Source organism: Burkholderia sp. MSh2, from assembly GCF_000731655.1.
GTDB lineage: Bacteria > Pseudomonadota > Gammaproteobacteria > Burkholderiales > Burkholderiaceae > Burkholderia > Burkholderia paludis.
The window spans coordinates 1-42,833 of sequence record NZ_JPGM01000078.1 but is presented as its reverse complement, the minus strand read 5'-3'; the positions used below and the strand labels follow the sequence as shown (position 1 = coordinate 42,833).

37 protein-coding genes are annotated in these 42,833 nt (G+C 66.3%); 11 read left to right on the top strand and 26 right to left on the bottom strand.

All coding sequences use genetic code 11. The features are described from left to right. Positions 1-960, bottom strand: a 960-nt coding sequence (locus GQ57_RS42485; protein ID WP_200880678.1) for an ESPR domain-containing protein, incomplete at its 3' end; no start/stop codon positions are given. A gap of 209 nt (positions 961-1,169) precedes the next feature. Next, positions 1,170-1,340 (bottom strand): hypothetical protein, encoded by a 171-nt coding sequence (locus tag GQ57_RS43205; RefSeq protein ID WP_160257582.1) that lies wholly within the window; start codon positions 1,338-1,340, stop codon positions 1,170-1,172. 412 nt (positions 1,341-1,752) lie between these two features. On the opposite strand from GQ57_RS43205, the gene GQ57_RS33550 reads away from it, so the two are divergent. Then, positions 1,753-2,412, top strand: coding sequence for a response regulator transcription factor (locus GQ57_RS33550; protein ID WP_031398353.1), 660 nt, complete (start codon positions 1,753-1,755; stop codon positions 2,410-2,412). Between the two features lie 198 nt (positions 2,413-2,610). On the opposite strand, the gene GQ57_RS33545 is transcribed toward GQ57_RS33550, so the two are convergent. Beyond that, a complete protein-coding gene (locus GQ57_RS33545; protein ID WP_031398354.1) occupies positions 2,611-3,315 on the bottom strand; it encodes an SDR family oxidoreductase in 705 nt (234 codons plus the stop codon). 134 nt (positions 3,316-3,449) lie between these two features. On the opposite strand from GQ57_RS33545, the gene gcvA reads away from it, so the two are divergent. Beyond that, entirely contained in the window at positions 3,450-4,343 is an 894-nt protein-coding gene (gene gcvA, locus GQ57_RS33540) for a transcriptional regulator GcvA (RefSeq protein WP_034200112.1), read from the top strand. Positions 4,344-4,359: 16 nt separating this feature from the next. Here the strand turns inward: gcvA and GQ57_RS33535 are convergent, their stop codons facing one another. From GQ57_RS33535 to GQ57_RS33510, 6 genes are all read right to left on the bottom strand, one after another. Then, positions 4,360-4,947, bottom strand: a complete 588-nt coding sequence (locus GQ57_RS33535; RefSeq protein ID WP_034200111.1) for a pyridoxamine 5'-phosphate oxidase family protein — start codon at positions 4,945-4,947, stop codon at positions 4,360-4,362. 102 nt (positions 4,948-5,049) lie between these two features. Further along, positions 5,050-5,241, bottom strand: coding sequence for a hypothetical protein (locus tag GQ57_RS33530; RefSeq protein WP_031398357.1), 192 nt, complete (start codon positions 5,239-5,241; stop codon positions 5,050-5,052). 12 nt (positions 5,242-5,253) lie between these two features. Further along, complete coding sequence (locus tag GQ57_RS33525; protein WP_034200110.1) at positions 5,254-6,453, bottom strand: aminotransferase-like domain-containing protein; 1,200 nt, start codon at positions 6,451-6,453, stop codon at positions 5,254-5,256. A 326-nt stretch (positions 6,454-6,779) separates the two neighbouring features. Next, positions 6,780-7,739: a hypothetical protein gene (locus GQ57_RS33520; RefSeq protein WP_034200109.1), complete on the bottom strand. Its 960-nt coding sequence runs from the start codon at positions 7,737-7,739 to the stop codon at positions 6,780-6,782. Positions 7,740-7,845: 106 nt separating this feature from the next. Continuing rightward, positions 7,846-9,489 (bottom strand): DUF2334 domain-containing protein, encoded by a 1,644-nt coding sequence (locus tag GQ57_RS33515; RefSeq protein WP_031398360.1) that lies wholly within the window; start codon positions 9,487-9,489, stop codon positions 7,846-7,848. 12 nt (positions 9,490-9,501) lie between these two features. After that, entirely contained in the window at positions 9,502-9,798 is a 297-nt protein-coding gene (locus GQ57_RS33510; RefSeq protein ID WP_031398361.1) for a hypothetical protein, read from the bottom strand. Positions 9,799-10,711: 913 nt separating this feature from the next. Here GQ57_RS33510 and GQ57_RS33505 point away from each other — a divergent pair. After that, complete coding sequence (locus GQ57_RS33505) at positions 10,712-12,658, top strand: glycosyl transferase family protein (protein WP_034200108.1); 1,947 nt, start codon at positions 10,712-10,714, stop codon at positions 12,656-12,658. Further along, positions 12,655-14,349 carry an NfrA family protein gene (locus GQ57_RS33500; RefSeq protein ID WP_034200107.1) on the top strand — a complete coding sequence of 565 codons (1,695 nt, stop codon included), beginning with the start codon at positions 12,655-12,657 and terminating at the stop codon, positions 14,347-14,349. The genes GQ57_RS33505 and GQ57_RS33500 overlap by 4 nt, the downstream gene beginning before the upstream one ends. Positions 14,350-14,388: 39 nt before the next feature. Here the strand turns inward: GQ57_RS33500 and GQ57_RS33495 are convergent, their stop codons facing one another. The 3 genes from GQ57_RS33495 to GQ57_RS33480 all read right to left on the bottom strand — a co-directional run bounded on the left by GQ57_RS33495 (position 14,389) and on the right by GQ57_RS33480 (position 18,721). Then, on the bottom strand, positions 14,389-15,291 hold the full coding sequence (locus tag GQ57_RS33495; protein ID WP_235212669.1) for a hypothetical protein: 903 nt from the start codon (positions 15,289-15,291) through the stop codon (positions 14,389-14,391). A 441-nt stretch (positions 15,292-15,732) separates the two neighbouring features. Then, positions 15,733-16,113: a hypothetical protein gene (locus tag GQ57_RS33485; RefSeq protein WP_034200105.1), complete on the bottom strand. Its 381-nt coding sequence runs from the start codon at positions 16,111-16,113 to the stop codon at positions 15,733-15,735. A 307-nt stretch (positions 16,114-16,420) separates the two neighbouring features. Beyond that, complete coding sequence (locus GQ57_RS33480; protein WP_031398367.1) at positions 16,421-18,721, bottom strand: NADP-dependent malic enzyme; 2,301 nt, start codon at positions 18,719-18,721, stop codon at positions 16,421-16,423. 135 nt (positions 18,722-18,856) lie between these two features. On the opposite strand from GQ57_RS33480, the gene GQ57_RS33475 reads away from it, so the two are divergent. Further along, entirely contained in the window at positions 18,857-19,828 is a 972-nt protein-coding gene (locus tag GQ57_RS33475) for a LysR substrate-binding domain-containing protein (RefSeq protein WP_034200104.1), read from the top strand. A 20-nt stretch (positions 19,829-19,848) separates the two neighbouring features. Further along, positions 19,849-20,241: a hypothetical protein gene (locus GQ57_RS33470; protein WP_034200103.1), complete on the top strand. Its 393-nt coding sequence runs from the start codon at positions 19,849-19,851 to the stop codon at positions 20,239-20,241. A 135-nt stretch (positions 20,242-20,376) separates the two neighbouring features. On the opposite strand, the gene GQ57_RS33465 is transcribed toward GQ57_RS33470, so the two are convergent. From GQ57_RS33465 to GQ57_RS33420, 10 genes are all read right to left on the bottom strand, one after another. After that, the gene (locus tag GQ57_RS33465) at positions 20,377-21,054 is read right to left on the bottom strand and encodes a hypothetical protein (protein WP_034200102.1); all 678 of its coding nucleotides are present in this window, start codon (positions 21,052-21,054) and stop codon (positions 20,377-20,379) included. A 112-nt stretch (positions 21,055-21,166) separates the two neighbouring features. Beyond that, positions 21,167-23,059, bottom strand: coding sequence for an SAM-dependent methyltransferase (locus GQ57_RS33460; protein WP_034200101.1), 1,893 nt, complete (start codon positions 23,057-23,059; stop codon positions 21,167-21,169). Positions 23,060-23,237: 178 nt separating this feature from the next. Next, positions 23,238-23,762 carry a GNAT family N-acetyltransferase gene (locus GQ57_RS33455; protein ID WP_052001570.1) on the bottom strand — a complete coding sequence of 175 codons (525 nt, stop codon included), beginning with the start codon at positions 23,760-23,762 and terminating at the stop codon, positions 23,238-23,240. A 64-nt stretch (positions 23,763-23,826) separates the two neighbouring features. Further along, positions 23,827-24,405: a hypothetical protein gene (locus GQ57_RS38390; RefSeq protein ID WP_152603424.1), complete on the bottom strand. Its 579-nt coding sequence runs from the start codon at positions 24,403-24,405 to the stop codon at positions 23,827-23,829. Between the two features lie 346 nt (positions 24,406-24,751). Continuing rightward, positions 24,752-25,915 carry an alpha/beta fold hydrolase gene (locus GQ57_RS43200; protein WP_052001568.1) on the bottom strand — a complete coding sequence of 388 codons (1,164 nt, stop codon included), beginning with the start codon at positions 25,913-25,915 and terminating at the stop codon, positions 24,752-24,754. A 395-nt stretch (positions 25,916-26,310) separates the two neighbouring features. Next, positions 26,311-26,697 (bottom strand): hypothetical protein, encoded by a 387-nt coding sequence (locus GQ57_RS43195; RefSeq protein WP_160257581.1) that lies wholly within the window; start codon positions 26,695-26,697, stop codon positions 26,311-26,313. A gap of 428 nt (positions 26,698-27,125) precedes the next feature. Further along, positions 27,126-28,037 (bottom strand): alpha/beta hydrolase, encoded by a 912-nt coding sequence (locus GQ57_RS33435; RefSeq protein ID WP_031398376.1) that lies wholly within the window; start codon positions 28,035-28,037, stop codon positions 27,126-27,128. 87 nt (positions 28,038-28,124) lie between these two features. Continuing rightward, on the bottom strand, positions 28,125-28,997 hold the full coding sequence (locus tag GQ57_RS33430) for an AraC family transcriptional regulator (protein ID WP_235215173.1): 873 nt from the start codon (positions 28,995-28,997) through the stop codon (positions 28,125-28,127). Between the two features lie 50 nt (positions 28,998-29,047). Then, on the bottom strand, positions 29,048-29,632 hold the full coding sequence (locus GQ57_RS33425; RefSeq protein ID WP_235215172.1) for a GNAT family N-acetyltransferase: 585 nt from the start codon (positions 29,630-29,632) through the stop codon (positions 29,048-29,050). Next, positions 29,577-30,704 carry an aminotransferase class V-fold PLP-dependent enzyme gene (locus tag GQ57_RS33420; protein WP_034200099.1) on the bottom strand — a complete coding sequence of 376 codons (1,128 nt, stop codon included), beginning with the start codon at positions 30,702-30,704 and terminating at the stop codon, positions 29,577-29,579. The genes GQ57_RS33425 and GQ57_RS33420 overlap by 56 nt, the downstream gene beginning before the upstream one ends. A gap of 282 nt (positions 30,705-30,986) precedes the next feature. Here GQ57_RS33420 and GQ57_RS33415 point away from each other — a divergent pair, with 282 nt between their 5' ends. The 5 genes from GQ57_RS33415 (at position 30,987) to GQ57_RS33395 (ending at position 37,249) form a co-directional block, all read left to right on the top strand. Continuing rightward, positions 30,987-32,168: a serine hydrolase domain-containing protein gene (locus GQ57_RS33415; RefSeq protein WP_034200098.1), complete on the top strand. Its 1,182-nt coding sequence runs from the start codon at positions 30,987-30,989 to the stop codon at positions 32,166-32,168. A 158-nt stretch (positions 32,169-32,326) separates the two neighbouring features. Continuing rightward, positions 32,327-32,590 (top strand): hypothetical protein, encoded by a 264-nt coding sequence (locus GQ57_RS33410; protein ID WP_152601709.1) that lies wholly within the window; start codon positions 32,327-32,329, stop codon positions 32,588-32,590. Between the two features lie 406 nt (positions 32,591-32,996). Further along, positions 32,997-35,705: a type VI secretion system Vgr family protein gene (locus GQ57_RS33405; protein ID WP_034200113.1), complete on the top strand. Its 2,709-nt coding sequence runs from the start codon at positions 32,997-32,999 to the stop codon at positions 35,703-35,705. Then, complete coding sequence (locus tag GQ57_RS33400) at positions 35,683-36,681, top strand: hypothetical protein (protein ID WP_034200097.1); 999 nt, start codon at positions 35,683-35,685, stop codon at positions 36,679-36,681. Before GQ57_RS33405 ends, GQ57_RS33400 begins: the two co-directional genes overlap by 23 nt. Further along, positions 36,656-37,249, top strand: coding sequence for a hypothetical protein (locus GQ57_RS33395; protein WP_152601710.1), 594 nt, complete (start codon positions 36,656-36,658; stop codon positions 37,247-37,249). The genes GQ57_RS33400 and GQ57_RS33395 overlap by 26 nt, the downstream gene beginning before the upstream one ends. A gap of 292 nt (positions 37,250-37,541) precedes the next feature. On the opposite strand, the gene GQ57_RS33390 is transcribed toward GQ57_RS33395, so the two are convergent. The 4 genes from GQ57_RS33390 to GQ57_RS33370 all read right to left on the bottom strand — a co-directional run. Further along, positions 37,542-38,714, bottom strand: coding sequence for an NAD(P)/FAD-dependent oxidoreductase (locus tag GQ57_RS33390; RefSeq protein ID WP_034200096.1), 1,173 nt, complete (start codon positions 38,712-38,714; stop codon positions 37,542-37,544). A gap of 181 nt (positions 38,715-38,895) precedes the next feature. Further along, positions 38,896-40,047 (bottom strand): branched-chain amino acid ABC transporter substrate-binding protein, encoded by a 1,152-nt coding sequence (locus GQ57_RS33380; protein WP_031398387.1) that lies wholly within the window; start codon positions 40,045-40,047, stop codon positions 38,896-38,898. 360 nt (positions 40,048-40,407) lie between these two features. After that, the gene (locus GQ57_RS33375; RefSeq protein ID WP_031398388.1) at positions 40,408-40,719 is read right to left on the bottom strand and encodes an H-NS histone family protein; all 312 of its coding nucleotides are present in this window, start codon (positions 40,717-40,719) and stop codon (positions 40,408-40,410) included. A 101-nt stretch (positions 40,720-40,820) separates the two neighbouring features. Further along, positions 40,821-42,833, bottom strand: a 2,013-nt coding sequence (locus GQ57_RS33370; RefSeq protein WP_034200094.1) for a YadA family autotransporter adhesin, incomplete at its 5' end; no start/stop codon positions are given.

The window sequence follows — 42,833 nt, the reverse complement described above, 5'->3', positions numbered from 1 at the left end:
GCCCGCCCCCGGCCCCGTCTCGAAGCCGACGCTCGTGCCGCCGTTGCCGCCCGAAATGACACCGGTGTTGGACACGCTGCCCGAATTGACCAGCACCCCCGAGCCGCCGCCGCCGCCGCTGCCGATATCGCCGCGGCCAAAGCCCGGCATACCGCCGTTGCCGCCGTTGCCGCCGGCGACCTTGCCCGAGTTGGAGAGGGTGGCGGAATTCACCAGAATCCCCGTGCCGCCGCCGCCGCCGCCGCCTCCGTTGGCGCAGATACATGTCGGATTGGAACCGCCGCTCCCCCCATCGCCGCCGTTCCCGCCGGAGATCGTTGAAGTGCCGGCAATGGAAATCACGTCCCCGGCATTGAAGATGGCGGCGGCGGCTCCGCCGCCTCCGCCACCGGGAGCGCTCCCGGTATAGCCCAAGGCGGAGCCTGTCGCACCGGTAAGGCCGTTGTTGCCCACGAAGGTACCGTTCACGGTTGTCGTGACGCCGGGCGCGACACCGCTACCGCCCGCGCCCCCTGCGCCGCCGGCCCCGCCCGCAGCACTGCCGGGAAGATAAAGGGCAGCCCCCGTCCCCCCCGCTGCGCCCGAACCCGCGGCCGATGGAACCGTTGGTCCCGAGGGCGGCATGCCGCCGGGCGCCGACAACACGCCGCCGCCGCCGCCGCCGCCATCGCCGCTCCCGCCCTGGCCGCTCATGGACGACGTTCCGCCTGCCGCGCTCTGCGCATGCACGAGCGGCGCCGACCCGATCAGCCCGAGCGCAAGCACGACCGCCGTGACCCGGCACGCGCCCGGTTGAAATGACATCATGTTCGACAGGAAACGGGGCGATTCAGACGCGTCGGCCTCAACCGTTCCATCCGCACGCTTGCTGCTCTTGCTCCCCTGTGCCCGTGCCAGTTCCGATACCACCTGGAACATCCCCTGACTCGTATTCCAAACGATCCGGTAAACATGATTCATTACTAACCCCATTTCCTATTGACGTATTTTTTATAAATTTGATTCGCCGACCGGCACTTGAATGTCCAATCGTGATATTCGGCACTGCGAGACAAAAACGCGTACACGCAAACGATTTACTATTGAAAACCGCCGCGATTCACTCAAATCATTTCATTGGCCTTTCATCGCCGTCATTTCTGCTTACGGCTCATTCCGGGCGCTTGCCGTCAGTGAACGACAAAGAGCCGGCCTCTTTCTGCAAGGCTTTTTTTGATGGTTTCTTCCGGAAGCCGAAGCATATCGAGGCCCGTCATGCGGAACCTGACAAATCCTGACATCCCCGACACCCCGCCGGCCATCGCATTTGATTCGCGGAGATCGATTCGAATACGGGTCATCTTTAATTTCTCGAATTCATCTGTAAAACCCGTTTCCTTTCAATTCAAAAACGATCGTCGCGGCGACTCGATGAAGGATTGCCGCCGAAGCGGCCTCGCCGCAAGCGATGGCGGTGCCGGCTCCGCCGTTCCCCGGCGTGCGCCTGTCGGCCGCTTGCCGTCACCCGGTCGTTCTGCATGCCTTACAAAATGAAAGAGCGACGCACGGCCGCTTCGGTGCCGCGCGGCTAAAGTTTTTGCGCATGCATACCGTAATAGAGGGGCGTGCCCACGGCGGGTTCTCTCCGTTCGCACGCGGCGCGACCCTCGCCCGCCAGTCGGACTCGACCGGCATCCCGGGTTGCGCCGCAGCGCTTCAGCGAAGCAGGACGAGAACGTGTAAGGCGGGGAGGTACAAGTGCACGATGGCGTGATGGGGAAGGTGCTTCTGCTCGACGATGAGGTCGAACTGCGCGAGGAAATTGCCGCTTTCCTGCGCAAATGCGGCTGGCTCGTCAGCGAGGCCGGCACCATCGCCGAGTTTCGGCAGCTCGCCATGCACACCGACATGGCGATCATCGACGTCATGCTGCCGGACGGCAGCGGTTTCGACGCGGCCGCATGGTTGAGAGCGCAACGGCAGGGCTGCGGCATCGTCATGCTGACGGCCCGCGGCGAGACGCTGGACAAGGTTTCCGGCCTGAAGGGCGGCGCCGACCACTACATCGTCAAGCCCGCGAAGCTGATCGAACTCGACGCCACCCTGCATGCCCTGAGCCGCCGGGTGGTGGCGAACTGGCGACTGGATCGCCAGGCCTTCGCGCTGTTCGCGCCGGATGGAAAGCGCCTGGATGTCTCCGGCAGCGAAATCAGCTTGCTGGAACTCATGGCGCGACATCCGGCCAGGCCCGTCAGCCGCCGGCAGATCGCCGAGACCTTCGGCTACGACTGGATCGATTACGACGAGCGCAGGCTCGAGGCCGTGGTGAGCCGCCTGCGGCGACGCTGGCGCAACGAGCTGGGATCGGACCTTCCGCTCCGGACCGTCCACCGCGAGGGCTATACCTTTGCCGAGCCGCTGTCGCTGGGTTGAGCATCGGCGGCAAACGAACCTGCCGCGCGCGGGATCGCACGCTGGCATTCAGTCCGGCGCGCCCGCGTCACGCGGCGCAGCCCGTGCGAACGATCCGATCCATCCGGGAGTTATCCGGTTTGCAGGCGTGCGCAGCGACCGCGTGCGGTCACTGCGCGGCGAGCGGCCGGCCGAGGCGGCCGCCCGCCCGGGCGACGCTCACAGCGCCTTGACGATCGCGCCGTCGACGCGGATGTTCTGCCCGGTGATATAGCCCGCGCCGTCCGACAGCAGGAACGCGACCGTCTTCGCGATCTCGCCGGTCTTGCCGAAGCGGCCGGCCGGAATGCGCGCGACGATCTCCGGCGTTTCCGGCCAGCTGTCGATGAAGCCCGGCAGCACGGCGTTCATGCGGATGTTCTCGGCCGCATAGCGCTCCGCGTAAAGACGCGTCCATGCGCTCAGCGCCGCGCGCAGCGTCGACGAGACGGGCATCGGCTGCTCGGGCGCGTCCGCCGCGAAGCTCGAGATGTTGACCACCGCGCCGCCGCCCTGCTTCTGGAAAATCGGCGTCACGCGACGCATCACGCGCACCACGTTCAGCAGGATCAGGTCGAGCCCCGCGTGCCAGTTGTCGTCGGTGATCGCCAGCAGGTCGCCCTTCGGCGGATGCCCGGTATTGTTCACCACCGCGTCGATGCGGCCATGGCGCGCCATGGTCTCCTGCACGAGCCGGTCGATGTCGGCCTCTTCCGTCACCGAACCCTGGATGCCGAAGCCGCCGAGTTCCTCGCCGAGCGCCACCGCGCTGCCCGACGGCGACATCAGCGCGACGCGATAGCCCGTCGCCGCCAGTTCGCGCGCGATCGCCGCGCCCATGCCCTTGCCCGCCGCCGTGATCAACGCCACTTTTTCTACAGTCACGATTTGCTCCTTGATCGATTCCTGCCGCCGCGCAGCCGCCGTTCGGCCCGCCATGGTGGTAATGTAGACGCATCGATGACGCCTGTCGAACCAGTATTTCTGCCTCCAGACAATAGTTTTTCTACATCCTGAAGATGCCGCTCCGCCCATCCCGCCTGCCGCCGCTGAATGCACTTCGCGCGTTCGAAGTGTCCGCGCGGCACCTCAATTTCCGCGCGGCGGCCGACGAGATCGGCGTCACGCAGGGCGCGGTCGCGCAGCAGGTGCGCCACCTCGAGGACGTGCTTGGGCTGAAGCTGTTCGAGCGCCTGCCGCGCGGCCTCGCGCTGACGCACGACGGCGCCGCGTATTTCTCCGACGTGCAGCGCGCGCTGCACGCGATCGCCGACGCGACCGACAAGCTCGTGAAGCGGCGCGCCGCGCTGACCATCAGCACGACGCCGTCGTTCGCGTCGAAATGGCTGATCCCGCGGCTCGCGCTGTTTACCGATGCGCATCCCGACTACGACGTGCGCGTGATCGCCGACCCGCAGATCGCAACGTTCCGCCACGACGGCGTCGATCTCGCGATCCGCTACGGCAAGCCGCCGTTCGGCAAGCATCTCGCCACACATGCGCTGTTTCCGCTCGACGTGTGCGCGGTGTGCAGCCCCGCGCTGCTGGCCGCGCCCGCGTCGCCGCGCGCGCTCGCCGGCCAGGTGCTGCTGCACGACGCGCACGACCTGTGGCCCGCGTTCCTCGCCGCGATGCCGGAGCACGTCGACATCGATCCGCACAAGGGGCTGCGCTTCAACCAGACGTCACTCGCGATCGACGCGGCCGTCGCGGGCCAGGGCATCGCGCTCGCAACCGATCCGCTCGTCGAGCGCGACATCGCCGCCGGCCGGCTGTGCAAGCCGTTCGATTTCGCGTTTCCGCTGTCGGTGGGGTTCTATCTCGTGTATCCGGCCGAGCGGCGCGATGACGATGCGATCGTCGTGATGCGCGAATGGATGATCGCGCAGGCGGCGTCGGACGGGCAGCCCTGAGCGGGCCGCGCCGGGGTCACGGCGCGATCCAGCGGCTGTCGTCGCCGCCTGCGCGCAGCTCGAATACCGCGCGGCGATGCCCGGTGCGCGCGAGTTCGAGCCAGTCGATGCGCGTGACCGTCATCCGGATCAGGCAGAAGTTTTCGTAGCCGTCGCCGGCCGGCGCGGCGCCGTCGGCGTGCGCGGCTTGCGGCGATTCGATCGGCGTGCCCGGCGGCAACGGTGCGCGATACAGCAGCAACGTGTGAGGGCGGCTCGACGCCCAGATCGCGCGCCGCTGCGCTTCGTCGTCGCAGAACGATGCCACGCCTTCCGCGCGAATCTGCACGAGCGCGTCGAGATCGGCCGCGACGATCGAGAGGCGCGGATCGCGGCGCAACTCCGCGACTTTCTCCGACCGCACGTCGGTATGAAACGACAGCGTGCGATCGGCGCGGCTCGCCTGGCGCAAAACGATCGTGCGCACCTTCGGCGCGCCGTCGAGGCCGAGCGTGGCCGCCTGGAGCATCGTGAACGGCGAGCGCCGGGCGCTTGCGCCGGATTCGAGGCAGGCCCACAGGCGGTCGTAGGTCTGCTCGAGCGATTCGAACGGGGCGTCGGGCATGGGCGGGCGATGAGCGGACGTGTTTCGATCGCGCAAGCTTAGCGGATTGCCCCGGCGGCGGCTCGCCCGCGACGCGGCCCGCCGCGCCGGCGCCGGCGCCGGTCAGTTGTAGCCGAGCACGACCGAGGCGGCTTCGCCGGCCTCGGCCGCCGGCTCCGCGCCGAACCGGCCGAGCACGTCGGCCACGTATTGCGGCCCCGCGCTGATCTGCGACGACCGGTGCGCGACGGGCCGGCTGTCGGCCGCGCCCGGCGCGGCGCCCGTCGATGCGGAATCGTTGACGGTGAGGTTCATCCCGATCTCTCCTTACGCGGCCAGCGCCGCACCGTACGCGCGCACGAGGCGCGCGACGCCTTCCCGGATCGCGTCGACATCCGGCGCGGCGAACGACAGGCGCAGCGAGGCCGCGTCGACGTTGTCCGCGAAGAACGCCTTGCCCGGCACGAACACGACCTTGTTCGCGATCGCCTGTTGCAGCAGCACGTCCGACGACACCGCGCCGAGCCGCGCCCATACGAACATGCCGCCTTCGGGACGATGGCATTCGATCGCGTCGCCGAAACCGTCGTGCAACGCGTCGTACATCGCATCGCATTTGCGGCGATAGGCCGCCGCGATGCGCGGCAGATGGCGTTCGAGCGCGCCGTCCGCCAGATAGTCGGCGGCGATCGCCTGCGTCCAGGGCGTGCTGCACAGGTCGACCGTCTGCTTCGCGATCACGCAGCGCCGCGCGATCTCGGCCGGCGCGATCGTCCAGCCCACGCGCAGCCCCGGCGCGACGATCTTCGACAGGCTCGCGAAGTGCACGATCCAGTCGCGCGCGCCGTCCACCTCGTCTGCCAGCGCGAGCATCGACGGCACGGCTTCGCCCGCGAAACGCAGGTCGCCGTACGGATCGTCCTCGACGATCAGGAAACGGTACTGCACCGCGAGCCGCAGCAGCTTCAACCGCCGCTCGCGCGTGAGCGTCGCGCCGGTCGGGTTCGCGAAGGTCGGGACCGTGTAGAGCAGCTTCGGCTGCGCGATCGCGCCGGACGCGAGCTGGTCGCCGAGACGATCGACGTCGAGACCCGCGCCGTCGACCGGGATCGTCGCGATGCGCGCCTGCTGCAGGCGCATCGCCTGCAGCGTCGCCGGATAGGCGGGCTGTTCGGTCAGCACGAGGTCGCCGGGCGCCACCATCACGCGCAGCAGCAGGTCGAGGCCCTGCTGCGAGCCGGTCGTCACGAGCAGCTCGGCCGGCGTGCACGATGCGCCGCGGCGCGCCATCAGCGCGATCAGTTGCTGCTTCAGTTCGACGAGGCCGTCGGTCGGGCCGTATTGCAGGCAGCGCACGGGCTGCGCATACGCGCGCGCGGCCGCGGCGTTCAGGCCGTCGACGTCGAACAGATCGCTGGCCGGATAGCCGCCCGCGAACGAGATCATGCCCGGTTCGGACAGGTACTTGAACAGTTCGCGGATCGGCGAGCCGGCGGGATTCTGGAATGAGGAAGTGAACGCGTACATGTCGTCGAGAGCTGGAGGGCACGGGGCCGGGATAGCCGCCGGGTGCCGGCCGCCGTGGCGCTTCCGGCGCACGGCGGTGAAATCGAGCCACGATTGTCGAGAGTCATTAACGCGTCGGCAAACGATATCTATGCACTAGGTCTTGCGGTTTGGTCATCACTTGGGGCATGGCGGAACACTACGGGCCGTGACGTGCGCGGGCGTGTCGACGCCGAGTTCCGGGCGCCCGTTCGCGCCGACGGCACGATCCGGCCGATCGTTTCGCGCGGCGGGCCCCTTTGCCGGCCCAGCCGGCCCAGCCTGCCCTGCCTGCCGGGCGCGCCGGGTCAGCGCGCCGGATCAGCGAGCCCGGCCGGCGGCCTCGCCGTCCACGCGGAAAGCGCGCGCGCGAGATCGTCCGACACATAGTGCGGGCCGTCGAACAGATAGACCGGATAGCCTCGATACGCGAGCAGTTGCCGGCCCAGCTCGTCGGCGCTGGCCGCGCGGAACCCGCCATGCTCGGCCGGCCGGAACGCCTCCGCGATGACCCGCACGCGTCGCTTGCCCAGCCTTGCAACGAGTTCGTCGACGTAGGTGCGCGCGACATACGGCTCGCGGGCGTAGACGCCGCAACCGTCCTGGAAGAACACGCCGACGTCGGCGGGCAGCCACGCCGCGAGCCAGTCGGCCAGCGCCTTTCCGCCGATATTGGTCTGGTCGTACACGCTCACCCAAAGCGGACGGGGCAGCCGCTGCAGGACGGCGGCGAGCCGGGGCGCGTCCTGCCAGGTCGGATCGATCTCGACCGGGAAGTAGTAGCCGGTCACGTGCAGCGGGACCGATGCGCGCGCCACGTCCAGCGACTGCGCGGCGAGTGTCTCCAGATGGGTGCGCGCCCGCTTCTCGTCCTGGTAGCCGGCCAGCCCGAGGATCACGTTGGCGGCCCACGGCTCGCGGCCGATGCGCGCCCAGTCGGGCACGTGCGCCGCCGCCGGGATGCCGGTGCCGGCGAGATACGCGGTATCGTCGACGACGGTCCATTGAATCAGCAGGTCGCGTACGCCGAGCACCTGCCAGTGGCCGACCGGATTCGTCGTCGCGTTGTCCAGCTGCCAGACGATGCCGTCGGCCTGCACGTCGTGCGCGGTCCAGCTGCAGGCGGCCACGACGAGCGACGCGCCGAGCGCCGCGAGCGACGCCGCCCGGCGCGAACGCGGCGCGCCGGCGGGCGGGCGCGCCGGGCGCCTGCGCCGGCCCATGCGCTGCCGGATCCTGCGCAACATCGCGATCGCATACGTGGTCATCGCCGGCTCCCCGCAAGCATGCCTGCGCGTCATCGTAGCGGCCCGGATACGAACGTGCGACCCGCGTTGCCGCCGCGGGTCGCACGAAGCTGCCGTTACGCCGTCGTCACTTGGCCGTCGTGCCGTCCACCCACTTGTAGCCGAGGTTCGTGATGCCGGAGATGAGGCTCTGGAAGTCCTGGTACGCCGGCAAGTTGAGATCGGGCTCGAGCCAGTACGGATGGAAGAAGAACGACGCGAAGCCGTCGCGCACCGCCAGGCCGTACTGGGCATTGGTGACGAGTTGCTGCCACGTGTACGTGATGCACGAGAACTTGTCGATACTGCAGATATCGTACTGGATGCTGCCGAGGTTCTCCGGAATGATCCGTTCTCCGTAGTAATCGGAGTTGATGATGTACGGGAAGAACTGTCCGGCCGAGAAGTCCTGGTTGGCGGCGCCCGTCCCGAGTTGCGGGTTGGTCGCGGTGTAGTACACGGCCCGCTGGAACGTGGTGGTAAACGTCGCGGCCGTCGCCGTCGCCGCATCCGGCGACATCTGGTACTGCGGCGCGGCCCAGCCGACCACCTTGTAGCCGTTGGTCGTGAACTCGGCCAGCCCGTCGGCCATCCTGCCTTCCGCCCATTGCACGGAATCCTCGTCGACCGGCCGGTTCTGCACCGCGTACCAGAACTCGTAGTCGCTGCCGCTCACCGCGTTCTCGACATTCGGCGTCGAATCGTACTGGTGCGTATAGCCGTGCATGATGATCGATCCGCCGTGCGCCAGCGCATAGTTCAGCGCACTCTTCAGGCCCGTGGCCTGCGCCAGGTGGATCGTCTCCGCCACGCCGCCGTTGTAGTAGCCGTTCGGGTCCGTATACAACGGGATGGTGGCCATCGTGAACGGGATCTTCTTCGAGTACAGGTAGTTCGTCAGCTGCTGCATCGAAGTGGTCGTCGTATAGGCGTCGAGATCCTCCAGCCGGACAAGTGCGCGATGATTCACCGCCGCATTGGTCTGCAGGATGTCATGCAGGATGTCGCATATCACCAGGTAGCGATCCGTCGGTCCGATGTACGAAAACGGCACGTCCGCGAAATACCAGAAGTTGCCCGAGCGCATCACGTACGGCGTCGAGGCGCCGCTCTGGCTGTTCGTGATGGTGACGAGCGCCTGCGCCTTGGACGTATTGAGAATCTGCGTCAGTCCGACGTCCGGGTCCGCGCTGATGACGCCGGTCGACGAGTTATAGGCGTAGTACTTGACCATCGACAGGTTCTTGTACGTGACCGTATCGTAGAAGCCCGGGTTCGGATTGCTCGCCGATGGCGTCGCGTTCATCCCCGCGAGGCCGAGAAAGCTGAACCCGAAGGTCTGGTTGAACGTGTAGGCCGTGTTCCATGCCAGCTGCCACAGGTTGTACTTGAACCAGACCACGGTCTTGGTGGTGGTCATCACGTCGCTCATGAACGCCGTCGGAATCGGGTTGTTGTAGTAGTCGCCGATATAGAACGTGACGTCGTGGCTGCCGACCATGCCCGCCGTGTAGTTCTGTATCGGCACCAGGTCGATCGTTGCGTTGAAATGCCCGAGCAGGTTCCTCAGCATGATGCTGTACATCAGGCCCAGCTTCGAATACGGGTCGTTGGCCGGATTGTCGTACAGCACGAGCGTATGGGCGGTGGTGGCCTGCGCATGCGCGGTGCCCGGCAAGGTCATTTGCGCGAGTCCGGCCAGCAGGGCGATGACGATCAAGATCTTTTTCATGGCCGCTTCTCCCTAGTCGCGTTCCACGTTGCCGCCGGTTTTCTTGACGGAGCTCCGGCTGAATGGCGGGCGCCCCGATTCCTTGTATGCCTTTTCCCAGTCCTCGTCGGACATGCCGGCCTTCACGTTCATGTGAGCGGAGCCGTTCGGCAACGGCGGCGGCTTGATCTTCGAGACCGACGTCTTGCTGGTCTCCTGCGCATGCGCATCCTGAACGACGACCGCGAATACAAGCGTGGAAATCAATGCGACGACTGATCCGACGGTGCTCAACCCGTTTCGAAGCAATTGGCCGTGATGAGAATTCATGATTTTCATCCTTTGATATGCAAAATACCTTCACCTCATTAAAGGAACGAGCACGTCGAAACGCCATCGGCAATCCATGACGTCATGTCGTGATTTTTCACTACTCGATTGATAACAGACGAATAAATCCGGGCGGTGATGGTTCGACATTCAAGCTAGAACCGTACCATCCGTCGCAAATGAGTACAGGACAAGGCGACGAAATCGACACATCGATGCGCTTCTGAATTGCATCGGCAAAACGTTTCAGCGATGCAACGCAACTGTCCGCGAGAATTTAATCGGAAGAACGCGCAAGGCCTGCTCGTACGATTCAGGGAAAACCAGTTATCCGCTGCGTTTTTAAAATGGCCGTGCGGCAATCGCGCCGGGCTGCATGCGCGCGCAACGACACTCGTCGTGCCGAATGGTCGGGTCGAACACACCCCGTCCGGCATGCGACCGGCGCAAGCGCGCGCCGATGTCGCGTCGCCCGCGTCCATCGCACCGCGGCGCGCGCGAATGCGACATTTCATCAGGCCGGTCGGCCGCGTGTTTCAGCACTGAAACATTTGGCGCGGCTCCGGCGGAGCGCGCCCGGGCGGCACGCGCCGACGCCCGGAACGCCAAGGGCGACGCGGCGATGGCGCACGACTTGCTTCATCGGCAGTGTGTAACGGAGACGGTGCGCGGGGCGTATTGCGCAAGTGCCGGACGAAGAACGGCGGCACGCGTCGACGCATGCAGGGGCGGAAGCAAACAGTCGGGACACCGGCTTTCAACAAGTCATCCACCGAACGCGTTGCATCGATCGCGATGTCGCGTGACGCACACCATGGTGTGGACATGACGGGGCGGCGAGGACGAGGAGCGTTTCTTCCTGCGCCGATACGAGTCTGAATAATCCAATAAAAGATAAAGCAGCGGAATAAAGATGGATAATATGATATGGAGTGCGTATTTATATGCACTTAATTTTGTTGCCATTCTGACCGCCATTGTCATCCTGGTAAGCACGCTGGATGACCTCACGCTGGACGCCTGCTATTGGTCATTTGAAATCGGGCGCATCCTGCGCCGTGAGAAAACGCAAACGGTCGATATCGCGATGCTGCGCGCGCTGGACGAACGCCATCTGGCGTTGATGGTGCCGGCGTGGAAAGAGTATGACGTGATCGCCAAGATGATCGAGAACACCCTGGCGACGCTCGAGTACGAGCGATACGTGATCTTCGTCGGCACCTATCACAACGATGCCGAAACCACGGCCGAGGTCGAGCGGATGGTGCGCCGGTATCCGGGCCGCGTCACGCGCGCGACGGTCATGAACGACGGGCCCACCTGCAAGGCCGACTGCCTGAACTGGATCGTCGAAGCCATCCTGCGCTACGAAGCGATCCACCACGTCCGGTTCGCGGGCGTCGTGATGCACGACTGCGAGGACGTGATTCACCCGGTCGAACTCAAGTACCTGAACCACGCGATCGCGGACAGCGACCTGGTCCAGCTTCCCGTCCTGTCGTTGCCGAGGAAATGGAACGAATTCGTCGCCGGATGCTACATGGACGACTTCAGCGAATCGCACCAGAAGGACATGCCGGTCCGCGGCCGCCTGACCGGCGTCGTCCCCGGCGCGGGTGTCGCATCGTGCTACAGCCGGCGCTCGATCGAAGCGGCGATGAAGGAGCGCAACGGGTGCCCGTTCAACACGTGCTCGCTGACCGAGGACTATGACTTCAGCTTCCGGTTGAAGGAGCTGGGCATGAAGGAAACCTTCGCCCGCATCCCGCTTTCCGGCACGCCGGCCGACGGCGCGCCCCGGCGCTCGAACGACCACGCGCACCGCAACCTGCTGGCCACGCGCGAGTACTTTCCAAAGACGTTCCGGACCGCCTACCGGCAGCGTTCGCGCTGGATCCTCGGCATTGCGTTTCAAGGCTGGGAACAGCTCGGCTGGAAAGGCGACCTCCTCACCCGCTACCTGTTCTTCCACGATCGCAAGGGCATCGTCACGTCGCTGTTCTCGGTGATCGCGTACGGCGTGCTGTTCAACTTCCTGATGCTTGCCGCGCTCCGGAACGCCGGCCACGTGATCCCCGCCGGCGCCTCCGTCGTCATGGCGGGCCACTGGGTCACGCCGCTGCTGTGGGTGAACAGCGTCATGCTGCTTGCGCGCGCCGGGCAGCGCTTTCATTTCGTCAGCCGGTTGAACGGCCCGCTCCAGGGGTTCCTGTCCATTCCACGGATGTTCGTCAACAACCTGATCAATTTCTCCGCGGTCTGCCGCGCGTGGCGCATCTATCTCGGCCACCTCGCGAGCGGCAAGCCCATCGCGTGGGACAAGACCAGTCATATCTACCTGTCGAACGAAGCGCTCGGGAAGACGCGCCTCAAGATCGGCGAGATCCTGGTCGGCTGGGGCGTGGTCACGCTGGAGCAACTGCAGGCGAGCCTCGAGAAGCAACTGACCTGCGGCAGGCGGCTCGGCGAGTTGCTGATCGAGGCCAGCGCGCTGTCCGCCGAATCGCTGGCGGACGCGATCGCCGAGCAGGCGGACCTCCCCCGGGTGAGCCTCGGCAACGTGGCGGTCGGCCACTTCGCGAACTCGCTGGCATTCGAGCTGCAATACGCGTACCGGGCGATTCCGTTCTCGACGGCCGACGACGGCACGTTGAACGTCGCGGTCGGGCGGCCGCTCACGCAGGACGAGCAGGACGTCATGCGGCGCGGCGCGCGCGCGAGGGTGGCCTATTTCATCGCCTGCGATGCGGAAATCGCCGCCGAGCTCGCCCGCCATTCGCGCTTCGTCGACATCGCCCGCGTGCGCGACGGCGCGCCGGACGCGCAACCCGTCTCCAAACCGTCGGGAGAGCAGGCATGAAGCATTCGAGACTCCCGATCGCGATCGACCTCGGGCGCTGCGCGCGCTCGAGCGTCGTGGCGCTTGCCGTCGCACTGGCCTGGCACGCGCCGGCCGCCGCCGCCCAGCCGCTGACGCCCCGGGCCTACAGGCTCGCCGACAGCGCGTACAAGGCGATCGACGCCGGCGACCTGCCCCGCGCGGAAGCGTATGCGTCGCGCGCCCTCAGGATCCAGCCCGGAAGCGAACAGCTCGGGCTGCTGCTCGTCGACGTGCTGAGGCGGGAAGGAAAGGTCGACGAGGCGGACGCGAGGGTGGCGTCGCTGATCGTTCGTTTTCCGAAAAGTCCGGCGGTCCTCGCGCAGCATGGCTACATGGCGCAGCGGCAGATGCGCTACGCGGTTGCCTGCGCCGACTTCTCGGCCGCCGTCGCGACCGGGAAATGGAACAGGGAACAGCAGCGCAACCTGCGCCTCGCGTGGTCGGACAGCGCGCTCGCGGCGAATCGCCCGCACGAGGCCGGCGTCGCGCTGGCGCCGCTCGCCGATGAAAAATCGGCCGCGGTCCAGTTGCGCATCGCGCAGTTGAGCCTGCAGGCCGGCGACCGCGACACCGCGATCCGCATGGCGGACCTCGCGGCCGACGATGCCTCGACCGACGGCGAGCGCAACATGGCCGCGTCGATCGCGGCGCAGGCGCGGCAGGACGATCAGCCCGCCGACGCGCCGGCGGACGACGGCGCGCAACGGAAATTGCAGGAGGCCTACGACCTGCTGCGCGACCACAAGGATCGCGAGGCGCTCGACGCCTTCCAGGAAGGATTCGCCGGCGGCGCCGGCAACGCGATGAACTACGCGGACGCCGGCTATGCAGCCAAGCGGATCGGGTTGAACGACACGTCCATCGATCTGTTCGAGCACAGCCTCGACGCCGACGACAACGAACACACGTTCGATGCGCAGCACAAGTTCGGCTACCGGCGCGAAGTCGAGCAGCTTCAGCGCACCTGGGGCTTCGTGCTGAGCGCACCGTACCAGTCGGCCGCGTTCGGCCCGCAAGGCACGATCAGCGTGTTGCAGCCGGGGATCGAAGCGTACTGGCAGCCGCCGAAGATCGGCTACCAGAACGGACGCATCTTCCAGTTCTTCGTGCGCGGATACGGCACGGCCTACGACGGGACGGGCAACGTGACCGGCATGCCGACCGTGCAGGGTTCGGTGGGGGCGCGCTACAAGCCGATACCCGACCAGAACGTGGTGCTGACCGCCGAGCGGCTGTTCCACATCGGCAGCCTGTCGACGACGGACTGGCTGATGCGCCTGGGTTATTCATCGGAAGCCGGCACCGACCTGATGGTGACCGAGCCGAGCTGGCGCAGCTGGCAGGCGTACGTCGAAGGCGCGTACTTCATTCGCGAGGGACGCTACATCATCTATTCGGAACTGCGTTACGGGCACACCTGGCGCCTGTCGACGCTCAGCGACCGGCTGACCGTCTACCCGCACGCCGCGATTGCCGGCGATCACGACAATCGCGAGCCGAACGAAACGGCGATCGGCGCGGGGCCCGGGGTCCAGTTGCGATACTGGTTTCGCGAGGGCCGCTACAGTGCGCCGGCAAGCTATCTGGATGTGACGGTGCAATACCGGTTCCCGTTGACGTCAGCGGCGCGCGCACGTGGTCTCGTGGTACGCGCGACATTGTGGTTCTAACCGGCGGCGCTGACGCTTGCACCTGGATCGCGCTGCCGCTTAGTTCGGCGACTTCAGCGGGATGATCGTTTGACGCAACAGCTGGAAGTACGGGCTCGTCGAATACGGGACCATTTCTTCGGCGTAGTACCACCAGAAGAACCCGCCGACGAAACGCGGATCGGTCATGCTGTCGACCATCGGATAGTACGTCTTGATCAGGTTCTGCTGTACCGAAGCGGGTGCGGAGGTTTCCGAGGTGCCGATTTCACCGAAGCCGACCTTCGCGTTCGGGAAGATGCTTTCCAGCGCCGAGAAATCGTTCGTCCACGTCGGATTCAGCCCCGGGCAATCCTGATACGGGTAGTAGCTGAACAGTGCGTAGTCGGCCTGCTGGCGAACCGTCGAGGACAGGAAGGTGGTCGGCCACGTCTTCCAGTAATCCTGCGGCTTCTCCCAGCAGTTGTTGCCCTTGCTGTCGTCGTTGTAGTACAGCGTGATGGCCGTCTTGCCGCCGTTCGATTTGACGATCGTGTTGGCCGCGGCAACCATCTGGCCGATCTGCTGCTCTTCCGAGTTGACCACGGTGTTCGAGCCGTCCGGGTCGTTACGCAGCCATTCGCCGTTGATTTCGTTGGCGATCTCCCAGACGTCGACGGTGTTCTTCAGTTGCGACACCAGTTCCTGCGTGCGGGCCTGGTAAACCGAAAGCGTCGTCGGGAAATAGTAAGAATCGTAGACCTCGCCCATCACGTACGCGACGGCATGCAGACGCAGCAGCGGCGCGTAGTAGTCGGCGGCCGACGTACCCGGATCGAACACCACGCGCACGGTGGGCTTGTACGGCAGGTTCTGCAGCGACGCGATGATCGCGTCAAGTTGGGACAGGTCGTCGAGGGTCACACCGTAGACGGGATTCTTCAGAGGTTCGACCTGGGCTTCGGCGGGCCGGGACAACGGCATCAGTGCGGCACCGGCAACGCATGCGGCAATGGCCGTACGCGAGAGATTTTTCGTCAGTCCTTTCAAAACGCTTTCCTTCAAAAAGTAAGAAGAAGCGCGATTTTAGACGAAAATAAAAGATAATTATCCGACGATAAAGAAAGTTGCGAGCCCTAAAAAATGTTTAGGATTATTATCAAAATTGATGCAATCACGGCCTTCGATCGTGCGATTACTACGCAATACTTATTGATTGCACTGCAGCATCGCGGCGGGATGCCGGCACATGAAATATGTCGAGGCTCGCCATGCTCGAGTGGCGCATTCACGACCCGTGCGCCGGCACCCGGGAAGCACGCGTGCGGTGCGCACGGCACGCTCCGCACACGCCCGGCACGGCACGCTTCCGGCACGGCGCCGGCGAGTCGATGCAGGCCGACACAAACCGGGACGGGCAGCGGCTCAGCCCTTGAACCGCCGCAGACGATGCATGAGCCAGAACGCAAAGCCCGCCACGGCGCCGAGACACACGAACGCCAGGAACCCGAGGGCGGCCGACAGGCTCGCCTTGAAGAGATCGTCGTTCCAGATGGCGGTGTAGATCGCATAGGTGGCGATCCACGTCAGCAATCCGGTCACACCGCCGCACAGACACGACGCAACCAGGGAGACGCGCCAGTATTTGACGACCAGCAGGTATTGCGGGATCGCAAACACCGCCGTGCCGAAGCAGGCAATGGGAATCGAATATTCGAGCGAGCCGGGATCGCCGGTGAAGTACGACCACAGCAGGCCCGGCACGAGGGCCGAGAGCGCAAAGGCGAGAAAAGGTATCTGACGCATCGGTGCAGGCAGCCGTTCGCTGCGGAAAGTCCATCGATGCCGGTCGCGAGGCCGGCGCGGGCCGCACGATCATACTTGCACCGGCGCCGATGCGCTTCCCTCACGCCGCGACCGCGCCGGCCCGGGCGCGTCGGACCGCGTCGCCAACGCACGGCCATGCGTCCCGCGAGCCGGTGCGCCCGGACGGATGCAATGGCCATGGCGACGCGCACCGCGAACGAAGCAACCCGCGCGAATCGCCGGCGGGCGGATCGGGTGCGTGCGAACGCCCGCACACCCGGAGAGCCCGCCCCGCGACGGCGTCCGCTCAGGCGGACGCGCTGCGATTCGCCTCGATCACGGTCAACGCGGCCATGTTCACGATCCGCCGCACCGTCGAACTCGACGTGAGGATGTTCACCGGCGCATTCACGCCCAACAGGAACGGCCCCACCGCCACGTTGCTGCCCGCCTCGGTCTTCAGCAGGTTGTACGCGATGTTCCCCGCATCCACGTTCGGGCACACCAGCAGGTTGGCCGCGCCCTTGAGCGGCGACATCGGCAGCAGCCGCGACCGCAGGCCCTCGTCGAGCGCGCAGTCGCCGTGCATCTCGCCGTCCGCCTCGATATCCGGCGCCTGCTCCCGCACCAGCTCCAGCGCCCGGCGCATCTTCGCGCCCGAAGCCGCGCTCCCCGACCCGAAGTTCGACCGCGACAGCAGCGCGGCCTTCGGCGTCAGGTTCAGCCACTCCATCTGCCGCGCCGCGGCGATCGTGAACTCGGCGATCTGCTCCGCGTCGGGATTGTCGTTGACGTGCGTATCCACCAGCGCGACCGTCCGCTGGTCGAGCAACAGGATGTTCATCGCCGCATAGGTGGACGCGCCCGGCTTCCTCCCGATCACCTCGTCGACGAAGCGCAGATGGTTGTGATACTCGCCCACCGTCCCGCAGATCATCCCGTCCGCATCGCCGAGCCGCACCATCATCGCGCCGATCAGCGTCAGGCGGCGGCGCATCTCGACCCGCGCCATTTCCTTCGAGATGCCGTCGCGGCACCGCAGCTCCCAATACGTCGCCCAGTATTGCGGGAACCGCTCGTCGTACTCGGGATTGGTCACCTCGACGTCCTGCCCGAGCCGGATGCGCAGGCCGAACCGCTCGATGCGCGCCAGCAGCACTTCCGGGCGGCCGACCAGGATCGGGCGCGCGAGCTTCTCGTCGACGATCACCTGCACCGCGCGGAGCACGCGCTCGTCCTCGCCCTCGGTGAAGACGATCCGCGCCTTGCCGCCGTCGCGCACGAGCTGGCGGGCCGTCGCGAACAGCGGCTTCATGAACGCGCCGGAGTGATAGACGAATTGCTGCAACTGCTCGACATAGGCATCGGGGTTCGCCAGCGGACGCGTCGCGACGCCGCCCGCCATCGCCGCCTTCGCCACGGCCGGTGCGATCCGCACGATCAGGCGCGGATCGAACGGCTTGGGAATCAGGTATTGCGCGCCGAACGCCACGTCGTACGCGCCATACGCCGCCGCGACGACGTCGTTCTGCTCCTCCTCGGCCAGGCCCGCGATCGCGTGCACCGCGGCGATCTCCATGTCGCGGGTGATCGTCGTCGCGCCCACGTCCAGCGCGCCGCGGAAAATGTACGGGAAGCACAGGACGTTGTTGACCTGGTTCGGGTAGTCCGAGCGGCCCGTCGCAATGACGACGTCGTCGCGCGTCGCGTGCGCCAGCTCCGGAAAGATTTCCGGCGTGGGGTTCGCCAGCGCGAGAATCAGCGGGCGCGGCGCCATCGCCTTCAGCATGTCCGCGCTCAGGATGCCGCCGACCGACAGGCCCAGGAACACGTCCGCGCCGCCGATCACGTCGGCCAGCTTGCGCGCGTCGGTCGGCTGCGCGAAGCGCGCCTTGGCCGGGTCCATCAGCGCGGTGCGGCCGCGATAGACGACGCCCTCGATGTCCGTCACCCAGACGTTTTCCACCGGCAACCCGAGGTCGACCAGCAGGTCCAGGCACGCCAGCGCCGCCGCGCCGGCCCCCGACGTCACGACCTTCACTTCCTTGATCGACTTCCCGACCACCTTCAGCCCGTTGATGAACGCGGCGGACACGGTGATGGCGGTGCCGTGCTGGTCGTCGTGGAAGACGGGAATCTTCATCCGTTCGCGCAGCTTCTGCTCGACCGTGAAGCATTCCGGCGCCTTGATGTCCTCGAGGTTGATGCCGCCGAAGGTCGGTTCGAGACCGGCGATGATGTCGACCAGCTTGTCCGGATCGGTCTCGTTGATCTCGATGTCGAAGACGTCGATCCCCGCGAACTTCTTGAACAGCACGGCCTTGCCTTCCATGACCGGCTTCGACGCGAGCGGGCCGATGTTGCCCAGGCCCAGCACGGCGGTGCCGTTCGTGATCACGCCCACCAGGTTGCCGCGGCTCGTGAAGCGGTGCGCCTGCAGCGGATCGGCCGCGATCGACTCGCACACGCTCGCCACGCCGGGCGTATAGGCCAGCGCCAGGTCGCGCTGGGTCACCAGCGGCTTGCTCGCCACGACCGAGATTTTTCCGGGGGTCGGGAATTCGTGATAGTCGAACGCGGCCTGCTGCTGTGTCTCGGTCTGTTTCATGTTTTCGGTCCGGGCAAGGGCGCCAGGCCAGTCCCGGCGCGATCCATGAAGGGCATTCTAGGGATCCGCCATAACGTGATGATTCTGTTTTAATATCAACCCATCACTTTTTCCTGATGAGTGCATGACCAGTCAATGAATTTTGACGCAACCGACGTGGTCAGGCGGCTGGGCGCGCGCCTGAAGATGCGGCATCTGGTGCTGTTGCTGCAGATCCGCCAGCACGGGTCGCTGACGCGCGTCGCCGAGCACATGGCCAGCAGCCAGCCGGCCGTGACGAACGCGCTGTCGGAGCTGGAGAGCATGTTCGGCACGCCGCTGTTCGAGCGCTCGTCGCGCGGCATGCGGCCCACCGCGCTCGGCGCGGTCGTGCTCGAGCGGGCGCAGGCGATGCTCGAGGATCTCGACCACCTCGCCCGCGAGATGGAGGCCGTCGCCGCCGGGCATGCGGCCCACCTGCACATCGGCGTGATTCCGTTCATTTCCGGCCAGATGCTGTCGGCGGCGCTCAAGCGCCTGCAGGCGCGCATGGAGCGGCGCCTGACCGTGACGATTCACGAAGGCACCAGCGATCAGCTCCTGCTGCAGCTGAAGGACCACGGCGTCGACATCGTGATCGGGCGGGCGTCGGCGGTGATCGATCCGGGCCAGGCGTCGTTCGAGGTGCTGTACCGGCAGCAGCCGCGCATGATCGCGAGCCGGCGCCTGGCCGCGAAGCTGGCCCGCACGCCGCTCGACTGGCACAAGCTGCACGCGCTCGACTGGATTCTCGGCGCGCCGCATACGCCGATGCGCGAGCAGGTGGCCGACCTGTTCCTGTCGGCCGGCATCGCGCCGCCCGTTCCGATCGTCGAAAGCTACTCGTCGAAACTGATCGGCGAGATGATCGCGTCGAGCGACGAGGCCGTGTCGATCGTGCCCGCCGATATCGCGGAAGAACTGGTGCGGATCGCCGGCGTGGCGATCGTGCCTTACTCGCTCGTCTGGACGCTCCCGCCCATCGCGCTGTTTACCCGCGCCGCCGGTTCGCATGCGCCGGCGCGGGATCTGCTGGTCGACGCGTTGCGCGAGGTCTGCCGGGAGACTTACGGGGATGGGCAGCGCTAGGGGTTCGGGAGCCTGCGCGCGTGCAACTGGCGCGGCGCTCGCTGGAAACGCACAAGACGGAATCCGCGAGCACCGGCAACGCATCCGGCGCCCCGGTCGGCGCCGCCGATTATCACCGGTCGACTTCGCCCGGCACACCCGTCCTGCTGAGCTCTCACGGATCGTGGTCGAAGGCGTGCGTCGCGCGCTTCACGCCGCAGGTCACCGTGGTGCAGCAACCGCTGCACGGGAATCTCGACATCCGGGAAGGCGACTACGAGATCGGGCACGACTCGCGATGCGCCGGGCAGATGGTTCACGGCACCCAGGTTTTCTACACGCCCGACGCGAGCTTCAAGGGGCAGGAAACCGTTCGCTATATCGCCGACAGCGTTCCCGGCGTGACCCGCACCGCGTTGATCGACGTACGGTGACGGCGGCGGCTCGCGGCCGGCCGACGTTGCCGCCGCGACAGCCGGCTGCCGTCGGACACCTGCGTATGAATGACCGCTCGGGCCCGCCGGCGGCGCTCGCGCGCCCCGGCGCATACCCGGCGCATCCGTGTCAGGCTACTTGCTCGCGGCGAGGCGCCGCATGATTTCCGCGCGCTCGGCGCTCAGCACGTGATCCGAGCCCTCGCCGCGGTCGTAGCGCCGCGTCGTCCGGTACGAAAACCGCTTCGCGTACCGACCGGTGGCGGGATCGAACGCCCATGCGTCGACGACGAACAGGTGCTTGTCGAAGTGACTCTCGTTGTCGGCCCACTCGAAGTCCGCCCGCACGAACAGCGGATACGGCGACACGTCCGGCACGTTCCACATCGCGCGGTCGGCCATCTCGGTTTGGGTCACCTCGGGCATCAGGTTCTCGAACTTGCCGTTCGCGCCGTAGCGCAGGATCGCCACGCGCTCCAGCATCGAGCTGCCGCCGCCCGAGAACATCCCCGAGAAGAACACCCACGCGCCGCCCGACGCGATCGGCAAGCGTTCCGAGCGCGGCATCAACCCGAACTGGTAAAGCTCCTTCGGGGAATTCGGCACGGGCGCGGCCGGCATCACGAAGCACGGCGCACGGTCGGGCAGCACGCAGAGTTTCACGCCGGACAGCGGGAGCCCGTCGCTATCCTGCCGCCCCTCCGCCTGCGTGAAACGCGGGAAGGTCGTTTCGCCGGCCACGGCTCGACCACCGGTGAGCCCGATGATGGAAATGCCGAGGATCGCCCCGAGCGCCTTGATGTACCCACGCATGCACCTGCCCCCTTCTCTCGTTTCTTGAAATCGGCAGATTGTCGATGATCCGGCCGCGCCTGTCGAACGATCGGCGGCGGCCGGTCATGGCCAGGCGCGCGGGCAGGCGCCGTCAGACGGTGGCCAGCGTCAGGCGCGCGGGGGACGCGCCGATACGCAGCCCGTCGGCACGGTTCGCGAGATAGCGCCGGTTCAATGCATCCGGCGTCCACGTGCTGCTGTGGCTGAAGCCGAGCGCCGCGAGCCGCACGGCCAGCGCGTCGGGTTCGAAGAAACTCTTCCACGGCTCGCCGTGCGCGGCCAGGCGCGCCGTCATCTGCTCCATCGTGATGCGCATGAGCGGCGGCAGGTTCGCGAGCGGCATCACGTATTCGAACAGCACCGCGCTGCCTTTCGCGCAGCCGGCGATGAAGCGCAGCGTGTCGATCACCGCGGCCTCGTCGAGGTACATCGTCACGCCGAGCCAGCTGAACACGGCCGGGGCGTCGGCATCGAAGCCGGCACGCGCCAGGCCTTCCGCGAGGCCGACGCGCTCGAAGTCGACCGGTACGAAACGCAGCGACGGCGGCGGCGCCATCCCCGCATCGCGCAGGCGGGCCTGCTTCCATGCCTGCGTCGCCGGGAGGTCGACCTCGAAGACCCGCCCCGGCGCATCGGGATGCCGGAACGCGCTCGTATCGAGCCCCGCGCCGAGCACCACGTACTGGCGGACGCCGCGCCCGAGCGCATCGGCCCACACATCGTCGGCCAGCCGGCTGCGCACGACCACCGTGCTGCGCAAGCCCACGGTCATCGGCTGGCGGAACTTGTCGAGGTTGTCATGCAACGCCTGCACCTCGGCCGCGCCGAGGACGGTCAGCGCCACCGGATCGTCGAGCACCAGCGGCCGGTCGAGCAACTGGTGCGCGGCGCGCTGCGTGGCCACCAGCAACGCGCTCGGCTTGGGTCCGGCATTGACCGGCGTGGCGCCGTGGCCGACGAGATGCGCCCTGTTCAGATAGGCCAGCAACGCGTCGTCCAGGCCCAGGCCAAGTTGCAGGTCCGGTTCGCGCATCATCGCGTCGCGCACGCGCGCTTCCAGCGCCGCGTCGTCGCCGCAGAAGCTGTCGACAAACAGCTGCTCCCAACGCTTGACGACGGCCTGCACCGGCGCCGCGGCGACGTCGACGTCCGCGTCCATCAACGCCCGCAGTTCCACCACCAGCGCCGGCCACGCGCGCCGCTCCGCGCTCGCGAACTGGCGCCGCCGCACCTCGTCGGCCTGCGCCGGATCGAGGTACTTCGCGAGCAGCGCGCAGCGCGCATGCGTGAACGCCGCGTCGATCCACTCGAGCATCTCCGCCGTGATGCCGACGATCTGCCGCGCGCGCGGCTCGCCAAGCTGCATCGCCATCAGCTTGGTTGCAAGCGTCGGGTCGTTGCGGGTCATGCTGACCACGAGCCGGACCCAGCGCCACGCCAGCGCCTGGGCGGCCTCGCTGTCGGGCGGCAGCGCCTGCTGCCCGGCCGCGCGGACCTCGTCGACCAGCGCGGCCCATGTCGGGTCCGTCGGCGCGATCGTGTCCGGCCCGGATGCCAGCAGCGCATCGAGTTCGTCATCGTCGAGATGTTTCTGAATCATGTTCATCAGCTCCAGGGCGTTCAGCCAGTCGGTCTCCGTGGTCTCGCCGCCGGCGACGATCATGTCCACGAGGTATCGGAGGTGACGACCGAGGCGCTGCGCACGCGCTGCCTGCGCGTCGAGTGCCGCGATCTGGCGCCGCAGAAGCTCGAGCGGCGAGCCGGCCAGGTGCCCGTCGAGGCTGGCCTTGATGTCCGGAAGCGCGTACCCGAACCGTTTCAGCGCCTCGATCCGGTGCAGCCGGATCAGGTCGTCGCGCCCATACAGGCGCGCGCCGCCGTCGCTGCGCAGCGACGGCGACAGCAGCCCGATCGCATCGTAGTGATGCAGCGCCCGCACGCTCAATCCCGCCTTCTTCGCCAGATCGCCGATCTTCAGTCGCATGGTTTTCCCGGTCGTCGGTATCGACCTTAAAAGCTGACGTAACGTCAGGTGCAAGCGAAATCGACGGGGGGCGGCCCCGGCCGCATGAACGCAGTCTCGACCGCCGCATTCCGCGCGCTCGCGCCGCCCCGCCGGCAACGACGCATGCACGGCCGCCCGCCGGGCAGCCGCGCGGCGGCTAGCGACCCGCCTGCGTGCCGGACGGCAGCGGGCCGACCGGTCGCTCGTACAGCGCCCAGACTTCGCCGTCCGTCTTCAGTCCCGCGCGGACGAAACCCAGCGACTCGTAGAACGCGCACAGCGTCGTGTTCGCGGCGGCGCAGTCGAGCCTCACCCAGTGCCGGTTCGACGCGCCGATCTGCCGCGCGCACCAGTCGAGCATGAAGCCGCCGAGCCCCTGCCCGTTGCAACCGCGTCGCACGCTCAGCCCGTGTACGTAACCGGCGATCGGCTCCTGCGGCCCCCAGTGCCGGTCCTCGCCGAAGCCGAGCGAAAACGTGCCGACCGGCGTGCCGTCCAGCTCGACGACATACACGTCCTTCTCGCGGACGTTGTTCCGCACCCAGGCCTCGGAAAATCCGTCCCCTTCCCTGCCCCATGCATGGTCGCCGTACGTCACCTTCTTCGCATGCGCATCGTTGCGTATCGCGGTGAGCACCGGCACGTCCTCTTCCGTTGCGCGGCGGATGCTTTTCGAAACCATGGTTCGTCTCTCCGTTGATGCGTATCGGTGAAGGGAAACCCGCCCGCCGCCGCCGGCTCGCGGATCACGACTTCCTGCAAAAGATCCTGGCGTCGTCCGTGTCGATCCTCACGGGGTAGGCCTGCTCGATCAATGCCCGCTCCGCGCCGCTCGGGTTGCCGATCCACACGGGCACGCAGCGGTTGACCAGCCGTCCGGCCGTGCGGTGCGACTCTTCGTCGTAAAGCAGTGCAACGTTCGTCACGCCGCACTGGTGCGCCTGGCAGGCGTGATAAAGCCACTCGCGCGACGCCCCGACTTTCCACAGCGCGCCCTCCGTCGCGGGGCCGCTCAGCAGGCGTGCGCGCAGCGCGGGCGAACCCTGGCCGGCCTGACGCAGAAAATCGTCGAACGCGGCCGATACCGTCCGGCCGATCGCCGTCCCGTATTGATCCCCGTCCGGGTCGACGAAATTGAAGATCTCCGTCTTGTATCGGGAGCTCGCCGGCGTGATGTCCTGCGGAACCGGCGCTTCGCTCCGGGCCTGACCGTGACACGCCAGCGGGAACGCCAACGCCGCCCACAACAGGACGGACAGGCCCGGCAAGGGGGACATTCCGGCGCCGCTGCCGGCGCGCATCGTGTTGCCGCGATCTCGCTTCATTCTTCCATGCAACCTTTTCGACTCGTTGTTGGCGTGGCGATCCACGTACATCGCCGTCATGCCCGTTCGCTTCGCCGCCGCCGCGATCCGCGCATGGACACGCCGCGCCCGGCAGCGCTTCGCACACGATGCATTGTTCCGGGCCGCATGTTACCCGCACGGACGCGGCGCGAGCCATGCGCGATCGCGTGCCTGCGACGCGGCACCCCCGCGCGACGGGTTTGAATCCGGCGACGGTCGCAGTGGCTCCCATCGGCAATCAGCAGCGACGAACGCCAGCGCGACGACGCGCGACCAGCGCCCGGCCCCGAGCGGAAAAATCGCCGACATGCCGATCGACAGGAAATCAGCGGATGTCCGTGGCGGCGACCGGATCGCGCGAACGCGCCTGCGGGATATCCGCTCGGGCAGGCAATACCCATTCCGCCAGGCGCAACGCGGCCCGGTTGCCGACGCCATGCCCGTACAGGGTTGCGCGCAGCCATGCCAGCATGCCCGGCACCACCCGCATCGAAGCCTCGGCCGCGCAATGCCCGAGGCCGCGCAGCAACCAGACCCGGGCCGACGGATAGGCGCTGAAAACCCGCACGTCCTCACCGGGGATGTACGGATCGCAATCGCCGTTGACCGCCAGCAGCGGTGCGCAGTCGGCACCGTCGAGCCATCCCTGGTTCCTCAGCGAGAACCGGCCCAGAAAGCGCTCCATGGCCGCGACGTCGGGCAACCCCGGCAGGCGCGCCGCGTTCGCGACGATGCCCGTCATGCCGTTCGGCAACTGCGCCAGCGCGCCGGCGTCGCGATGCGCGGCGCCGATCGGGCCGCCCCAGTCGATCGCGGCATCCACCTCGTTGCGCAGCGCCAGCTTGGCGGCCCAGTGCCCGCCGAAGCTCACGCCGACGATCGCCTTCTTGCGCCGCCCGCCGAATCGCGACAGGACCGTGCGATACAGCCGGTCGCTGTCCGGTTGCAGCGGCGTATCCGTCTCCCCCGTTCCCGGCATGTCGATCGCCACCACCGTCAAGCGCCCGTACAGGGCAAGCACGAGCGCGAGGCGATGCAGTTCCATCTTTCCGGTATCGACGCCGCCCGTCAGGCATACGACCGGATATTCCCCGCGCTGCCGGGGCTGGTAGACATGCGCGGGGAACCGGACGGCGCCGCCGTCGTCGTCGTGACGCACCTCGATGCGCTCGAAATGCACGGGGAAGCTTGCCGACGCGCGCAGGAAGCATTGCACCTGGTTGCGCAATGCTTCCTGCCGGGCCGGCGTACAGACCACCGGAAACCGCGCGGCGCCGTAAAGCATCGCCGCCAGCAGCCAGCGGTTGTCCGCCTGCGCGGCGGCGGCCTCCCGCGACCATTCGCGGGTCCATCCTCCGGGGCCGTCATGCCAGTTGTCCGTGACGCGCTGCTCGACGCGCGCGATCGTCGCACGCGGAATCCCCCAGCGTACGAACTGGATGCGCCGCTCGTCGAACAGATCGCGCGGATTGACCGGAAACGCGAACATGGCCTGGTTCCTGAATCGTGGTATCGATTGCCGACGGGGTGGCTCGCGATGCCGAACCGCTGCCCTGAAGCGGCGCCGCGCGACGGCACGCATCGCCCCGGGCCGCTCCCGCGAAGGGAGGGGCCCGCCGGCACCCCGACGTGAAATGGGAAAGAGGAAATCACCGCGATGTTGCCACACGCGGCCGTCGACGGCACGCCCGCCCGCCGGCAAAAAAAAGGCCCGACACGGTCGGGCCAACGAGCGAGATACCAAGAGAATCCCGCTCCCCCTCATCGAGCGCGCACACCGCGCTGACCGATGCCGCCGTGATCCCGGCGACACCCGATGACCTCGCAGGATGTGGCGACCGGTCGGCCGCCGCATCCTGCCGGGAAAAATGCGGAAAGAATCGCTTACTGCGTCACCGGCGCACCGGACGGCGCTTGCGCGGGCAGGGCCGGCAGCGGAATCGCCGCGCTGTCCGTCCCGCTCCCCGACGTGCTCGCCGTGTTCGTGGCGCCCGTCTGTCCGCGGCGGCCGCGGTGCCCGCCATGCGTGACCGTGGGTGCGCTCGCGGCGACCGGACGGACGGGCGGATGGGTGATGTACTGGAAGTTGTCGTTGATCGCGCTGTTGCCCGTATCGTAAGACCGGTGCACGAATACGCTGCTGGTCACGGGCTCGCTGGCTTGCGCGAACGCCGCCGGCATGACAAACATGGTTGCGGCTGCCGTCGCCGCGCTCAACGCGGCGATCCGCACGAGCGAACCGGCATCGCGGACTGTCGGGCGTGCTGTCACGCTGGGGTTCCTCCACAAGGTGCATCCGCTCGGCGATCGTTCTGCGGCCGCCGGCGCCCGCCCGAAAAATCGGCCCGCGCCGACAGGTCGACGAGCGCGGGCCCAGCCAAGAAAACACAACACCTTGGGGGGGATCAAGGCGAGCCCAGTCTAGCCCGAGTCGCCGGATGGAAGATTTCAGGCGGGATTACAGCTATTACTTCATATGACGACGCATCGGCGGCCGCCGTTCGCGTGAAACGCCCGCACGTCGCCCGTCCGCCCGTGCAACGGCCCGGCGGGCCGCTCGCCGGCGGCGCTTCGGGCCGGCCGGTCGGCATCGGCTGGCGGCCGCCGCCGCTTCGGTCCCCACCTGCCAGCGCCTTTGGAAACAGCCGGCGGCGCCGTTCCTGCCAGCGGCCGGCACCGCGAGCGCCGCGACGGGCCGGTCAGCGCGCGTCCGACAGATGCAGGCTGAACCACGCCAGCGCCGCCCGGCTGGTCGTGTCGAAGTGCTCGATATACGGCGTGAAATGCCCGCCCTTGATCTGCAGCAGGCGCTTCGGTTCCAGCGCGTTTTCCCACGCCTTGAGGCAAAGATCGGTGGGCGTCAGCAGATCCTGGTCGGCCACGATCATCAGCAACGGGGTCGGTGAAATGCGCTCGACGTACTGGCCCGGCTCGTTCTCGCGGGACATCTCGGCGCTGCGCAACGTCACCTCGTTTCGCCAGTTCGGCGCGCACCGCGCCGCCGACTCGACGAAGAACCGGTACGCATCCGCGCCGGCCATCGCGCAGGCCGCCGTCGGATCGGCACTGACAGCCGGCAGCATCGCCGGCTGTCCGCCCGCGAACCGCTGCCGGCGATCTTCCTCGAAGCGGGCCAGCGTCGCGGGCACCAGATCGGCACGCGTGCGGCGCAGCGCCGACTGATACCCACTGATCGTCGGCACCTGCGACACCACGCATTTGACGCGGCGATCGACGGCGGCGACTTCGAGCACGTGGCCGCCGCTGTAGCTGGTGCCCCAGATGCCGATGCGTGCGGCGTCGACGTCCGGGCGGGTCAGCAGATAGCTGATCGCATCGCGATAGCCGCGCTTCTGCTGCACCGGGTCGATCTCCTGCCGCGGATGCCCGTCGCTCGAGCCGAAGTTCCGGTGATCGTAGAGCAGCACGCCGAAGCCGCCGGCGGCGAACACCTCGGCGTAGCGGTCCAGATACTGCTCCTTCACGCCCGAGAAGCCGTGCGCCATCACGATGGCGGGATACGTTTCCGTATCGGCGCGCCGCGCCGGCGCGTAGAACCAGCCGCGCAGCGTGGCGGCTTCGGACGGGAATTCGATGTCGTGTCGTGTCATGTCGGCTTACCTCTTTCGGTCGGTGGTATCGATGACCGACACGATAAGCGCGCCTGCCGCCGCCCGCGTGGGCTGGAAGGACGTTTGCTACGCGGAATCGGACAGTTTCGCGTAAGCGCTGGGCGTCATGCCGGCGCATCGGCGAAACACGGTCGAGAATGCGCTCGTGGTTTCATAGCCCAGCTCGGCCGCGACCGCGATCACGGAGCGCCCCGACGCCAGCAACGGGCGCGCGGCCGAGATCCGGGCCTGCTGCCGCCACTGGCTGAACGACAGCCCGGTTTCCGCGTTGAACAGCCGGGCCAGCGTGCGGCTCGACGCCCCGACTTCGCGGGCCCATTCCGTCAGCGTGCGCGGATCGGCCGGATCCGCGAGGATCGCGTCGCAGACCCGGGCAAGACGCCGATCCTGGCCGGACGGAAGCGGCAACGGCTGCTCGGGGGACCACGCGATCTCGGCGAGCATGAGCCGGATCACGAGATCGTCGCGTCCGTCGGGGCGGATCTCGATCGGGAACGACGACGCGCGCACGATCAATTCATGCAGCAGCGACGATACGTTGACCAGTGCCGGCCGATCCGGATGCGCCGACCGGTACGCTCGCGGATCGACGTACGCGGTGCGCATCTCGAGCTGCCCGCGCGCGCGCATCGCATGCGGAAGATCGGGCGGAATCCAGAGCGCGCGACGAGGCGGGATCATCCACAGCGACTGACCGACGATAACTTCGGCGATGCCCGTCGTCGTATAGACGAGCTGCGCGCGCGCATGCCGATGCACGTCGACGACAAAACCGTCGAGAAACACTTTCGGCATGACGGCCGCGATCCCCGGCGCGTCCTGGTAGTCACGCGGGTCGGTGCTCTTTGCGACGGGCCCGACGCCCGCATGCCGCGCGCCGGTTGCCGCGTGACGCCCGGTCGCGCCGGCGCGGCCGCGCCCTTCGACCTTCATTGCCATTCCTCGTCTCTTGCCGGGGCGGACATGCCGGGGCGTGCGCGCCCCGTGCGTTACGCGATGCGCAGGAACATCCCCGCCTTCTCCGGCAGCAGCGAAGGCTGAAAACCGTAGCGTTCGTAGAACGTCGGCGTGCCGTGATCCGCCATCAGGCTGACATAGGCGGTCGGCGGCGCGTTCTCGTGAACGTAGCGCATGAGCGCCCGCATGATCAGGTCGCCCACGCCCTTCTTCTGGTGCGCCGGCAATACCGCGATATCCACGATCTCGAAGAAACACCCGCCGTCGCCGATCACCCGGCCGATGCCGACCGGCACGCTGCCGAGGTAAGCCACGACGCTGAAAAGCCCGTTCTTCAGGCCGATCGTCGCGGCCTGCTCCGACTTCCTGCTCAAGCCCGCGGCAAGACGAATTCCGATGTAATCGGACACCGACGGGACTTCCCGTCGAACGACGTATTCCATGCAAACCCTTCCGGTTGACGGTGTCGATGGATGGATCGAGAGGGCCGCGCCAGCGGCGACGCAGCGACGCGGCGGGCCGCCGGCGCGCGCCGCCCGCGCACCGGGCCCGCGAACCGGCCTACAGAATCCGGTCCAGCGCGTCGGAGAACCGGGCGACCGCGCCGTCGACGTCATGCAGCTTGTCCAGGCCGAACAACCCGAGGCGGAAGGTCTTGAAATCGTCGGGCTCGTCGCATTGCAGCGGAACGCCGGCCGCGATCTGCAGGCCGACGTCGGCGAACTTCTTCCCGGACCGGATGCCGTCGTCGTCCGTGTAGCTGACCACGACGCCCGGCGCCTCGAAACCTTCGGCCGCCACGCTCCGGAACCCCTTGGCGGCCAGCAGCGCGCGAATGCGCGCGCCGAGTTCGAGCTGCTCCGCCTTCACCTTGTCGAAACCGTAGGCCCCGGTTTCCTTCATCACGTCGCGCAACGTGGTGAGGCTGTCCGTGGGCATCGTCGCGTGGTACGCGAACCCGCCGTTCTCGTACGCCTCCATGATCTGCAGCCACTTGCGCAGATCGCAGGCGAAGCTCGTGCTGGTCGTCGCGTCGATCCGCTCGCGGGCGAGCGCGCCGAGCATGACCATCGCGCAGCACGGCGACGCACTCCAGCCCTTCTGCGGCGCGCTGATCAGGATATCGACGCCGCTGGCCTGCATGTCGACCCAGACCGTGCCGGACGCGATGCAGTCGAGCACGAACATCCCGCCGACCGCGTGCACGGCGTCGGACACCGCGCGCAGATAGCCATCGGGCAGCATCATCCCGGACGCGGTTTCGACGTGCGGCGCAAAGACCAGATCCGGCTTGTGCTCGCGGATCGCGGCCACCACTTCGTCGATCGGCGCCGGCGCATAGGCGGCCTGCCGCCCCGCTTCGACCGGGCGCGCCTTCAGCACGATCGTTTCGGACGGAATGCCGCCCATGTCGAAGATCTGCGACCAGCGATAGCTGAACCAGCCGTTGCGGATCACCAGGCACTTCCGGTTCGTCGCGAACTGCCGCGCCACGGCTTCCATGCCGAACGTCCCGCTGCCCGGGACGATCGCGACCGACTTCGCGTGATAGACGTCTTTCAGCGTGCCGGAGATGTCGCGCATGACGCCCTGGAAGCGCTGCGACATATGATTGACCGAGCGATCGGTGTACACCACCGAGTATTCGAGGAGCCCCTCGCGGTCAACATCGGGAAGTAAACCTGGCATGCTCGCCTCCGGTGAAAGATGAACGATGGAATCAGGATGAGCAGTGTCCGTGACGCGATACTGCTCTGCACCAATGCAATGGCGTTGTTTCTTCGACGAAAGCAGATTCTAACGAACGCCGCGCGCCGCTTGGGCATATTTTGCCCGCCGCCCTTCGCATGCGTCGCGGAGCGCCTTCCGGGCGGGCGCCGCGCACGTAGCCCTGTTCCACGTATGGATTAATGGCGCGGCCGGCATGCGACGCCTAACATGTCGGCTCGCCCTTTCACGACAGAGTCCTCGATGACCCCGAACCGAGCATCGTCACTTCAGCCGTCGCCCGATCCCGCACTCGCCGAGCGCGTCGATGCGGTCCTGTCCCGTCAACTCGAAACGCGGCGCCTGGTCGGCGCGGTCGTCCTGATCGCCCGCGACGGCGAGCTCGTGTATCGCCGCGCGGCCGGGTTCGCCGACCGTGAGGCGCGCACGCCGATGCGCGAGGACACGCTGTTCCGGCTCGCGTCGGTGACCAAGCCGATCGTCTCGGCAGCGGCCATGGCGCTCGTCGCGCAGCGCCGGCTGTCGCTCGACGACGACGTCACCCGCTGGCTGCCCGAATTCCGTCCCGCGCTGCCGGACGGCCGCGTGCCGGCGATCACGGTGCGTCACCTGCTCACGCATACCGCCGGCCTCGGCTATCGCTTCGCGGAAGCCGACGCCAACGGCCCCCGTGCGCGCGCGGGCGTCTCCGACGGGCTCGACGGCGCGTCGATCACGCTCGGCGAAAACCTGCGCCGGATCGCGAGCGTGCCGCTGCTGTTCGCGCCCGGCACCGGCTGGAACTATTCGCTGGCGATGGACGTCGCCGGCGCGCTGATCGAGGCCGTCTGCCGGCTGCCGCTGGCCGACGCGGTCGATACGCTGGTGCTCCGGCCGCTCGGCATCCGCGACACGGCATTCGTCGCACGCGATCCCGCGCGGCTCGCGACGCCCTACGTCAACGATACGCCGCAGCCGCACCGGCTCGCCGAGAACGAAACCGTGCCCATCTTCGATGGCACCGTCGGCGTGACGTACTCGCCGGCGCGCGCGCTCGATGCGCATGCGTTCGCGTCGGGCGGCGCCGGAATGGTCGGCACCGCCGGCGATGTGCTGAACGTGCTGGATACGCTGCGCGCGGGCGGCGGCGCCGTGCTGCCGCCCGAGCTGGTGGACGAGATGGGCCGCGTGCAGACCGGCACGCTCGCGTTGCCGGACCGGCCCGGCACGGGCTTCGGGATCGGCTTTTCCGTGCTGCACGACCCGCTCGCGGCGGCGTCGCCCGAGTCGCCGGGCACCTGGCGCTGGGGCGGCGTCTACGGCCACTCGTGGTTCGTCGACCGCGCACGCGGGCTCACCGTCGTGTCGCTGTCGAACACGCTTTATGAAGGGATGAACGGTCAGTACACGGTCGATCTGCGCGACGCGGTTTACGGCGTCGGGTAGCACGCGATCGATTAGGGGATGGGGTTGCACCCGTCCCCTGTCATGCCGCCGTATGTGTCGTTCCGCGTACGGCGGTTCACTGGACACACCGGGCGCGCCGCTGGATTTCCGGCTGCAAAAGTTGCGCCGCGTACCGGCATGACCGCCTCCGCCCCCGCGTGCGCGACATCCCGGCCGCCCCGTTCGGGCGCGGCGTCATGGCGAGCCACGAAACGCTTCGTCTCGAATGCGACTCGTTCTGCGTCGGCTTCGCCAAGCAGGTCGAGGTCGAGCAACGCAAATGCAGCTTCCACGCCGCGAAGCGCATTCATGCCGTCTTCTCCTGCTTCGGCCCGATCCGTCGGCATTTCGCCCTGAAGCAACATCTTTCACGCTACCCGCTAGCGCAAGCATCTTCCCGCGCATTGTTCGACGTGGCGTAACCGTCTGTCTCACGAAGCAGCAGGCCGCTCCAGCGTGCCTCGCGAACATCCCCCACCACGCAGCTTGTGTCCTTCGGTGTGCCAGACCAAAGCAAGGGGCAGTTTCTGCCCCGGACGAAGAAGCGCGTGTATCGACGCTCATTCGTTAAACAAACTCGAAGCAAGTCATCCGGCAGTTATAGAAGCGCGATCGATCATCACGTCGCATACCAGCTGTCCAACTGACCAGTCCTTTTTACGTCTCCGTCTCCATCACCGTGACTAACAAATAGGATCACGTAGAGTTCCGTATCGCCATTGCTGTTTTTTGAGATTCGTTAAAATTTTCATTCTGTACAATCCCGCCAAATGGCAATGCGTCATCACTAGTTCGCACGCCTATGAATGAATATAGAAAGGTATGCAGATGGATACTCGCAATCTGATGCAGATTTTTCGAGGCGGGCTGATTCAGCAAGACCGTCTTCTCAAGCTGGACACGTCGTTGGGTGGCAACGTTCTGCTTCCCCACCAGACGATTGGGGAATCGCGGCTCGGGCGCGATTTCGAGTTTGTTGTCGACGTCGCAACGACAAGCTCGAGCATCGAACTCAAGAAACTTATCGCGCAACCCGCTACCCTCTGGATTCAGCAGCGCAACGGATCGTATGCACCACACCACGGCTATGTGCATACGGCGCGGCGCCTGGGTGCCGATGGCGGGCTGACATTTCATCAGATAACGATGGCCTCATGGATGCATTTCCTGCGCTTTCGTCGTGATCAGAAAATCTGGCAGGACCAACCCGCCGATGCAATCGTTACGGACGTGTTCAATGCGCATCCACAAGCGCGCGGCCTCTACGAGTTTCATCTTTCCCGCTCTCTTCCTTCGCTCTCATTCTGCCGCCAGAACGAGAGCGATTGGAATTTCGTTCACCGGCTTCTGGAGTCTGAAGGGCTATATGGCTACTGGAAACACGACAGTGACGGCAAGGCGCATCGACTCATCATTACAGACCGCCTGACCGCGCTCGACGAAGCGCTGCCGCTCGACTTCTCCAGTGCCGGAACGACGCTTGCATCAGACGCACTGACGCAATGGAGCGGCACGCGTACATTGCAGAGCACGTCGCTGACCACGCGCACGTTCGACTACAAGAACCCGGCGGGCGCGTTCAATTCAAAGGGAACGTCATGGCCGACGATGCCCAATCAGGGTGAGTTGCCTGATCAGGCAGAGGTCTATCAGTACACGGGCGCCTACACCTTTCTCTCACAGGAGCGCGGCGACACCCTGTCGAAGACTCGCATCGAAGAATGGGAATCCCGGTCGAAGCGTTTTTTCGGCATTGGCGGTTGGCGCGCGGCCGACGCGGGCAAACGTTTCACATTGAATGCCCATCCCGATCACGACGGCAACTCGCTCGAGCAGCGTGAATTCGTCACGATTGCGGTGCGATGGACCATTCGAAACAACCTGCCGATCACGCGATCGTCGGCACGAATACCCCATAGCCTCGACCAGTTGATCGCCGATTCCGGGATAGACGACCTGAGCAGCGCGTCGCATGTGTCGTCGGATATCGACGGATCGACGGGGGCCTATCAAGTCGAGATCGAAGCACAGCGGACCACCGTCCCGTTTCGTAGTCCGTTCGAACACATCAAGCCGACGACACACCTTGAGACTGCCGTGGTAGTCGGCCCGAAGAACGAAGAGGTCTACACCGACGTGTTGAACCGCATCAAGGTGCGATTCATCTGGGACCGTGTGAACGACGGCAACGAGAGCGCTTCGTGTTGGGTCCGGGTCGCGCAGTCCGATGCCGGCAGCGGGTATGGCTCCGTTCATCCGCCGCGAATTGGAGAAGAGGTCTTGATCGACTACGTCGGAGGCGACTGTGACCGACCGATCGCAATCGCACGCGTTTACAACGGTGCAGCGAAGCCGCAGTGGCACACGAACGGCCTGCTTTCGGGCTACCGGTCGAAAGAGTTTTCCGGAACAGGGTACAACCAGATGGTGATGGACGACTCGACCGGACAGAACCGTGTGCAGTTGTTCAGTAGCCAAGGAAACTCCGTGCTCCATCTCGGTTACCTCATCCAGCAAACCGGCAATGCGCGGGGCGACTACCTGGGAAGCGGATTCGACCTGCGGACAGACACTTACGGCGCCGTTCGCGCGAATCGCGGACTATACGTCACCACGTATTCGAAAGCACCCGACAGCCAACCGCTCGACGCTCGCGAGACGCAACAGCAATTGGTACGCGCCGAAAGCTTGCTCGAATCACTATCCGACGCGAGCATCGCACATGACGCCGAGGGCCTGCAGGCCGGATACGATGCGCTGAAGCTGCTATCCGACGCAACGCAGGATTCGGCCACCGCGGCCGTCGCGGGCGGACGAACAGCCGGGGGTGGAACCGGAGCGGCAAACGCCTTCAGAAAGCCCGTGATGTTGTTCGGCAGCCCATCGGACATCGCGCTTTCCACGAACGAAACTGCTCACCTGTCGGCCGAGCAACACGTCAACATCGTCAGTGGCCGGAACACGCATCTGGCGATCGGGAAGTCGCTTCTCGCAAGTGTCGCCAACAAACTGAGCATCTTTGTCCGGGGCGCCGGCATGAAACTGTTCGCCGGGCGCGGCAAGATCGAACTGCAGGCCCACTCGGACAACATCGAGTTGATCGCCCGGAAATCGGTGAAGGTGCTTTCGACAACGGCCAAGGTCGAAGTCGCGGCCGATCAGGAACTCCTCCTTACGTCGGGTGGCGCCTACATCCGGATCGCGAATGGCGACGTCCAGATCCATGCGCCAGGCAGGATCGACATCAAGGGTACGACGCACAGCTTCGACGGGCCGACCGCGCAAGGCTACGCGCTTCCCGGCCTGCCCCATGCGGGCGATGCCCCGCGGTATCACGAGCAGTTCCACCTGGTCGACGACGACGGCACGACCGTCCTGCCGCACACACACTACGAGATCGAAAGCGAGTCGGGCAAGAAGTGGAGCGGTTACAGCGATGCAGATGGATTCACTCGGCACGTCTACACCGATCAACCTGAATCCCTTTCTCTCACCGTCTACAAGGAGGTCGACGATGACAGCGACGAAGAAACGTAAGACCGTGACGCGGCACGTAAAACATGCGTCGACGACCGGTACCGATCAAAAATCGCTGGTGAAGGCCGTTATTCAGAGCGACATCGGCGAATGGGTCCACCCGAAGACCGGGGACAAGTTCTATATCGACGAGACTACTCGGTTCCCTTCCGTCACGTTCGAGATCGAGACGAATGATCCACCACCTTACCAATGGAAATGGAGCATCGTGTGGGACGCCCAGGTCAGTTCGTTGCGCGAGTCGGCCAAGCGAGGGAAGAAGGTCAGGTCGTTCTCGGAGACCGGCTCATTCACGAGCAACGACACGACCTGGGACGCAAAGCTGAACGACAAGATCATCGGCGGGAAGCTGTCCGTCGAAGTGAAGGCGGGTACGACTGATTTTCGACGAACCGTCTTCATTCTTGGAAAGAATCCTGCGAAAGACGATGTCCTGAACTACCTTAAGGCGATTCCGAATACTGCTGGATTCGATCTGATCCTCGAGCAAGAGAGCCGCTTCAAGAACTTCATCAACGCCGACAACGAACCGGTAGTTGCCGGCGACAGGGGCTACGGGATAACGCAGATGACGAATCCCGCACCCAGCTATGAGCAAGTCTGGAACTGGAAGGAGAATATCAAGGCCGGTGTCGCGCTATGGCAGTTGAAGCAAAAGGCAGCGATTGCCAGCTTCGACGGGGTGCCCTACACCGAAGAGCAATTGAGGCGCGAGACCTTCACTCGCTGGAATGGGGGGAGCTACTACAAGGCCAACACGAAAACGCAGACGCTTGAACGTCGCGACATACAGTGCGACACCCAGACAGGCAACATTGGCTGGGACATGAAAGATCCGACGAACATCGGGAAAACCGAAGCGGAACTACACGACCGCGATAAGGACGAATACAAGAAAATGAAGGGCGGTCAGGGCAAAGACCATCGATGGATGTATTCCGGAATCTGCTATGTCGATCATATCTTCGGTCGTTAAATGTTGTGTCATTTCCGTCGCCCTCGCCGGTACGGCGAACGTTCTTGCAGACGAAGAGGCGCCCACCTCGATTCGACTGTCAAATGGGCGCCACCTGCAGCAGGATGAGGATGGGAAGCGACTGATCGAGGTCGACATTGCCCATCACCGCTCGATCACGGTGAAGTTACCGACTGCACTGCGTCGGGCTGTCTCTTCCGCATCGAGCATCGGCTTTCCGTCGGCGGACTCGAAGGTCGTCGACGGAAAGGAGATCGTGCTGGTTGTCGTCAGTCAGTCGTCGAGCAACAATCCGACGGGATATTGCGGCGCGGGGGAGGAAAGCACCCTGTATGCACTCCAGATCGACGGGAATGCCGCAGTGCCGAGATATTCGATGCCCGTGCAAAGCTGCTTGCACACCGTGTCGCTCGATACCTACGTCAACAATCGATCGCCCTGGCTAGCGATCGAGTGGCTTGACGATCCGCTCGGATTCAAGATCAACTGGTCTTTCATCGACGAGACCGCGCACGTGACGCGTCAGTATCGCTACAACGGCAGCACCTTCGTGCAGAGCAAGAAGTGACGTGCGCAGTCACGAATCAGCAAGACAGTCGCGCTGCCGTCGGTGGTGCACCGTGCGGCACTGTCATGTTGCTGGAGGTGATCGCGCAGGATGAGGGGATGACGAATAGCACATCACTCTGCCGCGGACACCGAATCCCGGCGGCAGTCATCTGTATTCGCCGGGACTCGATCTGACAGGTAGCCGGCCCGACAGCCGGGCGCACCCACAAAAAAAGCCCGACACAGTCGGGCCAATGAGTCGAGACACAAGGAGAATCCCGCCCGCTCCACGGCGGGCGGGCTACGCCGCGCTACACGACGTTCTTTTCGACGATCGGGCGGTTTTCCAGCACGCGCGCCCAGCCGAGCGTCGACAGGTCGAGCGTGTCGTAACGCCCGCCCAGGATGAGTTCGCTGACGCCGCGCCCCGTCGCCGGCCCTTGCTGCAGCCCGTGGCCGCTGTAGCCGTTCGCGAACACCACGTTGTCGAGTTCCGGGTGATACCCGATGATCGCGTTGTGGTCGAACACGTTGTATTCGTAGTATCCGGACCAGCAGTTCTGCACGCGCAGCGCCTCGAATTCCGGCACGCGATGCGCGAGCGTCGGCCAGATCACCTCGTCGAACAGTTCGTGATCGACTTCGTCGAGCGGCAGGTCGTCCGGGTCGCGGTCGGCGCTCGGCGACATCCCGCAGATATACGTCCGCCCTTCCGGCCGGAAATACACGCCCGTCGGGTCGATCAGCAGCGGACAATCCGCGAGCTTCGCCGGCGACGACACGTTGAAGATGCTGCGGCGCCGCGCATGCACGGGAATGTCGATGCCCATCATCGCCGACAGCGTGCGCGTCCACGCACCGGCCGCGTTGACGAGCGTGTCGCACGCATGGCGCTCGCCGTCGTGCGTGACCACCTGCGTCACCTTGCGACCGTCGCGCTCGACGCCCGTCACATCCGCCGCCACGTAGCGCGCGCCCAGCGCCTGCGCCTTCTTGCGCAGCGCCTGCACGAGCCCGTAGCCGTCGAACCACCCCTCGCCGCTCACGCCATAGGCGCCCGACACGAGATCGTCGACGTTCAGCCACGGAAACTTCGCGCGCAGCGCATCGCGATCCATCAGCCGGATATCGGCGCCGAGGCGCGTCTGCAGCGCATGATTCTCCTGCAGCGTCGCCTCGCCGGCCGGCGTCGCGAGGAACAGGTAGCCGCCTTCGTGCAGATCGATCGACGGCCGGTTGCCGTCCACTTCGAGCCGTTCGCCGATCGTGCGCAGGAAATCGATGCCGAACAGCGACATCTGGATCGACAGCGGCGTCGAGAACTGCTGGCGGATCGACGCGGCCGACAACGCCGACGACGATTTCGCATAGCTGGGATCGCGCTCGATGACGGTCACGGAAACCGTGGGATCGGTGGCGCGCAGGAAATAGGCGATCGAGCTGCCGATCACACCACCGCCGACGATGACGACTTGAGAACTCACGACTGACTCCAGTTGCACATGAAGGGCGCAGCCGGCCGGCCGCGCCCGTGGGTTGTTCATGCCGCGTCGCGCGGGCAGGCCGGCCCGTCGGCCGGGCCGGCGGGCGCCGCGATCGCGCCGGACCGCCAATGGCATTTCAGCACGTCCGGCATCGCAGCGAAAGCCCGCGCGCGCGTTGCGTTCAGTCCGCCGATTTCGTCGTGACGGGCTGCCACGCGGCGTTCTTCACTTCGTACAACGTCGAGCTCGGGTTCTTCAGGTCGCCCGTGCTCGTGAACGCGATCGTGCCCGTGATGCCGTCGTAGCGCGTGCCCTTCAGCGCGCCGTTGAAATCGGCCGGCTTCGTCGAGTTCGCCTTCTGCATCGCATTGATCGCGATCCACGTCGCGTCGTACGCGAACGGCGCATACGCGAGCATGTCGACGCCGTACTTCTGCTTGAATTTCGTTTCGAATTGCTTGCCCTTCGCGAGCCGCGACAGCGGCTGCCCGTACTCCCACACGGCCGCGCCTTCCGCCGCGTTGCCGGCCAGCCGGATGAAGTTCGCGTTCATCACGCCGCCGCCCGCGAGGAACTGCGCGCGGATGCCGAGCTGGCGCATGCGCTTCACGAGCATCGCGGCCTGGGCGTCGAGGCCGCCGAAGAACACGAGATCGGCATTCGTGCTCTTGATCTTCGTGAGCTGCGCGCTGAAATCGACGGCCTTGTCGTTCGTGAATTCGCGCGTGACGATCGTGCCGCCGTTCGCCTTCACGGCCTTCTCGAATTCGTCCGCTTCGCCCTGGCCGAACGCGGTGCGATCGTCGATGATCGCGATGCGCTTCGCCTTGGTGACGCTCGCCGCATACGCGCCCGCGTTGCCGGCGTTCTGCGTGTCCGTCGCGATCACGCGGTACACGGTGCCGAGCCCGGCGCGCGTGATGTCGGGATTGGTCGCCGACGGCGTGATCATCGGAATGCCGGCCTTCGCGTAGATCTTCGATGCGGGCAGCGTCGTGCCCGAGTTGAAGTGGCCGATCACGACGGCCACCTGCGCATCGGCCAATTGTTGCGCGGCCTGCACGCCGGTGCGCGGATCGCTCTGGTCGTCCTGCGACGCGACGACGAACTTCACGGGCTTGCCGCCCACCGTCGTATGCGCGGCATTCGCCTCGTCGACGGCCATGCGCACGCCGTTCTCGATGTCCTTGCCGTACGCGGCGCCGCCGCCCGTCAGCGGGCCGGCCACGCCGACCTTGACGACCGTCTCCTGGGCATGGGCCGCGCCGGCCTGGAACGCGAGGATCGCGGCGGTCAATGCGACGCCGGAAATCGAACGAATGCGGAACATCATGGCAGTCCTTCTTGTGTGGGTCGGGATGCAACGCGCGGCTGCCGCGCGTCGGCGACCTCCTGCGTGCGGCGGATCGCGTCCGTCACCGGGCACCTTCGACGAAGGCGCCGGACCGGCCGGTCGATCAATCACCGCGGTTCCGTCTCCGAAGAACCTTGCACCGCTAAAGAGGTGAAGGAATTGTGGGTAGCCAATACCCGTGCAGCAAACGAATTATCGGAACTACATAGTGAGGATTTGTCATCAAGTGCCGGCTGTGCGCCAGTCTGGCCGGCCTGCGCCGCCACGCTTCATGCTGCCGGATTGCGATGCCGCGCCAAAGGCACTTTGGCGCGGCACACGTCGTCCCGCCGTCGCCCGTCAGGGCGCGCGCTCGTCGTCCCGGTCGATCAGGAACACGCTGCGATCCTTGCCGCGAATCCATTGCGGCTCGCGGCCCCGGCCGGTCCAGGTCCGGCCCGTCGCGGGATCCATGTATTTCGGCGGTATCGCCGGCCGTACCCTATGCCCGGTGGCCGCGCGATATTCGATGAGGTCGCTCAGGCTGATGCCGTTCCTGTCGAGCAGATCGATCAGCTCGCCGAGGAAACGGCGCATCTCGCGCGTCCTCGCGCTCTCGATCTCCTGCTTGAGCCGGTTGAACTGTTGCAGCATCTCGACGTATGAATTCATGTTGCCCCCCTCATCTCGCCATTCCGTTGCGCAGCATCGCGCACGTCATCCGCGCCACGGACGCGGCGGCGGCGCGGTCGCGCAGCCGCCGCACCGCGGGCTCACCATTGATAACCCGCGCCAAGCACCGCGCCGGTGCCTCCGCGGCTACTCGTCGTCAGCGCACCCTTGTAGATCCACTTGCCGTTTTCCGACACGGTCGAGACGCCGAGCGCGAGCCCTTGCTGCCCCTGCCACGTCGAACCCGCGACCGCGACCATGCTCTTGCCCGGCCCGGTCGGCTGAGGCAGGCCCGCGACGGCCATCGCGGCCGCGACGCCGCTGTTCATGTCGTTCTTCAGCCCTTCGATCTGCTGGTTCGTGTACTGGTTCGCTTGCGCGACGGCATTCGAAACCCCGCTGTTCAACTGGTTCACGTTGACCGCATCGGTGCCGTTCACGCCCGGCGCAAGATTGCTGATCGTGCGCTCGTTGCCGACCGAGCCAACCGACACGGTGTTCGCCGCCGTCGCGACCGAATTCGCGCCAAGGGCGACCGAGTTCGCTCCGCTCGCGGTGGCATGATCGCCCAGGGCGGTGCTGCCGCTGCCGGACGCGACCGAACCGCTACCGGCGGCAGTCGCGTTCTGGCCGCTTGCCGAAGGCGGCGTGAACGTCGTCGGGTTGCCGGTGATCCAGGTCTGATCGCCCCCCGTCGACGGTACGACCGTCTGGGCGGGCAGGCTGTTGATCGTCTGGTCCAGCGTGCTGATTGCACTCTCGAGCTGGCCCAGATTGACCGCATCGGTCAGTTGCGTGCCGGGCGCGACGTTCGTGATCTGTCGCAATGCGCCCGATGCCCCGACGGACACCGCACCCAGCGTCGTCGTGAAACTGCTTCCGCTGATCGGATCGACATAGGTACCGGCCGCACGGTCGGCTACCGACCCCGCGCCCAGTGCCACGCCGCCGAGCGTCGCGACGCTGGCGCCGTTGCCCAGCGCGAGCGAGTTGCCGCCCGTCGCCTGTGCGCCGCTGCCGAGCGCGACGTCGCCCGACACCGCCTGATTGCCGCTGACGCCCGCCACGGCGCCCGAGCCTTCCGCGATGGACGAATCGCCGTTGGCGGTCGCGGTCGGGCCGACCGCGATGCTGTCGGTACCCACCGCGTTCGAATCGGCCGCGGTCGAATTCGCATGGAAGTATTTGATGCCGCCGCCGTTCACGGCCGTATCCACCTCGCTGGCAACGGCATAGAGCTGACTGCCGTTGACCGCATCGGTCGACGTCGCCGTGACGCGCCCCGCCGCCACGTTGGTGATCTGCCGCTCCGCACCCGGCGCGCCGACCGACACCACGCTGGTCGGATTCGCGCCGGCAAAACCGGACAGCGTGAGTTGCCCGCCGGACGCGGTCGTGATGGTGGCGCCGCTGGTCGGATTGGCGGCGGCGGTCGTCGAGCCGGCGCCGAGCGCAACGTCGCCGTTGTTGTTCGCTATCGCGCCGGTGCCAAGCGCAACCGTGTTGCTCACGGCAAGGCCCGCCGTGCCCGTCGACGTGACCTGGCCGGTGGTCGCGTCCACGCTGTAGGACGCCGCGTTCGCCCCCGCGCCGATCGACACGTTGCCGTTGCCGGTCACGCCCGCGCCCGCCGCCGCGCCGATCCCCACGTTGGTGTTGCCCGTCACCTGGACGCCCGCGTTGAGCCCGAAGTTCGCGTTCGCATTGCCGACCGTCAGCGCACCGGCCTGACTGCCGATGTTGCTGTTGTAATTGCCCTGCACGCTTTCGCCGCTCAGGCTGCCGATGCTCGTGTTCAGCGTGCCGTTGACACCGTTCCCCGCGCCCGGGCCGATCGCCGTGTTCTGTCCGCCGGCCGCATTCGCGCCCGCGTCGTTGCCGATGTTCACGTCCGACACGCTGGTCGCGTTCGCGCCCGCGTTCTGGCCGATCGACACGGTACCGGTCGTCGACGCCGACGCACCGCTGCCGATCGCCACGCCGGACGCACCCGCCGCCGACGCGCCGACGCCCGCCGCCAGCGCATCCGCGCCGGTCGCGCCGTCGTTCGCGTAGTTGCCGCCCTGCGCGCCACCGTCGTTCACGCTGTAGTAGTGCGTCTGGCCGGCCGCCAC

Coding starts and splice junctions, on each gene's coding strand:
- GQ57_RS33400 (WP_034200097.1), top strand. CDS start 35,683: ATGACAGCGACGAAGAAACGTAAGACCGTGACGCGGCACGTAAAACAT.
- GQ57_RS33415 (WP_034200098.1), top strand. CDS start 30,987: ATGACCCCGAACCGAGCATCGTCACTTCAGCCGTCGCCCGATCCCGCA.
- GQ57_RS33375 (WP_031398388.1), bottom strand. CDS start 40,719: ATGAATTCATACGTCGAGATGCTGCAACAGTTCAACCGGCTCAAGCAG.
- GQ57_RS33380 (WP_031398387.1), bottom strand. CDS start 40,047: ATGATGTTCCGCATTCGTTCGATTTCCGGCGTCGCATTGACCGCCGCG.
- GQ57_RS33425 (WP_235215172.1), bottom strand. CDS start 29,632: ATGACGTCGACGGCGCGGTCGCCCGGTTCTCCGACGCGCTGGACCGGA.
- GQ57_RS33475 (WP_034200104.1), top strand. CDS start 18,857: ATGAATTTTGACGCAACCGACGTGGTCAGGCGGCTGGGCGCGCGCCTG.
- GQ57_RS43205 (WP_160257582.1), bottom strand. CDS start 1,340: ATGACCCGTATTCGAATCGATCTCCGCGAATCAAATGCGATGGCCGGC.
- GQ57_RS33520 (WP_034200109.1), bottom strand. CDS start 7,739: ATGACCACGTATGCGATCGCGATGTTGCGCAGGATCCGGCAGCGCATG.
- GQ57_RS33455 (WP_052001570.1), bottom strand. CDS start 23,762: ATGGTTTCGAAAAGCATCCGCCGCGCAACGGAAGAGGACGTGCCGGTG.
- GQ57_RS33460 (WP_034200101.1), bottom strand. CDS start 23,059: ATGCGACTGAAGATCGGCGATCTGGCGAAGAAGGCGGGATTGAGCGTG.
- GQ57_RS33430 (WP_235215173.1), bottom strand. CDS start 28,997: ATGGCAATGAAGGTCGAAGGGCGCGGCCGCGCCGGCGCGACCGGGCGT.
- GQ57_RS33530 (WP_031398357.1), bottom strand. CDS start 5,241: ATGAACCTCACCGTCAACGATTCCGCATCGACGGGCGCCGCGCCGGGC.
- GQ57_RS43200 (WP_052001568.1), bottom strand. CDS start 25,915: ATGTTCGCGTTTCCGGTCAATCCGCGCGATCTGTTCGACGAGCGGCGC.
- GQ57_RS33505 (WP_034200108.1), top strand. CDS start 10,712: ATGGATAATATGATATGGAGTGCGTATTTATATGCACTTAATTTTGTT.
- GQ57_RS33480 (WP_031398367.1), bottom strand. CDS start 18,721: ATGAAACAGACCGAGACACAGCAGCAGGCCGCGTTCGACTATCACGAA.
- GQ57_RS33550 (WP_031398353.1), top strand. CDS start 1,753: ATGGGGAAGGTGCTTCTGCTCGACGATGAGGTCGAACTGCGCGAGGAA.
- GQ57_RS33435 (WP_031398376.1), bottom strand. CDS start 28,037: ATGACACGACACGACATCGAATTCCCGTCCGAAGCCGCCACGCTGCGC.
- GQ57_RS33405 (WP_034200113.1), top strand. CDS start 32,997: ATGGATACTCGCAATCTGATGCAGATTTTTCGAGGCGGGCTGATTCAG.
- GQ57_RS33510 (WP_031398361.1), bottom strand. CDS start 9,798: ATGAATTCTCATCACGGCCAATTGCTTCGAAACGGGTTGAGCACCGTC.
- GQ57_RS33525 (WP_034200110.1), bottom strand. CDS start 6,453: ATGTACGCGTTCACTTCCTCATTCCAGAATCCCGCCGGCTCGCCGATC.
- GQ57_RS33420 (WP_034200099.1), bottom strand. CDS start 30,704: ATGCCAGGTTTACTTCCCGATGTTGACCGCGAGGGGCTCCTCGAATAC.
- GQ57_RS33515 (WP_031398360.1), bottom strand. CDS start 9,489: ATGAAAAAGATCTTGATCGTCATCGCCCTGCTGGCCGGACTCGCGCAA.
- GQ57_RS33495 (WP_235212669.1), bottom strand. CDS start 15,291: ATGCCGTTGTCCCGGCCCGCCGAAGCCCAGGTCGAACCTCTGAAGAAT.
- GQ57_RS33500 (WP_034200107.1), top strand. CDS start 12,655: ATGAAGCATTCGAGACTCCCGATCGCGATCGACCTCGGGCGCTGCGCG.
- GQ57_RS33395 (WP_152601710.1), top strand. CDS start 36,656: ATGTCGATCATATCTTCGGTCGTTAAATGTTGTGTCATTTCCGTCGCC.
- GQ57_RS38390 (WP_152603424.1), bottom strand. CDS start 24,405: ATGAAGCGAGATCGCGGCAACACGATGCGCGCCGGCAGCGGCGCCGGA.
- GQ57_RS33465 (WP_034200102.1), bottom strand. CDS start 21,054: ATGCGTGGGTACATCAAGGCGCTCGGGGCGATCCTCGGCATTTCCATC.
- GQ57_RS33485 (WP_034200105.1), bottom strand. CDS start 16,113: ATGCGTCAGATACCTTTTCTCGCCTTTGCGCTCTCGGCCCTCGTGCCG.
- gcvA (WP_034200112.1), top strand. CDS start 3,450: ATGCCGCTCCGCCCATCCCGCCTGCCGCCGCTGAATGCACTTCGCGCG.
- GQ57_RS33535 (WP_034200111.1), bottom strand. CDS start 4,947: ATGCCCGACGCCCCGTTCGAATCGCTCGAGCAGACCTACGACCGCCTG.